The organism is Aureimonas ureilytica, from assembly GCF_001475935.1.
Taxonomy (GTDB): domain Bacteria; phylum Pseudomonadota; class Alphaproteobacteria; order Rhizobiales; family Rhizobiaceae; genus Aureimonas; species Aureimonas ureilytica_A.
Window position 1 is genome coordinate 1 of sequence record NZ_LDQA01000053.1, and the last position, 50,334, is coordinate 50,334.

General features: G+C 68.0%; 48 protein-coding genes. 27 read left to right on the top strand and 21 right to left on the bottom strand.

The features are described 5' to 3' along the window. From NS365_RS18325 to NS365_RS18335, 3 genes are all read right to left on the bottom strand, one after another. The coding region (locus tag NS365_RS18325; protein WP_193753481.1) for a biotin/lipoyl-containing protein at window positions 1-572 on the bottom strand (572 nt) is incomplete at its 3' end. A gap of 1 nt (window position 573) precedes the next feature. Further along, window positions 574-1,587: an alpha-ketoacid dehydrogenase subunit beta gene (locus NS365_RS18330; RefSeq protein ID WP_058601746.1), complete on the bottom strand. Its 1,014-nt coding sequence runs from the start codon at window positions 1,585-1,587 to the stop codon at window positions 574-576. Window position 1,588: 1 nt separating this feature from the next. Continuing rightward, complete coding sequence (locus NS365_RS18335; protein WP_058601747.1) at window positions 1,589-2,848, bottom strand: thiamine pyrophosphate-dependent enzyme; 1,260 nt, start codon at window positions 2,846-2,848, stop codon at window positions 1,589-1,591. A gap of 253 nt (window positions 2,849-3,101) precedes the next feature. Between NS365_RS18335 and NS365_RS18340 the strand changes: the two genes are divergently transcribed. Further along, complete coding sequence (locus NS365_RS18340) at window positions 3,102-3,587, top strand: Lrp/AsnC family transcriptional regulator (RefSeq protein ID WP_058601748.1); 486 nt, start codon at window positions 3,102-3,104, stop codon at window positions 3,585-3,587. 35 nt (window positions 3,588-3,622) lie between these two features. Here the strand turns inward: NS365_RS18340 and NS365_RS18345 are convergent, their stop codons facing one another. Beyond that, window positions 3,623-5,113 carry an aldehyde dehydrogenase family protein gene (locus NS365_RS18345; RefSeq protein ID WP_058601784.1) on the bottom strand — a complete coding sequence of 497 codons (1,491 nt, stop codon included), beginning with the start codon at window positions 5,111-5,113 and terminating at the stop codon, window positions 3,623-3,625. Between the two features lie 163 nt (window positions 5,114-5,276). On the opposite strand from NS365_RS18345, the gene NS365_RS18350 reads away from it, so the two are divergent. The 10 genes from NS365_RS18350 (at window position 5,277) to NS365_RS18395 (ending at window position 16,340) form a co-directional block, all read left to right on the top strand. Then, window positions 5,277-6,170: a LysR family transcriptional regulator gene (locus NS365_RS18350; protein ID WP_058601749.1), complete on the top strand. Its 894-nt coding sequence runs from the start codon at window positions 5,277-5,279 to the stop codon at window positions 6,168-6,170. A 122-nt stretch (window positions 6,171-6,292) separates the two neighbouring features. Next, window positions 6,293-7,039, top strand: coding sequence for a glucose 1-dehydrogenase (locus NS365_RS18355; RefSeq protein ID WP_058601750.1), 747 nt, complete (start codon window positions 6,293-6,295; stop codon window positions 7,037-7,039). A gap of 10 nt (window positions 7,040-7,049) precedes the next feature. Continuing rightward, window positions 7,050-8,153, top strand: a complete 1,104-nt coding sequence (locus tag NS365_RS18360) for an isocitrate/isopropylmalate dehydrogenase family protein (RefSeq protein WP_058601751.1) — start codon at window positions 7,050-7,052, stop codon at window positions 8,151-8,153. A 118-nt stretch (window positions 8,154-8,271) separates the two neighbouring features. Then, the gene (locus NS365_RS18365) at window positions 8,272-9,180 is read left to right on the top strand and encodes a LysR family transcriptional regulator (RefSeq protein ID WP_058601752.1); all 909 of its coding nucleotides are present in this window, start codon (window positions 8,272-8,274) and stop codon (window positions 9,178-9,180) included. A gap of 324 nt (window positions 9,181-9,504) precedes the next feature. Further along, a complete protein-coding gene (locus tag NS365_RS18370; RefSeq protein WP_058601753.1) occupies window positions 9,505-11,022 on the top strand; it encodes an ABC transporter substrate-binding protein in 1,518 nt (505 codons plus the stop codon). A 46-nt stretch (window positions 11,023-11,068) separates the two neighbouring features. Further along, a complete protein-coding gene (locus NS365_RS18375; RefSeq protein ID WP_058601754.1) occupies window positions 11,069-12,022 on the top strand; it encodes an ABC transporter permease in 954 nt (317 codons plus the stop codon). Then, window positions 12,019-12,879, top strand: a complete 861-nt coding sequence (locus NS365_RS18380; RefSeq protein WP_058601755.1) for an ABC transporter permease — start codon at window positions 12,019-12,021, stop codon at window positions 12,877-12,879. The genes NS365_RS18375 and NS365_RS18380 overlap by 4 nt, the downstream gene beginning before the upstream one ends. Beyond that, complete coding sequence (locus NS365_RS18385) at window positions 12,876-13,856, top strand: ABC transporter ATP-binding protein (protein ID WP_058601756.1); 981 nt, start codon at window positions 12,876-12,878, stop codon at window positions 13,854-13,856. Before NS365_RS18380 ends, NS365_RS18385 begins: the two co-directional genes overlap by 4 nt. After that, entirely contained in the window at window positions 13,853-14,908 is a 1,056-nt protein-coding gene (locus NS365_RS18390; RefSeq protein ID WP_244498499.1) for an oligopeptide/dipeptide ABC transporter ATP-binding protein, read from the top strand. The genes NS365_RS18385 and NS365_RS18390 overlap by 4 nt, the downstream gene beginning before the upstream one ends. Window positions 14,909-14,930: 22 nt before the next feature. Then, complete coding sequence (locus NS365_RS18395; RefSeq protein WP_058601757.1) at window positions 14,931-16,340, top strand: amidase; 1,410 nt, start codon at window positions 14,931-14,933, stop codon at window positions 16,338-16,340. A gap of 73 nt (window positions 16,341-16,413) precedes the next feature. On the opposite strand, the gene NS365_RS18400 is transcribed toward NS365_RS18395, so the two are convergent. Beyond that, window positions 16,414-17,808: a helix-turn-helix domain-containing protein gene (locus NS365_RS18400; protein WP_058601758.1), complete on the bottom strand. Its 1,395-nt coding sequence runs from the start codon at window positions 17,806-17,808 to the stop codon at window positions 16,414-16,416. Between the two features lie 118 nt (window positions 17,809-17,926). On the opposite strand from NS365_RS18400, the gene NS365_RS18405 reads away from it, so the two are divergent. The 4 genes from NS365_RS18405 to NS365_RS18420 are packed head-to-tail and all read left to right on the top strand — an operon-like array spanning window position 17,927 to window position 24,069. After that, window positions 17,927-19,453, top strand: coding sequence for an acyl-CoA carboxylase subunit beta (locus tag NS365_RS18405; protein ID WP_058601759.1), 1,527 nt, complete (start codon window positions 17,927-17,929; stop codon window positions 19,451-19,453). A 26-nt stretch (window positions 19,454-19,479) separates the two neighbouring features. Further along, window positions 19,480-19,896 carry a methylmalonyl-CoA epimerase gene (gene mce / locus NS365_RS18410; protein ID WP_058601760.1) on the top strand — a complete coding sequence of 139 codons (417 nt, stop codon included), beginning with the start codon at window positions 19,480-19,482 and terminating at the stop codon, window positions 19,894-19,896. Then, entirely contained in the window at window positions 19,883-22,048 is a 2,166-nt protein-coding gene (gene scpA, locus NS365_RS18415; protein WP_058601761.1) for a methylmalonyl-CoA mutase, read from the top strand. Before mce ends, scpA begins: the two co-directional genes overlap by 14 nt. 11 nt (window positions 22,049-22,059) lie before the next feature. Continuing rightward, window positions 22,060-24,069: an acetyl-CoA carboxylase biotin carboxylase subunit gene (locus tag NS365_RS18420; protein WP_058601762.1), complete on the top strand. Its 2,010-nt coding sequence runs from the start codon at window positions 22,060-22,062 to the stop codon at window positions 24,067-24,069. A 307-nt stretch (window positions 24,070-24,376) separates the two neighbouring features. Here the strand turns inward: NS365_RS18420 and NS365_RS23765 are convergent, their stop codons facing one another. The 7 genes from NS365_RS23765 to NS365_RS18450 form a co-directional block, all read right to left on the bottom strand. Further along, on the bottom strand, window positions 24,377-24,523 hold the full coding sequence (locus tag NS365_RS23765; RefSeq protein WP_082640129.1) for a DUF1127 domain-containing protein: 147 nt from the start codon (window positions 24,521-24,523) through the stop codon (window positions 24,377-24,379). 527 nt (window positions 24,524-25,050) lie between these two features. After that, entirely contained in the window at window positions 25,051-26,067 is a 1,017-nt protein-coding gene (locus NS365_RS18425) for a Gfo/Idh/MocA family protein (protein WP_058601763.1), read from the bottom strand. A gap of 35 nt (window positions 26,068-26,102) precedes the next feature. Continuing rightward, window positions 26,103-26,549 (bottom strand): type II 3-dehydroquinate dehydratase, encoded by a 447-nt coding sequence (aroQ, locus tag NS365_RS18430; protein ID WP_058601764.1) that lies wholly within the window; start codon window positions 26,547-26,549, stop codon window positions 26,103-26,105. A gap of 43 nt (window positions 26,550-26,592) precedes the next feature. Further along, a complete protein-coding gene (locus NS365_RS18435) occupies window positions 26,593-27,465 on the bottom strand; it encodes a shikimate dehydrogenase (protein ID WP_058601765.1) in 873 nt (290 codons plus the stop codon). A gap of 194 nt (window positions 27,466-27,659) precedes the next feature. Next, window positions 27,660-28,490, bottom strand: a complete 831-nt coding sequence (locus tag NS365_RS18440) for a transporter substrate-binding domain-containing protein (RefSeq protein WP_082684712.1) — start codon at window positions 28,488-28,490, stop codon at window positions 27,660-27,662. Between the two features lie 102 nt (window positions 28,491-28,592). Beyond that, window positions 28,593-29,411, bottom strand: coding sequence for a sugar phosphate isomerase/epimerase family protein (locus NS365_RS18445; RefSeq protein WP_058601766.1), 819 nt, complete (start codon window positions 29,409-29,411; stop codon window positions 28,593-28,595). Beyond that, window positions 29,408-30,091, bottom strand: a complete 684-nt coding sequence (locus tag NS365_RS18450; protein ID WP_058601767.1) for a GntR family transcriptional regulator — start codon at window positions 30,089-30,091, stop codon at window positions 29,408-29,410. Before NS365_RS18450 ends, NS365_RS18445 begins: the two co-directional genes overlap by 4 nt. A gap of 337 nt (window positions 30,092-30,428) precedes the next feature. Between NS365_RS18450 and NS365_RS18455 the strand changes: the two genes are divergently transcribed. From NS365_RS18455 to NS365_RS18470, 4 genes are all read left to right on the top strand, one after another. Next, complete coding sequence (locus NS365_RS18455; protein ID WP_058601768.1) at window positions 30,429-31,322, top strand: dioxygenase; 894 nt, start codon at window positions 30,429-30,431, stop codon at window positions 31,320-31,322. Window positions 31,323-31,498: 176 nt separating this feature from the next. Then, entirely contained in the window at window positions 31,499-32,281 is a 783-nt protein-coding gene (gene hpaH, locus NS365_RS18460; protein WP_058601769.1) for a 2-oxo-hept-4-ene-1,7-dioate hydratase, read from the top strand. After that, window positions 32,278-33,051, top strand: a complete 774-nt coding sequence (hpaI, locus tag NS365_RS18465; RefSeq protein WP_153003845.1) for a 4-hydroxy-2-oxoheptanedioate aldolase — start codon at window positions 32,278-32,280, stop codon at window positions 33,049-33,051. The genes hpaH and hpaI overlap by 4 nt, the downstream gene beginning before the upstream one ends. After that, window positions 33,048-33,725, top strand: a complete 678-nt coding sequence (locus NS365_RS18470; RefSeq protein WP_058601770.1) for a transporter substrate-binding domain-containing protein — start codon at window positions 33,048-33,050, stop codon at window positions 33,723-33,725. The genes hpaI and NS365_RS18470 overlap by 4 nt, the downstream gene beginning before the upstream one ends. Before the next feature lie 5 nt (window positions 33,726-33,730). Here NS365_RS18470 and NS365_RS18475 read toward each other — a convergent pair whose 3' ends face one another. After that, the gene (locus NS365_RS18475) at window positions 33,731-34,645 is read right to left on the bottom strand and encodes a LysR family transcriptional regulator (protein WP_082640553.1); all 915 of its coding nucleotides are present in this window, start codon (window positions 34,643-34,645) and stop codon (window positions 33,731-33,733) included. 149 nt (window positions 34,646-34,794) lie between these two features. Between NS365_RS18475 and NS365_RS18480 the strand changes: the two genes are divergently transcribed. From NS365_RS18480 to NS365_RS18495, 4 genes are read left to right on the top strand one after another with little or no spacing between them, the layout of a single operon-like run. Next, complete coding sequence (locus NS365_RS18480; protein WP_058601771.1) at window positions 34,795-35,463, top strand: amino acid ABC transporter permease; 669 nt, start codon at window positions 34,795-34,797, stop codon at window positions 35,461-35,463. A 10-nt stretch (window positions 35,464-35,473) separates the two neighbouring features. Next, a complete protein-coding gene (locus NS365_RS18485; RefSeq protein WP_058601772.1) occupies window positions 35,474-36,130 on the top strand; it encodes an amino acid ABC transporter permease in 657 nt (218 codons plus the stop codon). A gap of 54 nt (window positions 36,131-36,184) precedes the next feature. Then, complete coding sequence (locus tag NS365_RS18490) at window positions 36,185-37,003, top strand: transporter substrate-binding domain-containing protein (RefSeq protein ID WP_058601773.1); 819 nt, start codon at window positions 36,185-36,187, stop codon at window positions 37,001-37,003. Window positions 37,004-37,057: 54 nt separating this feature from the next. Then, window positions 37,058-37,807, top strand: a complete 750-nt coding sequence (locus tag NS365_RS18495) for an amino acid ABC transporter ATP-binding protein (RefSeq protein ID WP_153003846.1) — start codon at window positions 37,058-37,060, stop codon at window positions 37,805-37,807. A 191-nt stretch (window positions 37,808-37,998) separates the two neighbouring features. Here NS365_RS18495 and NS365_RS18500 read toward each other — a convergent pair whose 3' ends face one another. From NS365_RS18500 to pcaD, 8 genes are all read right to left on the bottom strand, one after another. Continuing rightward, entirely contained in the window at window positions 37,999-39,891 is a 1,893-nt protein-coding gene (locus tag NS365_RS18500; RefSeq protein WP_058601774.1) for a bifunctional sugar phosphate isomerase/epimerase/4-hydroxyphenylpyruvate dioxygenase family protein, read from the bottom strand. Window positions 39,892-40,006: 115 nt separating this feature from the next. After that, entirely contained in the window at window positions 40,007-41,059 is a 1,053-nt protein-coding gene (locus tag NS365_RS18505) for a 3-carboxy-cis,cis-muconate cycloisomerase (RefSeq protein WP_058601775.1), read from the bottom strand. After that, window positions 41,059-42,261, bottom strand: a complete 1,203-nt coding sequence (gene pcaF, locus NS365_RS18510) for a 3-oxoadipyl-CoA thiolase (RefSeq protein WP_058601776.1) — start codon at window positions 42,259-42,261, stop codon at window positions 41,059-41,061. Before pcaF ends, NS365_RS18505 begins: the two co-directional genes overlap by 1 nt. A gap of 2 nt (window positions 42,262-42,263) precedes the next feature. After that, window positions 42,264-42,935 carry a 3-oxoacid CoA-transferase subunit B gene (locus tag NS365_RS18515; RefSeq protein WP_058601777.1) on the bottom strand — a complete coding sequence of 224 codons (672 nt, stop codon included), beginning with the start codon at window positions 42,933-42,935 and terminating at the stop codon, window positions 42,264-42,266. Beyond that, a complete protein-coding gene (locus tag NS365_RS18520) occupies window positions 42,932-43,666 on the bottom strand; it encodes a 3-oxoacid CoA-transferase subunit A (protein WP_058601778.1) in 735 nt (244 codons plus the stop codon). Before NS365_RS18520 ends, NS365_RS18515 begins: the two co-directional genes overlap by 4 nt. A gap of 4 nt (window positions 43,667-43,670) precedes the next feature. Beyond that, the gene (gene pcaG / locus NS365_RS18525) at window positions 43,671-44,297 is read right to left on the bottom strand and encodes a protocatechuate 3,4-dioxygenase subunit alpha (RefSeq protein ID WP_058601779.1); all 627 of its coding nucleotides are present in this window, start codon (window positions 44,295-44,297) and stop codon (window positions 43,671-43,673) included. Beyond that, complete coding sequence (gene pcaH / locus NS365_RS18530; RefSeq protein ID WP_193753482.1) at window positions 44,297-45,019, bottom strand: protocatechuate 3,4-dioxygenase subunit beta; 723 nt, start codon at window positions 45,017-45,019, stop codon at window positions 44,297-44,299. The genes pcaG and pcaH overlap by 1 nt, the downstream gene beginning before the upstream one ends. After that, the gene (gene pcaD, locus NS365_RS18535; RefSeq protein ID WP_058601781.1) at window positions 45,016-46,206 is read right to left on the bottom strand and encodes a 3-oxoadipate enol-lactonase; all 1,191 of its coding nucleotides are present in this window, start codon (window positions 46,204-46,206) and stop codon (window positions 45,016-45,018) included. The genes pcaH and pcaD overlap by 4 nt, the downstream gene beginning before the upstream one ends. A 96-nt stretch (window positions 46,207-46,302) precedes the next feature. On the opposite strand from pcaD, the gene pcaQ reads away from it, so the two are divergent. The 4 genes from pcaQ to NS365_RS18555 form a co-directional block, all read left to right on the top strand. Then, complete coding sequence (gene pcaQ / locus NS365_RS18540) at window positions 46,303-47,226, top strand: pca operon transcription factor PcaQ (protein ID WP_058601790.1); 924 nt, start codon at window positions 46,303-46,305, stop codon at window positions 47,224-47,226. A 105-nt stretch (window positions 47,227-47,331) separates the two neighbouring features. Next, window positions 47,332-48,243, top strand: a complete 912-nt coding sequence (locus tag NS365_RS18545; RefSeq protein WP_082684711.1) for a shikimate dehydrogenase — start codon at window positions 47,332-47,334, stop codon at window positions 48,241-48,243. A 147-nt stretch (window positions 48,244-48,390) separates the two neighbouring features. Then, the gene (locus NS365_RS18550) at window positions 48,391-49,668 is read left to right on the top strand and encodes an MFS transporter (protein ID WP_058601782.1); all 1,278 of its coding nucleotides are present in this window, start codon (window positions 48,391-48,393) and stop codon (window positions 49,666-49,668) included. A 309-nt stretch (window positions 49,669-49,977) separates the two neighbouring features. Further along, window positions 49,978-50,334, top strand: a 357-nt coding sequence (locus NS365_RS18555; protein WP_058601783.1) for a VOC family protein, incomplete at its 3' end; no start/stop codon positions are given.

Genomic DNA, 50,334 nt, shown 5'->3' on the forward strand with positions numbered 1-50,334 from the left:
CCTATGACCTTGGTCTCGCGAACGCTATCCGGGGCGGGGGCGTCCTTGGAGGGCGCGGGGGCGGAGGCGAAAGCGTCGAGATCCTCATGGGTGATCCGGCCGCCCGGCCCGGTGCCGGGAACGCGGCGCAGGTCGATGCCGGCCGAGAGCGCCCGCGCGCGCACGGCCGGGGCGGCGAGCGGCTTCTGCTCGCCAGCGGCAGGGGGGCGGACGTCAGGCGAAGATGGGCGCGCCTCGGGCTCGGCCGAGGCAAGAAGGGCGGCTTGGGCCGGCGCGGTTTCCGCTGCCTCCAGCCCTTCGGCCTCGCGGTGCGCCGGGGGCGGCGCGGCTTCCTCGGTCTCGATTCCGATCAGATCGCCGCCGATCGCCAAGGGCTGGCCGATCTCCCCGCCGAGCCAGCGAACCGTGCCCTCCACCGTCGAGGGAATCTCGACCGTCGCCTTGTCGGTCATCACGGAGGCGAGGATCTGGTCCTCGCGCACGGTGTCGCCAACGGCCACATGCCATTCCACCAGTTCGGCTTCGGCGATCCCCTCGCCCACATCGGGGAGCTTCATCGTGACCACGGTCATTTCAACCCTCCAGAACCGAACGGATCGCGGCGCCCACCCGGTCGGGGCCGGGGAAGTAGTCCCACTCGCCGGCATGGGGATAGGGCGTGTCCCATCCGGCCACGCGCTCGATGGGCGCTTCCAGATGGTAGAAGCACTCGCGCTGGACGATGGCGGCCAGTTCCGCGCCGAAGCCGCAGGTCAGCGTCGCCTCGTGAACGATGAGGCAGCGGCCGGTCTTGCGCACGGAGGCGACAATGGTGGGCTTGTCGAGTGGCATCAGCGTGCGCAGGTCGATGACTTCGGCATCGACACCCTGCTCGGCGACGGCGGCCAGCGCGACGTGAACCATCGTGCCATAGGCGAGAATGGTGAGGGCCGAGCCCTCGCGGCGAATAGCGGCCTGCCCGAGCGGCACGGTATAGGCCTCATCAGGCACCTCCCCCATCTCGTGCGTCTTCCAGGGCACCACCGGCCGGTCATGATGGCCGTCGAAGGGGCCGTTATAGAGGCGCTTGGGCTCCAGCATGATCACCGGATCGGGGTCGGCGATGGCCGCCAGCAGCAGGCCCTTGGCATCTGCGGGGTTGGAGGGGATCACGGTCTTGAGCCCGGCGACATGGGTGAACAGCGCCTCGGGGCTCTGGCTGTGGGTCTGCGCGCCGTAGATGCCCCCGCCCGTCGGCATTCGGATCACCAGCGGGCAGGTGAACTCGCCCGCCGAGCGATAGCGCAGGCGCGCGGCCTCCGAGACGATCTGGTCGTAGGCGGGATACATGTAATCGGCGAACTGGATCTCGACGCAGGGGCGCAGGCCATAGACCGCCATGCCGATGGCCGTGCCGACGATGCCGAGCTCACTGATCGGCGCGTCGAAGCAGCGCGTGGGGCCGAACCTCTTCTGAAGGCCCGCCGTGCAGCGGAACACGCCGCCGAAGAAGCCGACATCCTGCCCCATCACCACGACGCGCTCGTCGGCTTCCATCGCGAGTTCGTGGGCGTTCTGGATCGCCTCGATCATGGTCATCCGGGCCATCTCAGTAGCCCGCCTGCCGGCGCTGCTCGATCAGATGCGGGGGCATCTCGGCATAGACATCCTCGAACATCTCCCTCGGCGAGGGATGGCGGCCGTTCTGCAGCGTGCCGATGGCTTCCGCCGCCTTTTGCGCCTCGCCGACCGCCTGCGCGATCTCGGCCTCCGCCTGCACGTGGCGCTCGTCGGACCATTCGCCGATGGCTGTGAGATGGCCCTTCAGCCGCAGGATCGGGTCGCCTAGCGGCCAGTTCTCGCTTTCCTGCTTCGGGCGGTAGCCGGACGGATCGTCCGAGGTGGAATGGCCGCCCGCGCGATAGGTGACGTATTCCACCAGGGTCGGCCCGAGATTGCGCCGGGCGCGCTCGGCGGCCCAGCAACCGGCCGCGTGAACCGCGAGATAGTCGTTGCCGTCCACCCGCAGCGCCGGGATGCCGAACCCGTGGCCCCGCGCGGCGAACGTGCCCGCCCCGCCCCGCGCGATCCCCTGAAAGGTGGAGATCGCCCACTGGTTGTTGACGATGTTGAGAACGACAGGGGCCTTGTAGGTGGAGGCGAAGACAAGCGCGGCGTGGAAATCGCTCTCGGCGGTGGCGCCGTCGCCGATCCAGGCAGCGGCGATCCGGGTGTCGCGCATGATCGCGGAGGCCATGGCCCAGCCGACCGCCTGCACATATTGCGTGGCGAGATTGCCCGAGATCGAGAAGAAGCCGTGCTCCTTGGACGAGTAGAAGACCGGCAGCTGGCGACCGCGCGCCGCATCGCCGTCGTTGGAATAGACCTGACACATCATCTTCAGGAGCGGATAGCCGGCGGCGATCAGGAGGCCCGCCTGCCGATAGGTCGGGAAGTTCATGTCGCCGGGGGCGAGCACCCGCTGGAAGGCGCAGCTGACGGCTTCCTCGCCGAGATTCTGCACGTAGAAAGAGGTCTTGCCCTGGCGCTGCGCCAGGATCATGCGCGCGTCATAGGCGCGAAGGGTCATCATATGACGAAGCCCCTCGCGCAGCTCGTCGGGGGTGAGCGATCCCGCCCACGGTCCCACCGCCGCCCCGTGCCGATCCAGCACCCGGATGATGCCGAAGGCGAGGTCGCGCATGGCCTCCGGCTCTTCGTCGATCTCGGGCCGGCGGATGGCTCCGGCGCGCGGGATCGCGACATGCGAGAAGTCGGGCGACCCGCCCGGCCGCGCGTCGGGTTCGGGGATCGTCAGCGAAAGCGCCTTGCGCTCGCGCGCACTGCTGGTTGGAGTGCCGTCCGTCATCTCTCATCCTCCCGTTTGCGCTGAAACCTGCCCGGTGCGCCCTCTCAGGGGACAAGCGGAAGGGGATTAGGGCGCGCGCGGAGAACGGATGGATCGAACGAAACGAGCTGCATGATGGACCTCCCAGACCAGGCATCAGCCTAGGGGAAATCAGGCCAAATCATCTCTCGCATTTCAGCCCACCTTGCCGGGGCCGCGAAAGGATGATTGGCTCTGGACGTCTCTTGCGAAATTTCCTTTCGGGGCACCGCGCATGGCCAAGCCGATCGACGCCATCGACCGGAAGATCCTGAAAGCGCTTCTCAGCGACGGGCGGCTCACCAACCAGCAATTGTCGGAGGCGGTGAACCTGTCGCCCGCGCCCTGCTGGCAGCGGGTCAAGCGCCTGGAGCGGGACGGCTATATCCAGGGCTATATGGCCCTTCTCGATCAGGAGCTTCTGGGGGCGAGCGAGATCGTGCTTCTGGAGGTGACGCTCGACCGGCACGACGACGACGCGGTGGAGAATTTCGGCCGCGCCATGGCGGCCATGCCGGAGGTGCTGGAGGTCTATCTCACCACGGGCGAATACGACTATTTCCTTAAGGTCGCGGTGAACGGCACGGCGGGCTACGAGGAGTTTCTGCGCAAGCGGCTCTTCAAGGTGCGCGGTATCAGGCACTCGCGCACGAGCTTCACGCTGCGCTGCCTGAAAAAGGCCTATTCGGTGCCGCCCGACGCGGAACGCTCGGGCGGCTGAGGACGCGAAAAGGCCCAAGGGCGAAATAGAAGCGCTTAGTTGGTGTCGATCCAGATGGCCTTGGTGTTGAGATAGCCGTCGATCTGCTCGGCACCGCCCTCGCGGCCATAGCCGCTGGACTTGTATCCGCCGAAGGGCACGGCGGGGTCGAGCAGGTGATAGCCGTTGACGAAGACCGAGCCGGCCTGCAGCGCGGAGGCGATGCGGTGCGCCTTGCCGATGTCGCGCGTGAAGACGCCGGCGGCCAATCCATAGGGCGTGTCGTTGGCGCGCGCGATCACGTCGCCCACCTCCTCGAAGCGCAGCGCCGAGATGACAGGGCCGAAGATTTCCTCGCGCGCGATCACCATGTCGTCCTCGACATCGGTGAAGATCGTGGGCTCGACGAAATGGCCGGCGGCCAAATCGGCGTCCGTGAGTTGCCGCCCGCCCGTCATCAGCTGCGCGCCGCCCTCCCGGCCCTGCTCGATATATCCCATGATCTTGTCGAGCTGCCGGCGCGAGACCACCGGGCCGATCTGCGTGTCGGCCTGCATTCCGTCGCCGATGCGCAATCCCTTGGAGAAGGCGACGAGGCGCTGAACGAACTCGTCATGGATCGGGGCTTCCACGAAGAGGCGCGAGCCGGCGATGCAGATCTGGCCCGAATGGGCGTAGACCGCCATGGCCGCGATGGGCACCGCCTTGTCGAGATCGGCATCGGCGCAGATGATGAGGGGCGACTTGCCGCCGAGTTCCAGCGACACGCGCTTGGGGCCGATCGCGGAGGCGCGCACGATGGCCTGCCCCGTCAGCGTGGAGCCGGTGAAGACGAGCTTGTTGACGTCCGGGTGCTCGGCCAGCGCCGCGCCCGCGCTTGCCCCAGTGCCGGTCACGATGTTGACCACGCCGTCCGGCACGCCGGCTTCCGCCATGATGTCGGCGATCAGAAGCGGGGTCAGCGGCGCGTCTTCGGAGGGCTTGAGAACGATGGTGCAGCCGGTCGCGAGCGCCGGGCCGATCTTCCAGATCGAGGAGGCGGTGGGCGCGTTCCAGGGGATGATCGCGCCGACGACGCCCACCGGCTCGCGCACCGTCATCGAGAACACGTCGCCGGGGATCGAGTTGCGGATCGTGTCGCCCGTGATGGCGGTCGCCATGCCGGCATAATAGCGCAGCATCCCGACGACGCGCAGCCGGTTGGCGCGGGTGCGGCTGATCGGCAGGCCCATGTCCTGCGTATCAGAGGCGCTGATTTCCTCCCAATGCTTCTCGAAAAGGTCCGCGATGCGCAGGAGGAGCGCCTGCCGCTCGAAGGGCTTCATCCGGCTCCAGGGCCCGTGGAAGGCCCGGCGCGCGGCCTTCACGGCGCGGTCCACGTCTTCCTTCGTGCCGGACGGTACGGTGGCGAGCAGTCGGCCGTTGGCGGGGTTGCGCGTTTCCAGACGCTCGCCCGACAGGCTCTCGACCCATTGCCCGTCGATGAACATGGGGCGGTGGCCGCCATCGATCGGCTTGCGCAGCGGAATGGTGGCGTCGGCCAGCATCTGGTTCATGGTCGAATTCCTCGTGTCGAATGGGGGTCGGGAGGCGGACCTGCCCGTTCGAGGCGGGGCGGGCTTGCTCCCTTGTGAGATGGCGGGCGATCCCCTATCGCGGGGGTCGCCCGGTCAGACGGCGCAATCGGCCGGAAGGAGCGAGGGAAGGGCGATGTCGGCGATCAACCTCAAGCTTCTCCAGACCTTTCTGGCCGCCGTCGAAAGCGGCAGCTTCCGGCAGGCCGCCAAGGACAGCAACCGCGCGCCCTCCGCCATCAGCATGCAGATCCGCGATCTCGAAGAGCAGATCGGCATCAGCCTGTTCATCCGCACGCGGCAGCGAACCGAACTGACGCCGGACGGGCGGTTGCTCTACGAGTCCGTTTCGAAATCCATGGGCGACATCCGCGCCAGCATCGATCACGTCGCCGATCTGGTCGCCCGGCGCAAGGGCCGCATCCGCATCGCCTGCGCCCCGACGCTGGCCGCCACGAGGCTCGCCGGCATCCTCGCCACGTTCAAGCTGCGCTATCCCCACAGCCATGTCGAGGTGATCGAGGTGTCGCCGCAGGCGGCGGTCGCGATGATCCAGCGGCAGGAGATCGAGTTCTATATCGGGCCGGAACTGGCCGAACCCGCCGATCTCCAGTTCGAGCCGATCCTGGAAGACCCGCTTCATGCCTGCGTCCCGCGCGAGTTCGACGAGGGGCGCGCCGCGCTCGGCATCGAGGATCTCGCCCGCCATCCGCTGATCCTCCTCAACCGCACCACCGCCGCACGGGCGCTTCTCGACCGTCTGGCGAAGGCGCAGGACATCGAGCTGTCGCCGCAATACGAGGTCGCGGCGAGCCAGACCGCGCTGTCCCTCGCCAAAGCTGGCCTCGGCATCTGCGTCCTGCCGCGCATCTCGATCGTGGATGCGGCGCCCGCCGTCCGGGTCGTGCCGATCGATCCCTCGCAGGGCCATCGCTGGATCGGCCTCCTCACCGCGCCCGGCAATGTCCCGCACAGCTATTCCGAGCGCCTCAAGGACATTTTCCGCGACGCCCTCGCCGCGTCGAACTGAGCCCAAGCGTCTACGCCCCGCCCCGATCGGTGTCAGGACGAAAAAAGGCGACGGCTGTTCAGTTTATCTGACTGCCCGGCCGGGCGGCGATGGGCGATAGGACGGAGCAGGAGGACGCATCCATGAGACTTTCTGGAAAGACCGCTATCGTCACGGGCGGCGGCTCGGGCTTCGGCGAGGGCATCGTTCGCAAATTCGCCGTCGAGGGCGCGAAGGTCATCCTGATGGACCGGGACATGGCCGCCGCCCGCCGCGTGGCGGACGAGATCGGCGAGAGCGTCGTGGCGATCGAGGGCGACGTGTCGCGGCTCCAGAGTTTCGAAGCCGCGCTCGATCTGAGCAAATCGCGCTTCGGCGCGGTCGACATTCTCGTGAACAATGCCGGGGTCGGCCAGTCGCCGACGCCGCTGGAAGACGTCAGCGAAGAGCTGTTCGACCGCTTGGCCGCCGTCAACATGCGCTCGATCTTCAACGGCGCGCGGGCGCTGGTGCCCCATTTCAAGGAGACCGGGCGCGGCAATATCCTGAACGTCGCCTCCACGGGCGGCATCTCGCCCCGGCCGAACCTCACCTGGTACAACGCCTCCAAGGGCTGGGCGATCGCGGCGACGCGCGGCATGGCCGTGGAACTCGCCCCGTTCGGCATCCGCGTCAACGCCATCAACCCCGTGGCCGGCGACACGCCGCTCCTGTCCACCTTCATCGGCGGCGACAGTGACGAGATCCGCGCGCGCATCGTGGGCACGATCCCGCTCGGCCGCCTCTCGACGCCCGCCGACATGGGCAACGCGGCCGCGTTTCTGTGCTCGGACGAGGCCAGCATGATCACCGGCGTCGATCTTCTGGTCGATGGCGGCAAGTGCATCTGAGGGCGGATCGATGAAGCATTACACCATCGCCGTCGTCCACGGAGACGGGATCGGCCCCGAAGTCTGCCGCGCCGCCGTGCGGGTCGTGGAAGCCGCGCTTGGGACCGCTTCGCCGCTCGTCTTTCGCGAATACGATGCGGGCGCGCAGCACTATTTGGAGACGGGCGAAAGCTTCCCGGAGGCGAGCTTCGAGGGATGCCGCGAGGCCGACGCCATTCTGCACGGGGCCGGCGGGCTTCCGGGCGTCGTGCATCCCGACGGGACGGAAGCGGGCCTCGACTTCACGCTGCGGCTGCGCTTCGAACTCGACCTCTTCGCCAATATCCGGCCGATCCGCCTTTATGACGGTGTGCGCAGCCCGCTGCGCGACGTGAAGGCGGGCGACATCGACTATGTGATCCTGCGCGAGAACAGCGAGGGCCTTTACGCCGCGCGCGGCGGCGGGGCACTGCTGCGGGGCGAGGTCGCGATCGATCCGCTGGTGCAGACGCGGCACGGCGTCGAGCGCATCGTGCGCAAGGCCTTCGAACTCGCCCGCCAATCGGAGGGCGCGCCGCGCGACGGCGTGCGCCGCGTGACCTGCTGCGACAAGGCCAATGTGCTCAGGAGCTACGCCTTCTTCCGCTCGATCTTCGACCGCGTGGCGAAAGACTATCCCGACATCGAGACCGAACACGCCCTGATCGACGCGATGGCGATGCATCTCGTCATGAGGCCGAGCCACTACAATGTCATCGTCACGGAAAACATGTTCGGCGACATCCTGTCCGATCTGGCCGCCGCCACGGTCGGGGGCATGGGCATGGCTCCTTCGGCGGAAGTCGGCGCGCATAACGGCTTCTTCCAGGCCGCCCACGGTTCCGCACCCGACATCGCCGGCAAGGGCATCGCCAATCCCTACGGCACCGTTCTCTCGGCCGCCTCCATGCTCGACTGGCTCGGCCACGGCCATAGCGATGAGCGGTTGACGGACGCGGCGCGGCGCATCCGGGCCGCCGTAGAGACTTGCATCCGCGACGGGCTGCTCAGCGCCGACATCGGCGGCTCGGCCGGCACCGAGCGGATCACGGCGGCACTCTGCGAGGCGGTCGCCGGGGTATCCCCCGGGCGCTGACGCGCTCGGTTCACGGCGGTCGCTCCGCCGCTCCTTCCGGCGCTTGGCTGGAGGCGCGCCGGTGGTATAGGCGAGACCGGGACGGCGCGCGTCCTGGCCGATCGCGATGGAGGGGCCCATGCAGATCCGCTCGCTGATCTATTTCTACGAACTCGTTCGCGCCAAATCCATGCGGCAGGCGGCCCAGCGCCTCAACGTCGCGCCCACCGCGATCAGCCGGCAAGTCGCCAATCTCGAGCATCATTTCGGCACGCCGCTGGTGGATCGGGACTCGCGCGGCATCCGCCTGACGGCGGCGGGCGAGCTTCTGGCCGAGCGCCTGTCGCGCACGCTGCGCGATCTCGATCAGGTCGCGGTCTTCATCGACGATCTCAAGGGTCTGCGCCGGGGCGAGGTGAAGATCGTCACCAACGGCGCGCTCACCACGAGCATCCTCACCCCGGCCGTCGCCTCGTTCAGCGCGCTCTATCCCCAAGTCTCCTTCGACATTCGCATTCTGAGCGCCAACGACGCCATCGAGCGGCTGGTTCTGGCGGAAGCCGACATCGCGCTCACCATGTTCACGCCCGCCCATCCCGATGTGGTGGAGCGCCTCAGCGGCGCGGTGGAGAACATGGTGATCGTCGCCCCGCATCATCCGCTGGCGAAGCTCCCGCATGTCTCGCTCGCGGAGCTGGCCCAGTTTCCCCTCGCGATCCCCGACGAGAGCTTCGGCGCGCGCCGGGCGCTGGAGGAGAGCGCCGCGCAGGCGGGCGTCGATCTCAACCGCCTCTTCGTCACCAACTCGATCGAAATTCAGAAGGAGCTCGGCCGCCGGGGCGCGGCGGCGCTGATCCTGCCCGCGCTCGCCGTGGCGCGCGAAATGGCGCTGGGCGAATTGTGCGCCATTCCGATCCGGGGCGGCTGGCAGATCCGCGCGCGGTTGGCCCTCTCGGTGACGCGCGACCGCTCCCTTCCCTTTGCCGCAGCCAAGCTCCTCAGCCATCTGGAGCAGCATCTCCACGACCTTCTGGGCAAGGACGGATAGGCCAGCGCTCGGCGGCATCGTTCAAGGCGTCGTCGAAGAAGCGGCGTGCCATCTCCCCGTAACACATCTCTGATCTGACTTGCCGCGCTCGCCAGGACGCTGGTGCGCGAACGCGCTCGGCATCCCGCGAAGGCGCGCAAAGCGCCCCTTTTTCGTCCGAGACCGCGCCCGGCGGCGGCGCGTGGGTGCCCTCGCTTGATCGTGTATCGATTTCCGCTACACCCCAAGCCAGAAATAGACATAGCCGAAACAGTCGCGACATTGTTCACTTGCGACCGGGTGCCACGCGGCCAGCGGCCGAAACGATCTTGGAGGGATTCGGTCATGCTCATATCCAGGCGTCATCTCGCTCAGCTTCTGGGCGGAGCGGTGCTCCTGTCGGGGATGGCGATGTCCGGGCTTGCCCCCGCGCAGGCCGCCCCGCGCACCGACCTCGTGCTGGGCATGACCACCGAGCCCGCCGGCCTCGATCCGACGATCGCCGCGCCCGTTACGATCGGTCAGGTCACTTGGCAGAACATCTATCAGGGCCTCGTTCGGATCGACCGCGACGGCAAGGTGCAGCCGCAGCTGGCCGAAAGCTGGACCATCTCGCCCGATGGCCTGACCTATACGTTCAAGCTGCGCTCGGGCGTCACCTTCCACGATGGCGAGGCCTTCAACAGCGCGGCCGCCAAGTTCTCGCTGGACCGCGCGCGCGGCGACAGCTCGGTGAACCCGCAGAAGCCGTTCTTCTCGGTGATCGAGACCGTGGATGCCCCCGATGCGGGCACGCTGACCCTTCGCCTGAAGCGCCCATCCAGCAATCTTCTCTATTGGCTCGGCTGGCCGGCGGCGGTCATGGTGCCGCCCAAGGCCGCCGACACGCTCAAGACCAATCCGGTCGGCACCGGCCCCTTCCGCTTCGAAAGCTGGACCAAGGGCGACCGGGTGGTTCTGAAGAAAAACGCCGATTATTGGGACAAGGCGGGCGCCGCCGGCCTGGAACAGGTCACGTTCCGCTTCATCGGCGACCCGCAGGCCCAGCTCGTCGCGATGCAGTCGGGCGATGTGGACGCCATCCCGCTCTTCGCCGCGCCCGAGCTGTTCACCCAGCTCCAGAAGGACGAGCGCTTCACGACGGAAGTCGGCCAGACCGAGATGAAGGTCGTGGCGGGCATGAACAGTGCCAAGAAGCCCTTCTCCGACCCGCGCGTGCGCCAGGCGCTGATGATGGCGGTGGATCGCAACATGCTGATAGAGGGCGCTTATTCGGGCTTCGGCACGGCCATCGGCAGCCACTACACGCCCAACGACCCCGGCTACAAGGACCTGACCTCGGTCTACCCTTACGACCCGGCCAAGGCCAAGGCGCTGCTCGCGGAAGCGGGCTATGACGGAACGCTGGCCTTCACCATCAAGGCCCCGCAGATGGCCTATGCCACGCGCTCGGCCGAGATCATGCAGGCCATGTTCGCCGAAATCGGCGTGACCATGACCATCGAGCCGACGGAGTTTCCCGCGCGCTGGGTAGCCGACGTGTTCACGGCCAAGAATTTCGACATGACGATCATCGCCCATGCCGAGCCGATGGACGTCGCGATCTATTCGCGGCCCAACTATTATTTCGGCTACCACAACCCCGTCCTCGACGCCGCGATCACCAAGGCCGAGCAGGCGACCAGCGAAGACGAACGCCTTGCAGCCTATGGCGAGGTGCAGACGATCCTGGCGACCGACGTGCCGGCTCTCTACCTCTTCGTCATGCCCAAGCTCGCCGTCTGGAAAGCCGGGCTCGAAGGCTTCTGGACCAACGAGCCGATCCCCTCCAACGATCTGACACAGGTTCGCTGGACCCAGTAAGGGCCCGGCGGACCCAAGCCACCCTCTCAAGCTCCGGCAGGCCCTCATGCTCGGTCTCTTGGCACGGCGCATCGTCGGCCTCGTCTCGACGCTTCTCGTCGTCTCGTTCCTGATCTTTCTGGCCATGAATGTCCTGCCGGGCGACCCGGCGGCGGTCATGCTCGGCACCTCGGCGCAGCCCGACACGCTGGCGGCGCTGCGCAGCCAGATGGGGCTGGACGCGCCTATGCTGGTGCGCTTCGGTCGCTGGATCTCAGGCGCGCTGACGGGCGATTTCGGGGTGTCCTATACCTACGGCGTGCCGGTGGCCGGGCTGGTCGGCGAGCGGCTTCTGGTCACCCTGCCGCTGGCCGCGCTCTCGACCTTTCTCGCACTTCTCGTCTCGATCCCGCTCGGCGTCACGGCGGCCGCTCATCAGGGCCGCTGGCGGGACGCGCTGGTCACGGTCCTCACGCAGGGCAGCGTCGCCCTGCCGAATTTCTGGATCGGCCTTCTCCTGATCCTCGTCTTCGCCTCCGGCCTCGGCTGGATGCCGGCGGGCGGCTTTCCCGGTTGGCAGGCAGGCGCCCTCCCCGCGCTTGCGGCCCTTCTTCTGCCCGCCGTCGCGCTGGCCCTGCCGCAGGCGGGCATTCTCACCCGCGTCACCCGCGCGGCGGTTCTGGATGTCCTCAACGAGGATTTCGTGCGCACCGCGCGCGCCAAGGGGCTGGACCGGCGCTGGGCGCTCTGGCGCCATGTCGTGCCGAACGCGCTGCTGCCCGTCGTCACCATGCTCGGGCTCCAGTTCACCTATCTCGTCGCCGGCTCGGTGCTGGTGGAAAACGTGTTCGGCCTGCCGGGGCTCGGGCGTCTGGCCTATCAAGCCTTTTCGCAGCGCGATCTGATCGTGATGCAGAGCGTCGTCCTGTTTCTCGCCGGCCTCGTGATCGTGGTGAACTTCCTCGTGGACATGGCCTATCTCGCGCTCGATCCGCGCCTGCGCTCGGGAGCGGCCCGATGAGCGCCGCCGCCATGTCGAAGACAGCGCCCTTGGCGGCGTCTCGCCGCCTCTCCCCGCGCCTCGTGGCGGGCAGCGCGATCGTCGGTCTCCTGATCGCGATGGCGCTCGTGTCCCTCGTCTGGACGCCGGCCTCCCCCACCCGCATGGCCATCGCCCAGAAGCTGAAGGCCCCGCTGGAGGTCGGCCTCTTCGGCACCGATCAGTTCGGGCGCGATGTCCTGTCGATCCTGATGGTGGGCGCGCAGAATTCGCTGAGCGTCGCCGCGCTCGCCGTCGCGCTCGGCACGGTGGGCGGCACGCTGGTCGGGGTTTCGGCGGCGGCCTGCCGGGGGCGGGTCGAAGACCTCCTCATGCGGGCCTGCGACGTCATCTTCGCCTTTCCGCCCATCGTCTCGGCCATGATGCTGGGCGCGCTGCTCGGGCCGGGGCGGCTGACGGCGATTGCCGCCATTGCCGTCTTCATGGTGCCGGTCTTCGCGCGCGTCACGCGCTCCACCGCGCTGCAGGTCTGGTCGCGGGATTATATCCTGGCCGCGCGCGGCGCGGGCAAGGGCACGCTCGGCATCACCTTCGCCCATGTCCTCCCCAACATCGCCAGCCAGATCATCGTGCAGGTGACGATCCAGCTCGGCCTGGCCATTCTCACCGAGGCCGGCCTCTCGTTTCTCGGGCTCGGCGCGCCGCCGCCGACGCCGAGCTGGGGGCGGATGCTGGCCGATGCGCAGGTCCAGATGGTCGCCGCCCCCTGGCTCGCCATCGTTCCCGGCACCACGATCGCGCTGGCCGTGCTTGGCCTGAACCTCCTCGGCGACGGCTTGCGCGACCTTCTCGACCCCAGACGGACTCTCGGCCGATGAATGCGCCCCTGCTTGCCGTCGAATCCCTCGCCATCGACATGGCCCGCCCCGGCCAGACGCCGCTGCGCATCGTCAACGACCTGTCCTTCGAGCTGGAACGCGGCCAGACGCTCGGCATCGTCGGCGAATCCGGCTCGGGCAAGTCGATGCTCTCCCTCGCCCTGATCGGTCTTCTGCCGGGCAACGCCATCACCACCGGCTCGGTCCGCCTCGACGGGCAGGAGCTTCTGGGCCTCGACGACCGGGCGCTCTGCGCTGTCCGGGGCCGGCGGATCGGCATGATCTTTCAGGAGCCGATGACGGCGCTCAACCCGGGGATGCGGGTGGGTGATCAGATCGCCGAGGGTCTGGTGCGCACGCGCGGCCTGTCGCGCACCGAGGCCCGGCCGCGCGTGCTGGAGCTTCTGGAGCGGGTGCGCATTCCCGACGCGCGCCGGCGCATCGACGCCTATCCGCACGAAATGTCCGGCGGCCAGCGCCAGCGCATCGGCATCGCCATCGCGCTGGCCCTCGAGCCCTCGATCCTTCTGGCCGACGAGCCCACCACCGCGCTCGATGTCACCGTGCAGGCCGAAATTCTCGATATCGTCGCCGAACTCGTGCGCGAAAGCGGCATGGGGCTGATCCTCGTCAGCCACGATCTCGGCGTCATCGCGCGCGCGACCGAGCGGATGCTGGTGCTCTATGCCGGCACGCGCCTCGAAGACGGCGCGACCGCCGAGCTGCTGCGCCGGCCCGCCAACCCCTATACGTCGGGCCTCCTCAAGGCGATGCCCCGGCGCATGGCCCCCGGCGAGCGTCTCTTCACCATTCCGGGCGGCGTTCCGCCGCTCACCGACCTGCCGCCCGGTTGCCGCTTCGCGCCGCGCTGCGAGGCCCGCATCGACGCCTGCGAGGCGGGCGAGCCGCGCTGGCGCAACCTGTCGGAGCGGCATGGCGTGCGCTGCATCCGCGCCGGCGAGGAGGTGGCACGATGAGCGCTTCGCTTGCCCTGACCGTGCCGCTTCTGGCGCTTCGGGACGTCGTGCGCGATTACGGCTCCGGCCTCGCCGGACGCAGCGCGTCGCTTCGGGCCGTCGATGGCGTGTCGCTGACCGTGGAAAAGGGCGAGATCGTCGGCATTGTCGGTGAAAGCGGCTGCGGAAAATCGACGCTCGCGCGCGTCGTCGCCGCGCTCGACCGGCCGACCTCGGGCGAGGTCCTCCTGAACGGCGAAGACCTCGTGACGATGGACAAGCGCGCGCTGCTGCGCCGGCGCGACCGCTTCCAGATGGTGTTCCAGGACCCCTACGGCTCGCTCGATCCGCGCCGGCGCATCGGCTGGTCGGTGGCCGAGCCGCTGGGCGTCCTCACGCCGCGCCTGTCCAAGGCCGAGACCGAACGGCGCGTGGCCGAGATGCTGGAAGCGGTCGGTCTCAAAGCCACCGACGCCACGCGCTTCCCGCACGAGTTCTCCGGCGGCCAGCGCCAGCGCGTCGCCATCGCGCGCGCGCTCGTCACCCGGCCTGATCTCGTGATCGCCGACGAGGCGGTCTCCGCACTCGATCTCTCCGTTCAGGCGCAGGTTCTGAACCTCATTCTCGACCTGCGCGAGCGCACCGGCGCCGCCTTCCTGTTCATCACCCACAATCTCTCGGTGGTGGAAGCCATCTGCGACCGGGTGGCGGTCATGTATCGCGGGCGGATCGTGGAAAGCGGCGCGACGGGCGAGGTGTTCGAAGCCCCCCGCCATCCCTATACGCGCCTGCTGCTCGCCGCCGAGCCCGGCCGCGCCGGCATGGCCCTGGATCGCGAAGAAAAGTCTCCGCCGTTTCCGGCCGAGCCGGGCGACTGGAACGGCTGCGCCTTCCGGCCGCGCTGCGTCGAGGCGACGGAGACCTGCCGGCGCGAGGCCCCGGCCCCGATTGAAATCGTCCCGGCCGACATCGCCCCCGCTCCCCGGCCCGTGGACTGGCGGGCCGCCTGCCATCACGCGCGCGCCACGCCGCCGCCGGCCCCGGCCGGCGACCTTGCGGCCCCTCGATCCTGATTCCGAAAAGAGCCTGCCAGAGATGACCTCCCTTCTCGACCTCACCGCGAGCGAACTCCTGCGCCGGTTCCGCGACCGATCGCTTTCCCCGCTGGACTATTGGCAGGCCGTGGAGCAGCGGATCGAGGCGTTCGAACCTGACGTCGCCGCGCTCTGGGCCTATGATCCCGACACCGCGCGAGAGGAGGCCCGCGCCTCCACCGAGCGCTGGGCGCGCGGCGCGCCGGCCGGGCCGCTCGACGGCATCCCGGTCTCGGTCAAGGAACTGATCGCGACGCGCGGCCTCGGCGTGCCGCTCGGCACCGCCGCGACCGTCTTGGAGCCCGCCGAGGTGGATGCGCCCGCAGCGGCGCGCCTTCGCGAGGACGGGGCGATCATCTTCGCCAAGACGACCTGCCCGGACTACGGCATGTTGTCCTCCGGCCTGTCGTCCTTCCACAAGCTGTCGCGCAATCCGTGGAACCTCGCGCTCAATCCGGGCGGGTCGAGTTCCGGGGCGTCGGCCGCGGCGGCGGCGAGCTACGGCCCGTTTCATGTGGGCACCGATATCGGCGGCTCCATCCGGCTGCCGGCGGGCTGGACGGGCATTTTCGGCCTCAAGCCGAGCCAGGGGCGCATTCCCGTCGATCCCTATTATGTCGGCCGCTGCATCGGCCCGATGACGCGCACCGTGGAGGACGCGGCGCTGATGATGGCCTCCCTGTCCCGCCCCGACTGGCGGGACGGCACGAGCCTGCCGCCCGAGGCGATCAGCTGGACCGATATCGAGAATGTCGACGTGTCTGGCCTGCGCGTCGGGGTCATGATGGATGCCGGCTGCGGCCTTCCCGTCGAGCCCGAAATCGAAGAGGCCGTGCGCGAGGCCGCGCGCTGGTTCGAGGAGGCGGGTGCCCGCGTCTTCGACGTGAAGCCAGTCCTGACGCGCGAGATGCTGGACGGGCTCGACGCGTTCTGGCGCGCGCGCTTCTGGGGCCAGATGCTGAAGCTGGAGGACGCCCGGCGCGCCCTGATTCTGCCCTATATTCTCGAATGGGCCGAGGCGGGCGCGGAGATCAGCGGGGTGGAGGCGGTCCGGGGCTTCGACCAGACCATGGCCATGCGCAAGAGCTGCGGCGCGCTGTTCCAGAGCGTCGATATCGTGCTCTCGCCGACCAACCCGATCGTCTCCTACCCGGCCGAATGGCCCTCGCCCACCAACGACCCGCAGCGGCCCTTCGAGCATATCGCCTTCACGGTTCCCTGGAACATGTCGGACCAGCCAGCGGCCTCGGTGAATTGCGGCTTCGCGGCGAGCGGAATGCCGATCGGTCTCCAGATCGTCGGCCCCCGCTTCGCCGACCTGACGGTGCTCCAGATGTCGCGCTTCGTGGAAACCCGACGCGGCGCGATGCCGAAATGGCCGGAACCCGCCTCGCTCGAAGCGGTCGCCTGAGGCGGCTCACGCCGCCTGGCCGGGCGATGCCGGGAGCGCACTGATCTCGGGTGATCTCCATCAGGTAAGCGCCCTAAAGCACGCGGTAGGGCACGAAGCGGCGCAGATGCGGATCGACGGAGATCGGGCGTTCGGTGGGCGGGAAGGCGCGCTGGTCGCAGTCCGGGCGCGGGCAGAGGCGGCAGGTGCCCCCGATCGGTGTGGCGGTGCCCCGCACGTCCATCCCATCCGCATAGACGAAAGCGCCCGCGTGCTCGGCCTCGCAGCCGAGCGCGACGGCATAGCGCCGGGGCGGGCGGGCATAGGAGCCGGACGGCTTCACCAGACCCTTGGCCATGGAAACGTAGCGCACACCATCCGGCATCTCGGCGAGTTGGACCAGCACCCGGTCGGGGATCGCGACGGCCTCATGGACGATCCAGAGCGGGCAGGCCCCGCCGAAGCGCGCGAACTGAAGGCGCGTCGCCGAATGGCGCTTGGTGATGTTGCCGGCCATGTCCACCCGGCAGAAGAAGAAGGGCACGCCCAGCGCGCCGGGCCGTTGCAGCGTGGATAGCCGGTGGCAGGTCTGCTCGAAGCTCGTCGCGAAGCTCTCGCGCAGCCGGTCGATATCGTGCCGGAACGCGCGCGCCCGCGCGCGGAAGCGCTCATAGGGCATGAGGAGCGCCGAGGCTCCGTAATTGGCAAGGCCCGCCTCCAAGAGATTGCGCTCCTCCGCGCTCGGCAGTTTCGAGGCGCTCGCAATGTCGGCGATGATCGTACCGAAGGAGAGAAGCGCGATCTGGTTGGCGAGGGTGAAACGCCTTGTTTCGGGCGGCAGTGCGCGGCCGAGCGTGAGCCGCCGCGTGCCGGGGTCGAAGCTGCGCAGGATGCCCTCCCCCGCCGCCTCGCCGGCCTCCTGCAAGGTGACGCCGTGCCGCGCTTCGAGATAGGCGAGGAGATCGGCTTCCCGTGGCGGGTCGCCGGAAAGTTCGCTCGCCAGCGCCTCCGCCGCCATGTCGAGCGGGTGAATGTAGTTGCCCGCTTCGTGGAACCAGTCGCGGATGCGCTCCCAGGGCAGGCGGCCGCCCGCCACCGCGCTGTCGGCCAGCGCCTCGTCGTCCATGGAGCGGCGCTCCTGCATGGCGCGCCAGGAGGCGTGAAGCTGCGCGATCCGCTCGGCCAGCGCCGGCTGGCGCTCCAGAAGCTTGAGGGCGCGTTTGGGGTCGTCCAGCCCGTCGAACAGCGGATCACCCAGGAGATGGGCGAGCGAGACGGCACGCCGTCCGGGCGTCAGGCCCCGGTCGGACCAGTCGAGCGGAAAGGCCTCCACGAGGCGCGCGGCGACAGCGGCGGTGAGCGGGCGCAGATCGTTTTCGAGCTGCGAGAGATAGCTGACCGATATGCCGAGCCGCGCCGCCATGTCGGCTTGCCCGAGCCCTTGCGTTGCTCTCAAGGCCCGCAGGTCGGACCCGACATAATCCGCCATCGCACCCCCGCCTCTGTGAAGATTTCACAAGATCATTTCACGACACCACATTTGCATATTGGGCGTGGGGCTGGAACAACAGGGCCGGCTTTGCGAATTTTCACCGGGAGGGATTTCGATGCCGGACAGCCTGACCCAGTTGGAGGAGCGGCGCTCCCAGGCGCGCCTCGGCGGCGGCGAGCGGCGCATCGACGCCCAGCACGCCAAGGGCAAGCTGACGGCGCGCGAGCGGCTGGACGTCCTGCTGGACGAGGGCTCCTTCGAGGAGCTCGACATGTTCGTGGAGCACAATTGCACCGATTTCGGCATGGAAAGCCAGATCATCCCCGGCGACGGCGTGGTGACGGGCTCGGGGACCATCAACGGCCGGCTGGTCTTCGTCTTCTCCCAGGATTTCACCGTGTTCGGCGGCTCCCTGTCGGAGCGCCACGCGCAGAAAATCTGCAAGATCATGGACATGGCCCTGAAGGTCGGCGCGCCGGTCATCGGGCTCAACGATTCCGGCGGCGCGCGCATTCAGGAGGGCGTCGCGAGCCTCGGCGGCTATGCCGAAGTGTTTCAGCGCAACGTGCTGGCGTCCGGCGTCGTGCCGCAACTCAGCCTCGTCATGGGCCCCTGCGCGGGCGGCGCGGTCTATTCGCCGGCCATGACCGACTTCATCTTCATGGTGAAGGATTCCAGCTACATGTTCGTGACCGGCCCGGACGTGGTGAAGACGGTGACGAACGAGGTGGTGAGCCAGGAGGATCTCGGCGGCGCGGTGACGCACACCACCAAATCCTCCGTTGCCGACTGCGCCTTCGAAAACGACATCGAGGCGCTGCTCGCCGCGCGCGATCTCATGGGCTTCCTGCCCGCGTCCAACCGATCCGGCCTGCCGCAGCGCGCCTCGGGCGATCCGTTCGACCGGCTGGAGCCGAGCCTCGACACGCTAATCCCGCCGAGCCCCAACCAGCCCTACGACATGCACGAGCTGATCGGGAAGATGGTGGATGAGGGGGAGTTCTTCGAGATCCAGCCGGCTCACGCCGGCAACATCATCACCGGCTTCGGGCGGATCGAGGGGCGGCCGGTCGGCATCGTCGCCAACCAGCCGATGGTGCTGGCCGGCTGCCTCGACATCAACGCCTCCAAGAAGGCCGCGCGCTTCGTGCGCTTTTGCGATGCGTTCGAAATTCCGATCGTGACCTTCGTGGACGTGCCGGGCTTCCTGCCGGGTGTCGCGCAGGAGCATAGCGGCATCATCAAGCATGGGGCGAAGCTCCTGTTCGCCTATGCCGAGGCAACCGTGCCGAAGATCACCGTGATCACCCGAAAGGCCTATGGCGGGGCCTATGACGTGATGGCCTCCAAGCACCTGCGCGGCGATCTCAACTATGCCTGGCCGACCGCCGAGATCGCGGTGATGGGCGCGAAGGGCGCGGTGGAGATCATCTTTCGCGGCAAGAGCGCGGACGAAATCGCCGAGCGCACGGCGCAATACGAGCGCCGCTTCGCCAACCCGTTCGTGGCGGCCTCCAAGGGTTTCATCGACGAGGTGATCATGCCGCATTCGACGCGCCGCCGCGTGGCGCTGGGCCTGCGCAAGCTCAGGGGCAAGCAGTTGCAGAACCCCTGGAAGAAGCACGACAACATCCCATTGTGACTCGCAAAGGGACGGGAGGCCCCGCGATGTTCGGACGCTTGAACCATGTCGGCGTGGCGACGCCTTCGATCGTAAAATCGCGCGAGCACTATACCCGGCTCTTCGGCGCGGCTTGCGTGGGCGAGGCCTTCGACCTGCCCGAACAGGGCGTGCGCGTCTGCTTCGTGGACACCGGCAACACGCAACTGGAACTGATCGAGCCGCTCAACGACGCCTCGCCGGTCGCGGGCTTTCTCGCGCGCAACCCGGCTGGTGGTCAGCATCACCTCTGCTTCGAGGTGACCGATCTCAATGCGGCGATCACGGACCTCACCGCCACCGGCGCGCGCGTTCTCGGCACCCCGCGCATCGGCGCGCATGGCACGCGCATCGTCTTCCTGCACCCGCGCGACATGGGCGGCGTGCTGGTCGAACTCATGGAGACGCCCGATGGCGGACACTGAAGGACCGACGCGCGAAAGCTGGGAAGCGCTCGCCGCTGCGGAAGTGAAGGGCCGCGACCTCGACTGGCAGACGCCCGAGGGCATCACGGTGAAGCCGCTCTACACGGCGGAGGATGTGGCGGGCTGGGAGCCGGGCCTGCCGGGCTTCGCGCCCTTCACGCGCGGCGTGCGCGCCTCGATGTATGCCGGGCGGCCCTGGACGATCCGGCAATATGCGGGCTTCTCGACGGCCGAAGCGTCGAACGCCTTCTACCGGCGCAATCTGGCGGCAGGCCAGAAGGGCCTCTCGGTCGCCTTCGACCTCGCCACCCATCGCGGCTATGATTCCGACCACCCGCGCGTCACCGGCGATGTCGGCAAGGCGGGCGTCGCGATCGACACGGTGGAGGATATGAAGATCCTCTTCGACGGCATCCCGCTGGATCAGATGTCGGTGTCGATGACCATGAACGGCGCGGTCATTCCGATCCTCGCCTTCTTCATCGTGGCGGGCGAGGAACAGGGCGTGCCGCGCCAGAAGCTCGACGGGACCATCCAGAACGACATCCTGAAGGAGTTCATGGTCCGCAACACCTATATCTACCCGCCCGAACCCTCCATGCGGATCGTCTCCGACATCTTCGCCTATACGAGCCGGGAGATGCCGCGCTTCAATTCCATCTCCATCTCCGGTTACCATATGCAGGAAGCGGGGGCGACGCAGCTTCAGGAACTCGCCTTCACGGTCGCCGACGGCATGGATTACGTCAAATACGGCGTGGCGTCCGGCCTCGACATCGACGCCTTCGCCGGGCGCCTGTCCTTCTTCTTCGCCATCGGCATGAACTTCTTCATGGAAGTCGCGAAGCTCAGGGCCGCGCGCGTCCTCTGGCACCGCGCGATGACGGAGCTTGGCGCGAAGGACGAGCGCTCCAAGATGCTGCGCACCCATTGCCAGACATCCGGCGTCTCGCTGACCGAGCAGGACCCCTATAACAACGTCATGCGCACGACGATCGAGGCCATGGCGGCGATGCTGGGGGGCACGCAGTCGCTCCACACCAATGCGCTGGACGAGGCCATCGCGCTGCCCACCGACTTCTCCGCCCGCATCGCCCGCAACACGCAGCTCGTCCTCCAAGAGGAGACGGGCATGACCAGGGTGGTAGATCCGCTGGGCGGCTCCTACTATGTCGAGAGCCTGACCAAGGCGCTGGTGGATGGCGCGTGGGAGTTGATCCTGCGCATTCAGAGCGAAGGCGGCATGGCCAAGGCCGTGGCGGCGGGCTGGCCGAAGGCGATGATCGAGGAAGCGGCGGCGGCCAAGGCCGCGCGGATCGATCGCGGCGAGGACGTGATCGTCGGCGTCAACAAGTATCGGCTGCCGGAAGAAGCGCCGATCGACATTCTCGACGTGGACAACCACGCGGTGCGCGAGGCGCAGATGCGGCGGATCGAGAGCGTGAAGTCGAGCCGCGACGGCAAGGCTGTGAGCCAAGCGCTCGACGCGTTGCGCGAGGGCGCACGGGCCAAGGGCAATCTCCTCGAACTCGCCGTCGAGGCCGCCCGCGCCCGCGCCACGCTCGGCGAAATTTCCGCCGCGATGGAGGACGTGTTCGGCCGTTTCGACACCAGCCCCAAGCCTGTGAAGGGCGTCTATGGCGGGGCCTATCAAAACGATCCGCGCTGGACGCGGCTGACCGATGCGGTGGCCTCCACCGAGCGCCGTCTCGGCCGCCGCCCGCGCATGTTGGTCGCCAAGATGGGCCAGGACGGGCACGACCGGGGGGCCAATCTCGTCTCCTCCATGTTCGGCGATCTCGGCTTCGAGATCGTGCCGGGCCCCTTGTTCCAGACGCCCTCGGAGGCCGCCGCGCTGGCGGTATCGAGCGATGTCGATGTCGTCGGCGCGTCCTCGCTCGCCGCCGGGCACAAGACGCTGATCCCCGAACTGATCGGCCATCTGGCGGACCAGGGGCGCGCCGACATCAAGATCGTCGCCGGCGGCGTCATCCCGGCGCAGGATTACGACGCGCTGCGCAAGGCCGGCGTTTCCGCGATCTTCGGCCCCGGCACCAATCTCGTGGAGGCGGCGGCCGAGGTGCTGCGCCTTCTCGGCCACAACATGCCCCCGGCGGACGAACCGCCAGCCGACCGCAACGCCGCAGAGTGAGGACCGCCCCCGTGTTCCAGAAGATCCTCATCGCCAATCGCGGCGAGATCGCCTGCCGCGTCATGCGCACCGCCCAGCGCATGGGGCTCCAGACCGTCGCCGTCTATTCCGACGCGGACGCGCGCGCGCCTCACGTGCTCATGGCCGACGAGGCGGTGCGCCTCGGTCCCGCGCCGGCGGCTGAGAGCTACCTGCGCGCCGACCTGATCCTCAATGCTGCCAAAGCCACCGGCGCGGACTGCATCCATCCCGGCTACGGCTTCCTGTCGGAGCGCGAAAGTTTTGCCCGCGCCTGCGAGGAGGCCGGCATCGCCTTTGTCGGCCCGCCGCCTGGAGCCATCGCGGCCATGGGCGACAAGATTCAGTCCAAGAAGCTGGCGGCGGAAGCTGGCGTCAATGTCGTGCCGGGCTTTCTCGGCGAGATCGACGACACCGAACACGCGGTGCGGATCGCCGCCGAAATCGGCTTTCCCGTGATGATGAAGGCGTCCGCCGGCGGCGGGGGCAAGGGGATGCGGCTCGCCTGGACCGAAGGGGACGTGCGCGAGGGTTTCGAGGCCGTGAAGCGCGAAGGTCTGTCGAGTTTCGGCGACGACCGCGTCTTCATCGAAAAGTTCATCGAAGAGCCGCGCCATATCGAAATTCAGGTGCTGGGGGACCAGCACGGCACCGTGCTTTACCTCGGCGAGCGCGAATGCTCGATCCAGCGCCGGCATCAGAAGGTGGTGGAGGAAGCGCCCTCCCCCTTCGTCACGCCGGACATGCGCCGCGCCATGGGAGAGCAGGCGGTGGCCCTCGCCAAGGCCGTCGGCTACCACTCCGCCGGCACGGTGGAATTGATCGTCTCGGGCGCGGACCCGACGGGGGAGAGCTTCTACTTCCTCGAAATGAACACGCGCCTTCAGGTGGAGCATCCCGTCACCGAGATGGTCACCGGGCTCGACCTCGTGGAGGAGATGATCCGCGTGGCGGCGGGCGAGCGGCTGCGGATCGCGCAGGACGATGTCACGCTGAACGGCTGGTCCATCGAGACCCGCGTCTATGCCGAAGACCCCTATCGCGGCTTCCTGCCCTCCACCGGCCGGCTCGTGCGCTACCAGCCGCCCGAGCCTTCATCGGGCGAGCGCGGCACGGTGCGCGTCGATGACGGCGTGGTGGAAGGCTCGGAGATTTCGCGCTTCTACGATCCGATGATCGCCAAGCTCGTCACCCATGGCTCCACGCGCGAGGCGGCGGCCGATCTCCAGGTGGAGGCGCTCGACCGCTTCCGCATCGAGGGCATCGGCCACAATATTGATTTCCTCTCTGCCCTGATGCAGCATCCGCGCTTTCGCGAGGGCGCGCTCACGACCGGCTTCATCGCGGAGGAATACCCCGAGGGATTCACCGGCGCACCGGCCGGCGACGATCTCACCGCGCGGCTCGTCGCCGTCGCGGCCGTGACGGACTTCGCGACCCGCCAGCGCGACGCGAGCCTCACGGGCCAGCTTGGCGGACCGCTGGCGATCCACCCGGAACGCATTGTATCGTTTGCCGGCGAAGACCATGAAACGCGCGTCGATACGGAGGGCGAAGGCCGCTGGCGGGTGATCCTGAACGGGCGCAGCCTCGCCGTTGCGTCGTCCTGGCGTCCCGGCGAGGCGCTGTTCGAAGGCACGGTGGACGGCCAGTCCTTCGCCGGCTTCCTCAAGCGCCGGCCGGACGCGCTCCTGATCACCACGCGCGGCGCGACGCATCCCCTGCGCCTCGGCTCGGCCCGTCTGGCGGCGCTGCGCCGGCACATGCCTGTCAAGCTGCCGCCCGACCTCTCCCGCCTTCTTATCTGCCCGATGCCGGGCCTCCTGACCCAGCTTCACGTCCAGCCCGGCGACAAGGTGGAGGCCGGGCAGATTCTGGGCACGATCGAGGCCATGAAGATGGAAAACAACCTGCGCGCCGCAAAGGGAGCAACGGTTCTGGCCGTCCACGCCAGCGTCGGCGAAAGCCTGCCCGCCGACTTCGTCATCCTCGAATTCGAGTGAACCGAAGCCGGAGGCTGGCAACGCGCCTGGGATGTCCGCTCTTGCCATTTGCCCATCAGGTCCGGCTTGGGCATGAGGTAAGGCCGCCATCGGCGATCCGGCGGATCGGCCCATCCTCGGTTTCGCCATGGGCGGCGATGAACCCGGATGCTCGATGCCCGCATCGGGCTTTCTCTTCCCACAACGAAAAACGCCCTCACCGGGGGAGGACCGGCAAGGGCGTTGGAGAGAAGCCGAAGGGTGGGAGGAACCGTTCGGCCAGTCCGCTTCAGGTGGGGGAGGACCAGCTGATGCGAAAGGGGGAAACTTAGGAGCGGACCGCCTGACGGGCGATGGCCGGGATGTCGGAGCGTGCGATGCCGAGATCAGCGAGTTCGCGTTGCGAGAGACGGTTCAGTTCGGCGGCCGTGTTGCGATACTGGCGCCAGGTGCTGAAGGAGCGAGCGAGGGACATGGGTAGCTTCCTTTCGTGTCCGGCCTCTCATCGGTGGTGGCCGGCATGTGCGTGTTCTTCCGATGGAGGGAACCTACGCCTCCCGCTCATCGGGCAGTAGCGCAAAGCTCGAAGAGGAGCTTTGCAGTTCTTCGCTATCGGCCGCGAGCAAGCCCGATATGCAGACATTGCATAACTCACTCGTCCCCGAAACGGCTCGGGTCCGGCTGGAGCTGGGAGCACGGAATTCGCATTTCCCCGCGCATGAAACGAACCGGGCAAGTGGGCGGATTGGGGTCGATCATAGCCCGCTTTCCCACGTCTTAGAGAAACCAGCGCCCCTCACAGACTGAACCGGGTAGGATACGGCGCGGGAACGAACACGGCTCCAATGCTGGAACCGTTGCTCGGACATCAAGGCCAGCGGCCCGGTCTTTTGGCGCAGACCCGCCCTGACAGGCTGGGGCCATCGGGATTTCGATATGGCATCCGACGCGCCGCTGGATCTCAATCAACGCGGTGTCAGAGCGGGTCGAAGAAGGTCCGGGTCAGCGCGAGGGCAAGGTGACGCGCTCTCCGATCTCGGCGGCTCGCTTGATGGCGATGATGACCTCCAGGGTTCGCAGGCCCTCCCGCCCGCTGACGAGGGGGGCGGCGTCGCCTCGGATCACATCCACGAAATGGCGGATCTGGAGCACCAGGGGGTCTTTCGGGGCGATGCCGATGCGCTCGCGCCGAAGCGGCTCCCACCAGCTGCGCGGGCCCGCGTTGCTCCAGATGTCGAGCTGGGGAAGCGACAGCGATCCGTGTGTGCCCGCGATCAGATAGCAGGCCTCGTCGGCCCGGGGATAGGCCGGGTTTTCGCCCGTCGTCATCTCCCAGCTCCAGGGCGCGACGGCCGTGTCGCAGACCGAGACGGTCGCCAGCGCCCCGGAGGCGAACTGGAGGATGATCGCGGCCGTGTCCTCGACCGGGTAACCCCGGACAGTGTTGGACTCCACCGCCTGCACGGCGGAGACCTCGCCCAGCAGCGCGCGCAGATTGTCCACATCGTGGATGAGATTGAGGAAGACCGGCCCCGCCCCCGGCTCGCGCCGCCAGGGCATGTCGAAATAATCGTCGGGCTTATAGAGCCAGAACAGGGCGTTCACCGCCACGATCCGCCCCAGACGCCCTGATGCCACGATCTCTCCCGCCGCGCGCATGATCGGGTTGTGGCGGCGATGATGGCCGATAAGGAGAGGCACGCCGGCCCGCTCCGCCGCCAAGACCAAGCGCTCGCCCTCCGCCAGATCGTCGGCGATGGGCTTTTCCACTAGAACCGGGATGCCGGCGGCCACCGCCTCCAGCGCGTTCTCGACATGGACCTGATTGGGCGTGGCGATGATGACGCCGTCCGGCCGCTCCGTGGCCAGAAGTTCGCGCAGGCTCGAAACCCAGGGCGCGCCGGTGTCGGCCGCGACGCGGCGTCCGGCATCCGTCGGATCGACCACGGCCGTCAGCTCGGCTTGCGGCTCGGCCGAGACATGCTGGATATGGCGGCGTCCGATGAGGCCGGCCCCCATCACCGCGAGCCGGGCCGGGCGGGGGGCCGATCCGCTCACGACGCGGCGGCCGCGATCAGCGTGGCGACGCGGCGGATGCCGAGGAGATAGCCTTGCGTTCCCAGCCCCGCGATCACGCCGTCGGCGCGCAGCGAGACATAGGAATGGTGGCGGAAGCTCTCGCGCTTGTGGACGTTGGAAATGTGGACCTCGATCACCGGCGGCTCGAACGTATTCAGCGCATCGAGGATCGCGACCGAAGTGTGCGTGAAGGCGGCGGGGTTGATGACGATGCCGGCCGCCACCTCTCGCGCTTCGTGAATCCAGTCGATGATCTCGTATTCGCGATTGGACTGGTGGAAGCGGATCTCGTGACCCAGCTCGGCGGCGAGCGCCCGGCAGTCGCGCTCAACATCGGCGAGCGTCTCCGTGCCGTAGATATGGGGCTGGCGCTTGCCCAGAAGGTTGAGATTGGGTCCGTTGAGAACGAAGATCAGGCTCATGGCGCGGCTTTCGGTGGTCTGGCTTTCGAAGAAATAGCGGGTTTCACCCGGCGCGGCACAGGTCCGCGAAATGGCGGGTCATGCGGGCGGCGTCGGGCGTGTGGCCGCAGAAGAGCGCGAAAGCGGCAGCGGCCTGATGGACGGTCATGCCGCCGCCCGGCAGCGTCCGGCAGCCCCGCTGCTCGGCCAGCGCCAGAAGCTCGGTGACAAGAGGCATATAGACGATGTCGGCCACCCAGTGCTCGGGCCGCAGCCAGTCCGGCTCGATCGGCAGTCCGGGATGAGCGGGCATCCCGGTGGGGGTCGCGTGGATCAGGCCATCGGATGCCGCGAGCGCCACCCCGACATCGCGCACGGCCTGCGCGCGGCCCGCGCCGAAGCGCCCGTTCAAAGCCTCAGCCAGCGCCTCGGCGCGCGCGGAGTCCTGATCGAAGATCGAGAGCTGCCCGATCCCGAGCTTCAGCGCCGCATGGGCGACGGCAACGCCCGCACCGCCCGCGCCGAGCAGCACGGCCGAGCCCAGCGCGACGCCCGGCAGCCCGGCGCGGAAGCTCTCGTAGAAGCCGATCCAGTCGGTGTTGTGGCCCGTGCGGTTTCCCTGATGAAACACGACCGTATTGACCGCGCCCAGCATGGCCGCATCGTCCGACAGGCCGGTCAAATGCGGCAAGACGGCCTGCTTGAAGGGATGGGTGATGTTGACGCCGGCAAAGCCCTGCGCCTCCGCATGGGCCAGAAGCTCGGGCAGGTTGATGGCGTCGAAGGGCGGAAGGCGCGTGTCGAACAGGGTGTAGCGATAGTCCAGCCCCAGCGTGCGCCCTTCGGTCTCATGCAGGCCGGGCGACTTGGAGAGCTGGATGTCGGAGCCGATCAGGCCGACCCGGACGATTGGGGATGTGTCACCCTGATGGGGCATTCTGGCGTCCTCTGGGCACGGAAGGATTTCGGCAGGCACTAAACGGCACCGAGCCGCCGGAATCGGCTGGCCAGGTCGTCTCGCCACTCGGGCAAGTTACGTGTCTCGCCGGGAGATCGTGACGGGCGCTCCATGGCTGGAAGCGCGGAAGCGGCGACGAGGCGGGCAGAAGCCCGCCCCGCCTTCAGGCCGATTTATTGCACCGTGAAGGGAATGTTGGGGATGGACTCGGGGAAGGCCGGAACCGGCACCTTCATCCACTTGGCATAGGCGGCGGCGAGTTCGCCGTCGCCCTTGATCTTGTCGATGAACTTGTTGATCGCCTCGTTCCAGTCCTTCTCGCCCTTGCGCGTGCCCGCGCCGTTATAGACGGTGAGGAAGTCGATCTTGCGCTCGTATTTGCCCGGCGCGGCGGCGTCGAGGCGCTGGAGATAGAACTGGTTGCCGCCGACCGCCTCGACCTGACCCGACAGGAGCGCCTGGATCGAGGCGGCGTCGTCGTCGAAGCGCCGGATGGTGGCGATATTGCCCATCGAGTCGGTGGCGGCCTTGTCCTGCGCGCTGGAGCGCGGCACGCCGATGGCGATGCCCTTGGCGTCTTCCGGCTTGGCCATGGTCTTGTCCTTCGGTCCGTAGAGCGAAATGACGTTTCCGGCATAGGGCTTGGAATACTGGATCGCCTTGGCGCGCTCTTCCGTCATCGCCATGGTGGCGAAGAGCACATCGACCTTGCCCGTGGTCAGGGCCGGGATGCGGTTGGAGACGGCGAGCGGGGTGAACTCGACCTCGAGGCCGAGATCCTTAGCGAAGAGGCGGGCGATGTCGGCGTCGAACCCATCCTGCTGGCCGCCCGAGTTCACGAAGCCCCAGGGCTGGTTGTCGCCCTGAATGCCGACGATGATGCGCCCGCGCGCCTTGGCCTCTTCCAGCGAGGCGGCATCGGCCGAAACCGAGCCGAACAGGGCGGCCAAGGCGACGGTCGCCAGCGCCGCGCGGCGGGCGAAACGGCTTGTGTTGGTGAGCATCGAAATCATGAAATCCTCCCAGGATGGATGATGAGTTGGCCGCGCCTGCGGCCAGATGTTCGACATGCGACCTGCCCTCCCGGCGGGTCACACGGCTTCGGCTCAGGGCAGGTTATGACCGCCCAAAACATGTCTGGCACACCGCGCCAGATGCGCGAGGTGATCGGCTGGCTCGCGGCCTTCTGCGATCGGAACCTCGACGGCGACGGCCGCCTCCCTTGGCACGGCGGCGAGGAGGTCGGCAAGCGGCAGCATCCCTTCGCCGGGCGCAAATCGCCCCGCGCGCGCCTCCGCCACCATTCCTTCCGCGCTCATTGGGGCCTGCCCCCGGACATCGCAAAGCTGCAGCGCGGCGACCCGCCCGGCCGGAGCGCTCGCGACTTCGCTCACCCGCCCGCCATTGCGGAACAGATGGAGCGCATCTACGAGAACGCCGGCATTGGCGCGGCCGGACGCTTCCACGACGCGCAGCGCCGCCTCGAACGTCGCGACCGGCCGCCAGCCCATATTCTCCAAATCGACGCTCATGCCGACCCCCGCGCAGAGATCGCACAGGCCCGCGAACGTGTCGGTGAGGCGCGCCTCGTCCGGATCGTCGCCGCAGACGCTGAGCCGCTTTGCGCCGAGCGCCGCCGTGCCTTCGAGCATTCCCGTCAGGGTTTCGGGCTGGAAATCGGGCGACAGAACCACGAACTCGATATCGAACAGCGAGAGGCCGTGATCCGCCAAGGCCGAACGCACGTCCCGCGCGGCGCTGCTGCCCGCCGGCAGCTCGTAGAAGGGCGCGCCGGGAAAGGCGGGGTGGAGGCGCAAGCCCACCCGCGAGAAGCCGGCCTTTGCGGCGGCGCGCACGAAATCGAGCGGCGGCAGCGCGATGGCCGAGAAATGCGCGACTCCGAGCGGAACGGCCTGAGTCGTCATGCGATGCCCTTCTCGGCCAGATGCCGCACGAGATTGTTGCCGGTGCGCCGGATATGGTCGCCGAGCTTGGTGCAGGCGTAGTCCATGTCGCGGGCGACCGCGCCCTGGCCGATCTCGCTATGCTCCGCCGACACGTTCCGGTCGCCTGCGGTGCGGGTCAGGAAGGTGCGGCGATAGCGGTCGTTGAGATTGAGGAGAATGCCGCAGAAATTCAGAAGCAGCGGGCTTCGGCATCCCGAGATCAACGTGAGGTGGAAGTCGCGATGCGCTTCTTCCCAGAGTTCCAGCGTTTCCGGCCGGGCGGGATCGCGCTCGGCGCGGTTGAGACGGTGCAGCGCGCGCATGACGTGCCCCTCCCATTCCACGTCGCCGACCCGCATGGCCTCGCGCAGCGCGAATGTCTCCATCTCCACGCGCAGGCGGGTGATCTCTTCCAGATTGGCGAGCGACAGCGGGGTGACGCGGTAGCCGCGATTGTCCTCGAACTCCACCAGACCATCGGCGATCAGGCGCGCCAGGGCCTCGCGCAAGGGGCTGAGGCTGACATTGAAGTTCTGGCGGGCGCGATCGAGATTGATCTTGGCCCCCGCCTCCAACTGGCCGGAGACGATGGCCTCGCGCAGGCGGTGGACGAGCTGGCTGGCGATCGTGTTCTTGCCGTCGTCCAGGAGGGGGCGCACGGCGGCGGCATCTGCCGTCCCTGGCGTTCGGCCGTCTTCCCGCTCGCTCAACGAAGCCGCCACAGCCTTGTCCCGTGCTCCCAAGCTCTCATCGAAGATGGCTACGAAAAACGATGATCCCTGTCAATGCGCGGCGCTTCGTTTTGTGAGCGTACCGGTTCGGACATTGCTGCGGTCCATCTGAACGCCTGAAAATGCCTCAAATGCAGGGTTCCCTGATGGAATTCTCGGGATGGAACGGCGCCGCATCGCCTTCGATCAAGACGATCGGATGCAAACCGCTTGACGAATAATCGATGATCGGTCAGCTATTCGACCCGGAGAGGGAGGCTCTGGCATGGTCATTCGCACGCAAGAGGACGTGACGCCGGCGGTGCTGGGCGTGATGGCGCGCACGCAGGACCCGAGGCTTCGGGAGATCCTGATGTCGCTGATCCGCCATCTTCATGATTTCGTGCGCGACGTCCGGCTGACCGAGGCGGAGTTCCGCGAGGCCACCGCGATCCTCAACGAGATCGGCGCGCTGGCCAGCGACTCGCACAACGAGTTCGTGCTCATGTCGGGCTCGCTCGGCGTCTCGACGCTGGTGTGCCTCCTCAACAATGGCGAGGGCGGACAGACGGAAACCTCGCAGTCCCTGCTGGGGCCCTTCTGGCGGCTGAACTCGCCGCGCGTGGAAAATGGCGGATCGATCATCCGCTCGGACACGCCGGGCACGCCGCTCTTCGTGACGGCGCGCGTCGAGGATGCCGAGGGGCGGCCGATCGCGGGGGCGGAGGTCGATGTCTGGCACGCCTCGCCCGTCGGCCTCTACGAGAACCAGGACCCCGAGCAGGCCGAGATGAACCTGCGCGGCAAGTTCACCACCGACGCGGACGGCCGCTTCTCCTTCTGGTCGGTGCGCATGATCGGCTATCCGATCCCGACCGGAGGCGTCGTCGGGCGTCTCCTGAAGGCGCAGGGCCGCCATCCCTATCGCCCCGCCCATCTCCACGCGCTGATCTTCAAGCCGGGCTACAAGACGCTGATTTCCCAGGTCTTCGACCCGTCCTGCCCCTGGATCGACTCGGATGTGCAGTTCGGCGTCACCAAGGCGCTGACGGGCGATTTCGTGGAGCACACCGAGCCCCACCTGGACCGGCCCGACCTCGCGGGCCCGTGGGTGCAGCTCGACTACACCTACGTCATGGAACCCGGCGAGGCCGTGCTGCCGCGCCCGCCCATCAAGTAAGAGGCTGTTTCGGAAGTCCCCGGCGGAGGGGCGGCGAGGGATTTCAGCCGCTCCACGAGGCGCCAAACGCAGTCGATGCCGGTGGCATCGGCGAGGATTGGCAACGAAGTGAGGGGCTGAAAGACTCGGCGAGCCGACCGGGGGACTTCCGAAACAGTCTCTAAGGAGCCGAGACGATGCTGACCGACGACCAACGCCGCGAGGCCGCCGCCTCCATCCTGCGCGCCGAGGAAACCCGCGTGCCAGTGGTGCAGCTCAGCCGCACATACCCCGAGATGGAGATCGAGGACGCCTATCGCATTCAGGATCTCTGGGCCGAGCAGCGCATCGCCCGTGGCGCGCGGCTGGCCGGCCACAAGATCGGCCTGACCTCCCGCGCCATGCAGATGGCCTCCAAGATGACCGAGCCCGATTACGGGCGCATTCTCGACGACGCGCTGTTCAACGATGGCGCGCAGATCCCGGCCACGCGCTTCATCAAGCCGCGCCTCGAAGTCGAACTCGCCTTCGTCATGGGCGAAGACCTGGAAGGCCCGGGCACGCGCATTCACGATGTGATGCGGGCGACGGATTATGTCGTGCCCGCGCTGGAGATCATCGATTATCGCACGGACGTGCCGCGCGCCATCACCGACACGATCGCCGACAACGCCGCCTTCGGGGCCATCGTCGTGGGCGGCCGGGTGTTCCGCCCCTTCGACGTGGACGTGCGCTGGATCGGCGCGACGCTGTCCAAGAACGGCATCATCGAGGAGTCCGGCGTGTCGGCCGCGATCATGGGCCACCCGGCGGCGGGCATTGCCTGGCTCGTCAACAAGCTGGCCGATGTCGGCGCGGGCCTGAAGAAAGGGCAGATCGTGCTCGGCGGCTCCTTCACACGGCCGGTGGACATCGCCCCCGGCGACGTGATCCACGCCGATTACGGCCCCTGCGGCGCGATCGGCGTGTCCTTCACATGACCGCCCTGCCCCTGCCCCGCAATGCTTTCAAGGCCGGGCTCCGCGAAGGTCGGTCGCAGATCGGCCTCTGGTCGGCGATCCCCGACGCCTTCGTCACGGAGGCGCTGGCGGGGTCGGGCTTCGACTGGATTCTGCTCGACACCGAGCATTCGCCGGGCGACGTGCTCACCGTCCTGCCGCAGCTTCAGGCTCTGGCCCCCTACCCCGTGTCGCCCGTCGTGCGCCCGGCAATGAACGATCCCGTGCTCATCAAGCGCTTTCTCGATATCGGCGCGCAGACGCTGCTGATCCCCTATGTCCAGTCGGCGGCGGAAGCCCGCGCCGCCGTGGGGGCCATGCGCTATCCCCCATCCGGCATTCGCGGCGTCTCGGCGCTGACGCGCGCCACGCGCTTCGGGCGGGTGGCCGATTATGCGAAAACGGTCGAAAGCGAGCTGTGCCTTCTCGTGCAGGTCGAGACGGGTGAGGCGCTGGACCGGCTGGAGGAGATCGCGGCGGTGGAGGGCGTCGATGGCGTCTTCATCGGCCCGGCCGATCTCGCCGCCAGCCTCGGCCATGTCGGCCAGCCCGGCCACCCCGAGGTCGTCGCGGCCGTGGAAGGCGCGATCGCGCGCATCCGTGCCTCCGGCAAGCCGGCGGGCATCCTGACGCCCGACAAAAGTTTCGCCAAGCGCTGCATCGCGCTCGGCACGAGCTTCACGGCGGTGGGCGTCGATCTCGGCATCCTTGCCCGCCAGACGGAAGCCCTCGCAGCCGAGTTTCAGACGTGAGCGCGGCCTGGCTCACGGACACCGCGCGGCAAGAGCTCCTGCCGACCGGCACGCTCCGGCTGGCGGTCAATGTCGCCAATGCCGAGATGGCGGCGGAGACGAGCCCCGGCGCTTTCCAGGGCAAGGCGATCGATCTGTCGCGGCGGCTGGCTGCCGACTGGGACATCGCGGTGGAGATCCTGCCCTTCGCCTCGGGCGGGGCGATCCTCGCCGACATGGCCGCCTGGGACGCGGCGGTGCTCGCCGTCGAGCCCTCGCGCCGCGACCGCATCCACTTCCTGCCACCCTTCGCCAGTGTCGATGCGACGCTGGCAACGCTCGGGCGCTCCGACATCTCGACCTGCCGAGGGGCGGATGCTGAGGGCGTTCGGATCGCGGTGGTGCGCGGCGCCGCCTATACGGCGCATCTCCAGGCGAGCACCGCCCAGGCCGAACTCGTCCCCTTCGACAGCCCCAAGGCCGCGCGCGCCGCCCTGCTCAATGGCGAGTGCGACTTCGTGGCCGGCATCCGCTCGACCCTGGCGGGGCTGGCGCGGGAGAACGCGGCGGTGCGGCTGATGGAGGACGACGTGTTGCGTATTCCCCAGGCGCTCGCCATCCCCCTGGGCAAGACGCACGCGCAGGCGGCGCTCGAAGCCTGGTTCGCGGCGAGAGCCGAGCCGGCCGCCTCATGACCGCGCTACGAAGCGCCCGCGCCCGAGCTTTGCACCAGTTCGGCCCGGAAGCGCTCGATCGCGTCCTCGGCGAAGCTCGACAGGACGCGCCCGCGCTTCATCAGCGCATAGGGCACGATCACGCTGGGCTCGGCCAGCGGGCGCTGGACGAGACCCGGCATATAGACCTCCGCCACGGAGAACTCGTCGATCAGCGCGACGCCGAGCCCATGGCGCACCAGCGACACCACCGTCTGGGCGAAGCGGCCGCGCATCGTGTAATGTGGCGTCAGCCCGGCCTCCACGAAGGGCCGCGCCAGCGCCGCTCCGTAGGGATCGCCGGGATCGACGCCGATCACCGCTTCCCGCGCCAGCTCGTGAATGGAGATCGCCTCCCGAGCCGCCAAGGCGTGGCCCTCCGGCACGATCACCACGAGCCGCCCTTGGGCCAGCGGGCGCGAAACCAGCGCGGAATGGGTGCTGGGCGAACTCATGATGACGAACTCGCCGCGCTCCAGCAGCAGGTAATCGGCCGTCTCCTCGATCTTCAGCACGTTGAGATCGATGCCGAGATTGGGAAAGGTCTGGCGCAGCGAGCGGATCACCCGCGCGGCGATGAACTGCGCGATGGACGGGGCCGAGGCGAAGCTCAGGACCGAATTGTCCCCGCGTTGCAGCAGGCTGACGGCCTCGTTGAGATTGCCGATCTCGCGATGCACCTGATCCACCACGGCGAAGATCATCTGCGCCTCGGAGGCGGGCAGGAAGACGCCGCCCTTCCTTTCGAACAGGCGGATGCCGACCGTGTCCTCGGTGTATTTCAGGAGGCGGCTGACGCCCGGCGCCGAAACGCCCATGAGCTTGGCCGCGCCCTGGATCGTACCCGCGACCATCACGGCGCGGATCACCTCGATCTGGCGCAGCGTCAGGTCCTTGGCCACCGCTCTCTCCCGGCTCTTGCAGGAGGGCAGATTAACATGATGTTCCGTGGATTACGAAATCGGTATTTGACGTTCGGTGACGCTCTTGCGATGGCTTGGCATAGGGCTGTCCGGGAGAGACATGGGGACGGCTCGATGGGAGAACAGGCTTGAACGTCGAACTCGACTTCGGCGCCGTCCTGGCGCGTTGGCCGGAGCTCGCCTGGGGCACGCTCGGCACCCTCTGGCTCGCGCTCTGCGGCATGATCCTCGCCATGATCATCGGCGTCGCGGGCGTTGCCGTGCGCCGATCCAACTCGCGCATCGGCGCGGGGTTGGTGATCGCCTTCGTGGAACTGGTGCGCAACACGCCGTTCCTCGTTCAGATCTTCTTCATCTTCTTCGCGCTGCCCCTGGCGGGTGTGCGGCTCGACCCGACGACGACAGCCATCCTGGCGCTCGGCCTCAATGGCGGGGCCTATGCCATCGAGATCATTCGCGGCGGCGTCGAGAGCATTCCGAAGGGCCAGAGCGAGGCGGGCTTCGCGCTCGGCCTGTCGCGCGCCGACATCTTCCGCCTCATCATCCTGAAGCCGGCGCTGCGCGCGATCTTCCCCTCGCTCGCCAGCCAGTTCGTGCTGCTCACGCTGATGACCTCGATCGCGACCTCGATCTCGGCCTTCGAGCTGACCAGCGTCGCCCAGCGCATCGACGGCGACACGTTCCGCTCCTTCGAGGTCTATTTCACGATCACGGGCATCTATCTCGTCTTGTCCTGGCTCCTGATGACGGGTCTTGCCGCCATCGCGCGCCTGTCCTTCAACTATCCGACGAAGTGAGGCGCGGGATATGGGAACGAGCACGATCGGCCTTCCGGAAATCCTCTTTCTCCTGCGCGGCCTCGGCTGGACGCTGATCCTGACTGCGTTCGGCTTCGTCGGCGGCATCCTGTTCGGCCTCGTGGTGGCCCTGGCGCGCGTGTCGAAACACCGCGCCCTGCGCTGGCCCGCCAAGGCCTGGATCGTGGTGTTCCAGGGCACGCCGCTTCTGATGCAGCTGTTCGTCGTATTCTTTGGCCTGCCGCTCTTCGGCTTCAACGTGGACCCGTGGCTGGCGGTCGCGGTGGCCCTCACCGCCCACGCCTCGGCCTTTCTGGGCGAAATCTGGCGCGGGGCCATCGAGGCGGTGCCGCTCGGCCAGAGCGAGGCGGCCCATGCGCTCGGCCTCAAATATCGCAGCCTCATGCGCGACGTCATCCTGCCGCAGGCCTTCCGCCTGTCGCTGCCGGCGACGATCGGCTTCCTGGTGCAGCTTCTCAAGGGCACCTCGCTCGCCGCCATTGTCGGCTTCATCGAGCTTTCGCGCGCCGGGCAGATCGTCTCCAACCAGACCTTCCGGCCGCTTCTCGTGTTCGGGATCGTCGGTGTCCTGTATTTCCTGATGTGCTGGCCCCTGTCGCTCTGGGGCAGCCGGATGGAGCGCCGGCTCGCGCAGGCCGCCCGTTAAGAGGCGGCGCGCGGTCGCCGAACTGCTTAAGAATAAAAGAGGAGGAACATCACGATGAAGACGCTCACCCGCACGCTCGGTCTCGGCCTAGCCGCTGTCGCGATGATCGCCGCCGCCCTGCCCGCCGGTGCCATGACGCTGGATGAGGCCAAGGCCGCCGGCAAGGTGCGTATCGGCATCCAGGCCGACAATTGCCCCTGGGGCTGCCTGTCCACGACGGGCGAAGCGCAGGGCTTCGACGCGGCGGTGGGCCGCGCCTTCGCCAAGAGCCTCGGGCTGGAAGCCGAGTTCGTGCCGCTCGCGGTCGCCAACCGCATTCCCGCGCTCACCGCCAACCGCGTGGACATGCTGATCGCCTCCGTCGGCATCACGGCCGAGCGCGCCAAATCCGTGCAGTTCAGTCACCCCTATGCCGCCAACACGCTCTATGTGACGGCCGCCAAGAGCGCGAAGCTGCCCGATGCCGCTTCGCTCGCCGGCGTCAGCGTCGGCGTGCCGCGCTCCGCGCCCATGGACACGATCCTCACCAAGGAAGCGCCGAAAGCCGATATCCGCCGCTTCGACGACGACGCCGCCAACATTCAGGCGCTTCTGTCGGGCCAGGTGCAGGCGGTCGGCTCCAACCAGTTCTATATCCAGCGCCTCGAGAAGGCCTCGCCCGGCACCTACGAGAACAAGTTCCCAATCGGCCAGCTGTATCAGGGCGTCGCGACGCGTCAGGGCGAGCGCGACTGGAACGCGGCGCTCAACGACTTCCTGAAGAGCTATATCGGCAGCGAGGGCTACAAGGCCTCCTATGCCGAATGGCTCCAGGTGCCGGTGACCGACCTGCCGGCGACGATCGACGGCGTCAGCTTCACCGTCAGCCAGTAAAGACATCCTCGTGCGCGCGCCCGAAACGGCGCACGCCGGGCACGGGAGGAACCGATGACCGCTACCAGCGACGACATTCTGATCCGCATGGACAACGTGGAGAAGTATTACGGCTCCTTCCACGCCCTCAAGAACGTGAACCTGACGGTCAAGCGCGGCGAGAAGATCGTCCTGTGCGGGCCGTCCGGCTCGGGCAAATCGACGCTCATCCGCTGCATCAACCATCTGGAGCCGATCAAGTCGGGCCGGATCGTGGTGGATGGCACGGAGCTCAGCGACGGGCAGAAGTCGATCGACATCGTGCGCCGCGAAGTCGGGATGGTGTTCCAGCAGTTCAACCTCTTCCCGCATATGACGGTTCTGGAAAACTGCATGCTCGCCCCGATGCGCGTGCGCGGCGCCAAGCGCGAGGAGGCCGAGGCCACCGCGCGGCGCTTTCTGGAGCGCGTGCGGATCGGCAATCAGGCCGACAAATATCCCGCCCAGCTTTCGGGCGGCCAGCAGCAGCGCGTGGCGATTGCCCGCGCGCTCTGCATGGAGCCGATCGCCATGCTCTTCGACGAGCCGACCTCGGCGCTCGACCCGGAAATGGTCAAGGAAGTGCTGGACACGATGGTGGGTCTTGCCCGCGACGGCATGACCATGATCTGCGTGACGCACGAGATGGGCTTCGCCCGGCAGGTGGCCGACCGCGTGATCTTCATGGCCGATGGCGAGATCATCGAGGAGAACACGCCGGAGGCCTTCTTCCAGGCCCCGCGGCACGAGCGCGCCCGCGCCTTCCTCGGCGAAATCCTGCACTAAGGTTCTCCAGCGAAAGCCGGATCGGCTCTCGCGCTCGCCTTTTCACAGAAGCACAAACGAGAGCGCCTCCAACGAACCGAAGTTCGGGGGAGGCGCTCTTGGCGTTTGGATGATCCCTGGTTCGTCTCGCCTTCGATCCGCCAAGGCCGCCCCCTCCACCGAAGGGAACGGCGCCTCCTGCCGGGCTGGGCTCAGAGAAGCGGAATGGTCACCGGCGTCTGGCGGGCCTGCGTCGCCAAGCGAATGGGCGCGTTGGCCGCGCCGAGGCCTCGATAGGCGCGGCGCTGGACGATCTCGATGAAGAAGCCGCCGTCGAGCGCCTTCAGGTAGATCTGGAAATAGTCGCCCGCCTCGTCGCGGTCATAGAGGATGCCGGTGCGGCGCATGGCGTCCAGCATGTCGGGCGCGAGATCGAACTTGGCGTCGAGATCGTCGTAGTAATTCTGCGGAATGGGCAGGAAGGACACGCCATTGGCGGCAAGCGCGGCGGCGGTCGCGAAGATGTCGTCGGTGCTCAGCGCCATATGCTGAACACCCGGCCCGACGAATTGCGACACGAAGCGCGAGGAGAGCGTGCGCGTCGATTGCGAGCCGTTGAGCACGATGCGAAGGCTGGCATCGGCGTTCTCGATCACCTGGCTCAGCACCAAGCCGCCGGGATCGGGCACCTCCACCGCCGGCAGGGGCTTCAGGTCGAAGATCGAGCGGTAGAACAGCGTCCAGGACAGGATGTCCTCGAAGCGCACGGTCTGCGCGATGTGATCCACCGCCTTGAGGCCCGCGCCGTCATGCTTGTTCCAGCCGGGCTTCAGGTCGAAATCGGTTTCCCACTGGCGATCCAGCGCCTCGGCTTCCGGCACCAGATACAGAAGACTTCCCCCGACGCCCCGGATCGCGGGAAGCTCCAGCTCGCCCTGCCCAACCGGCTGGCGGAAGGGCGTGGCGAGCAGCCCTTCGGCGCGCGACAAGGCGGCCGACGCGTCCCGCATCCGCAGGCCGAGCGCGGCGACGCTGGTGCCGTGCACCACATAGGCCGAATGCGCGAAGCCCTCGACCTCCGTGTTGATCACGACGCGCAAGTTCCCTTGCGCGTAAAGCTCCACGTCCTTGGAGCGGTGCGTGCCGGCATGAGCGAAGCCGATGGACTGGAGAAGCTTCGACAGCGACTGCGCCGAGAACGTGTCGGCGGCGAACTCCACGAAGGAGACGCCCGCCGTCCGGGCGGGCGGGGGCAGCGGGTTCGGCTCGGACGGGCCTTTCACCGCACGCCCTTCGGCCTTGAGCCGGTCCATCATGTAGATCAAGGAGCGGCGGCCATCCACGGCGGTCTGGCGGGCCGAGCCGGCGCGGAACTGGTCGTTGAAGATTTCCAGCGAGTAATAGCCGTCATAGCCCGTGGCCTCCACGGCGGCCATGAAATCGGCCACCGGCAGATCGCCCTGCCCCGGCATGTTGCGATAGTGCCGGCTCCAGGACAGAAGATCGAGGTCGAGCCTGGGCGCATCCGCCATCTGCACGATGAAGATTTTGTCCTTGGGAATGGAGCGGATCGAGGCGGGGTCGAGCCCGCGCGAGAGCGTGTGGAAACTGTCGAGGATGAGGCCGATATTCGGGTGGTCGGCGCGGCGCACGATCTCCCAGGCATCGCGATGGTCGTTGACGAAGCGGCCCCAGGCCAGCGCCTCGTAGCCGACGCGCACGCCGGCCGCTTTCGCGACATCGCCGAGCTCGCGCAGATCGTCCGCCGCCCGGTCGATGCCGCCCTGCGCCAAGGGCGACACGGAGGAGCAGATGAGAATGAGGTCGGTGCCCAGCTCGTTCATCGTCTCGAACTTGCGCCGCGCGCGTTCGAAGGCTTTGGCGCGCTGGGGCTCGGGCAGGCCCTCGAAATCGCGGAAGGGCTGAAACAGCGAGATGGTGAGGCCGGCGTCGCGCACCATGCGCCCGACCTCGCGCGGGCCGGAATCGAAGGCGAGAAAGTCGTTCTCGAAAATCTCGACCGCGCCGAAGCCTGCCTGCGCGATGGCGGCGAGCTTTTCCGACAGGTCGCCGGACAAGGAGACGGTGGCGATCGAGGTCTTCATGAGACGGCTCCAACAGGTCGGCGTGTCGGCGGGTGGACGAAACGGATAGGCGGGCTCGGCGCGGATGGTGGGCGAAGAGAGGGGCGATCTCAAGCCGGCAAAGCAGCGGACGGGATCACGGCTCCGTTCGCGGCTGAAAGCGCAGGCCGGCGAGCAGCACGGAGGCATGGCTGAGCGCCGCGCCCGACGCCTGCGCCATCTCCGGCAGCACCAGCCATTCCAGCGTCCAGGCCGCGCCCGAGCGCTCGTTCTCATGCACCAGGGATTGGGCGAGCGTGCCCAGATACCCCGCATTGAGGCGCGCCAGCGAAACGAGCACCTCGGCCGCGACCGGGTTCTGCTTGTGCGCCATGGCCGAGGACGCGCCACCGCCGGGCAGCGACACCGCGCCGACCTCGTTCTGCGCCATGAGCGCCAAATCCTGCCCGATCTTGCCGAGTGTGCCGGTGAGAAGGGCGAAGCTCTGCGCGATGTCGAGGATGAGGGTGCGGTCGCTGTGCCAGGGCGCGGCGTCGCGAAGGCCGAGGCGGGCGGCGAGTTCCGCGCGCAGCGCCTCGTAGGGCGCGCCGAAGCTCACGCCATGGCCGATCGGCCCGCCGAGCTGGATCGGCAGGGCGTCCCCGAGCGCGGCGAGGCGCGCTCGATGGGCTGCGAGCGGGCGCGCCCAGGTGGCGAGCTTGTCGGCGGCGGTGAAGGGCAGCGCGGCCTGCATGCGCGTTTGCGCCATGAGTGGCGTCGCGCCTTGCGTATCCGCGAGGGTTTCGAGCGCCGCGAGAATGGTATCCAGCCGACCGCAGAGGAGGCCGAGCAGCACCTTCATGCGCAGCATCAGGCCGGTGTCGACGGCGTCCTGGCTGGTCGCGCCGCGATGGACGAAGGCCCCATAGGGCTCGCCCACGGCCGCGCGCAGCGCCTTCACCAGAACGGGAATGGGCACGCCGTCCCGCACCATGCCTTGGCCGATCGCGGCGAGATCGGGCGCGAAAGACTTGATCGCGTCTTCGATCGTCTCGGCGGCGGCCTCGGACAGGGTGCCGATGTCAGCCTCCGCCCGAGCCAGCGCCGCCTCGAACCGCAGGATAGCAGCGATCTCGGCCTGCGCGCCGAAGAGCGCCGAAATCTCGGCGTCCTCGATCAGCGAGGCGGCCAGCGAGGCGCGGGCGAGCATCACACCCGCTCCAGCGCGATCGCGATGCCCTGGCCGACGCCGATGCACATGGTCGCGAGCGCGCGGCGACCGCCGCTCAGTTGCAGCTCCAGCGCCGCCGTGCCGGCGATGCGCGCGCCCGACATACCGAGCGGATGGCCGAGCGCGATGGCCCCGCCGTTCGGGTTCACGCGCGCGTCGTCGTCGGCAATGCCGAGGTCGCGCAAGGTGGCGAGGCCTTGGCTGGCGAAGGCTTCGTTGAGTTCGATCACGTCGAAATCGGCTGCGGTGAGCCCCAGCCGCGCCATGAGCTTCTTCGACGCCGGCGCGGGGCCGAAGCCCATGATGCGCGGGGCCACGCCCGCCGCCGCGCCGCCGAGAACGCGCGCGATGGGCGTGAGGCCATGGCGCTTGGCGGCCTCTTCCGAGGCGACGATCAGCGCCGCCGCGCCGTCGTTGACGCCGGACGCGTTGCCGGCCGTCACCGTACCGCCCTTGCGGAAGGGCGTCGGGAGCTTGGCGAGGGTCTCAATGGTGGTGGCGCGCGGATGCTCGTCGGTGTCCACCACCTTCGGATCGCCCTTGCGCTGCGGGATGGTGACGGGCACGATTTCCGTCGCGAGCCGTCCGTTCGCCTGCGCTTCCGCCGCCTTGTTCTGCGAGCGCACGGCAAAGGCGTCCTGATCGGCGCGCGAGATGGCGAAATCTTCGGCGACGTTCTCGCCGGTCTCCGGCATGGAATCCACGCCATATTGCGCTTTCATCAGCGGATTGACGAAGCGCCAGCCGATGGTCGTGTCGTGGATTTCCGCGTGGCGCGAGAAGGCGGTTTCGGCCTTGGGCATGACGAAGGGCGCGCGGCTCATCGATTCCACGCCGCCCGCCACGATCAGCTCGGCCTCGCCGGACTTGATCGCGCGCGCGGCCTGGATCACCGCGTCCATGCCCGAGCCGCAGAGCCGGTTGATCGTGGTGCCCGGCACACTGTCGGGCAGGCCCGCGAGCAGGAGGCTCATGCGCGCGACATTGCGATTGTCCTCGCCCGCCTGATTGGCGCAGCCGAAGATCACGTCGTCCACGGCGGCCCAATCGAGCGAGGCGTGCCGCTCCATCAGGGCTTTGAGCGGCACCGCGCCGAGATCGTCGGCCCGCACCGACGAGAGCGCGCCGCCGAAGCGGCCGATGGGCGTGCGCAGATAGGCGCAGAGAAAGGCGTCGCGCATGGTCAAAGCTCCGGCACGATGAGGTCGAAGACGGGGCCGTCCTGATGAAGCTCCGCGCCCGTGAGAGCCTGAAGCTCGTCCAGCGACAGCGAGGGCAGCTTCTCGCGCAAGACGAAATGCCCATTCTCGATGTCGATCACGGCAAGGCTGGTATAAATGCGCGTGACGCAAGCCACGCCCGTCAGCGGCAGCGAGCAGCGCTTGACCAGCTTGGGCTTGCCGTCCTTGGTGACATGCTCGGTGATGACGGCGACGCGCTTGGCTCCGTGCACCAGATCCATCGCCCCGCCCACCGCCGGTACGCCCTTCGGCCCGGTCGACCAATTGGCGAGATCGCCGGTCTCGGCGACTTCATAGGCACCGAGGATCGCGACATCCAGATGCCCGCCGCGCACCATGGCGAAGCTATCCGCATGGTGGAAGAAAGCCGTGCCGGGCTTGAGCGTGACGGCCTTCTTGCCGGCATTGATCAGGTCCCAGTCTTCCTCGCCGGCCGCTGGGGCTTCGCCGAAGCCCAGAATGCCGTTCTCGGTGTGGAAGATCGCCTCGCGGCCCGGCGGCTGGAACTTCGCGACCATTTCGGGAAAGCCGATGCCGAGATTGACATAGGCCCCGTCGGCAATGTCCTGCGCGGCGCGCCAAGCGATCTGGGTGGAGGTGAGTTTGGTGCTCATGCCACCTTCTCCGGGTAGACCGCGTTGGCGCGGTTCAGCTCTTCTTCCTGCGCGGGGTTGGCGACCTCGACCAGCCCTTGCACGAAGATTCCGGGCGTCACCACGCTTTCGGGGTCGATCGCGCCGGGCTCGACGATCTCAGACACCTGAACGATCGTGACGCTCGCGGCCATCGCCATCAGCGGGTTGAAGTTGCGCGCCGCCTTGTTGAAGGTGAGGTTGCCGAGCCGGTCGCCCTTATGCGCCTTGATCAGCGCGACATCCGCCTTCAGCCAGTGCTCCCGCACGTAAGGCCGGCCGTCGAACTCCTCGACGGGTTTGCCCTTGGCCAGATCCGTGCCGTAGCTGGTCGGCGTATAGAAGGCGGGAATGCCCGCGCCGCCCGCCCGGATGCGCTCGGCGAGCGTGCCCTGCGGCACCAGCTCCAGCTCGATCTCGCCGGCGAGATACTTCTCCGTGAACACGCGCGGGTCGGCCGAGCGGGGGAAGGAGCAGATGAGCTTGGCGACCATGCCCTGCTCGATCAGGGCGGCGAGGCCGACATGGCCGTTGCCGGCATTGTTGTTGACCACCGTCAGGTTCTTAGGCGAACCCGTCGCCAGAAAACGGTCGATCAGCGCGTGGATCAGCTCGATCGGCGCGCCCGAGCCGCCGAAGCCGCCGATCATGACGGTCGCGCCGTCCTCGATGCCGGAGACCGCCTCGCTGAGGCTGGAAAGGCTCTTGTCCATGAGGTCACATATCCAGGAAGACGGTTTCGTTCTCGCCCTGAAGGCGGATGTCGAAGCGGAAGACGGGCAGGCCGTCCCTCTCCGTGCGCGGGGCGATCAGGGTCGCGCGCCGGGCCGGTTCGGGAATGCGGTTCAGAAGCGGATCGGCCGCGTTGGCCTCCACCTCGTCCCCGAAATAGAGCCGCGTGTGGAGGCCGAGATTGATGCCGCGCGCGACGATCCAGACTGTGACATGCGGGGCCTGGAGCCGGCCATCGGGATAGGGCACGCGGCCCGGACGGATCGTCTCGAAGCGGAACGTGCCGTCCCCTTCCGACAAGGGCTGGCGCGCCCAGCCGGCAAAGGCGGGGTCGGCCTGGCCGCGCGTCTCCGCTGGCGAATTGTGGAAGCCTTGCGCATCCGCCTGCCAGATCTCCACGAGGGCGTCGCGCACCGGCGAGCCCGCGCCGTCCGTCACCTGGCCCTCCAGAATGACGCGCTCGCCCTTGGTGTCCGGCCCGACGATGACGAGGCCGAGATCGTCCTTCCAGACGCCCGTGATCTCCACCCAGTTCGGGTTGGTGCCGATATGGACATAGGGGCCGGCCGTTTGCGAAGGCGACTCCTTCAGATAGTCGAGGCGCTGGGCCATCAGTTCCCCTCCATCCGGTTCTCGAATAGGGTGGAGCGCCGGCCGCGCAGCACGATGTCGAACTTGTAGGCCAGACTGTCCATCGGGATCGTGGCGTTGCGGTCGAGCGCGGCGACGAGCTGTTCGATCGCGGCCCGGTCGGGGATCGTCTTGACGATCGGGCATTGCCAGATCATCGGGTCGCCCTCGAAATACATCTGCGTGATCAGGCGCTGCGCGAAGGCGTGGCCGAACACCGAGAAATGGATATGGGCCGGCCGCCAGTCGTTGACGCCGTTCGGCCAGGGGTAGGCGCCGGGCTTCACCGTGCGGAAGGAATAGCGCCCCTCGCCATCCGTGATCGCGCGCCCGCAGCCGCCGAAATTCGGATCGATCGCGGCGAGATAGCTTTCCTTCTTGTGGCGATAGCGCCCGCCCGCATTGGCCTGCCAGAACTCCACCAGCGCGCCGGGCACGGGGCGGGCGTTCTCGTCGAGCACGCGGCCATAGACCACGATGCGCTGGCCGATGGCCTCGCCGCCGTCGCGGCTGAAATTGCGGATCAGGTCGTTGTCGAGCGGGCCGATCAGATCGTGCCCGAAGACCGGCCCGGTTTCCTCCGAATGCGTCGTCGGCAGGGAGAGAGGCGCGTTGCGGGGGCTGCGCAGGATCGAGGTCTTGTAGCCCGGCGTCAGGGCGGGCGGATGCCAGTCCCGGTCGCGCTGAAAATAGGAACCGCTCATCGTGCCGCGCCCTCCCGCTCGGTCCATGTCATCTCGGTGAATGTCGTCTTGGCGATCTTGATCGCGTGATTGGCCGCCGGCACGCCGGCATAGACGGCGACATGCAGGAGCGCCTCGGCCACATCCTCCGGGCTCGCGCCCGTGTTGGCGGTGGCGCGCACATGCATGGCGACCTCGTCATCCTGCCCCAGCGCGGCCAGAAGCGCGATGGTGACGATGGAGCGCTCGCGCCGCGTGAAATGGCTGCGCGCCCAGACCGAGCCCCAAGCCCCTTCCGTGATGAAACGCTGGAAGGGCGCGTCGAAGGGCGTGATGGCGGCCGTCGCGCGGTTCACATGCGCCTCGCCCAAGACGGCGCGGCGCACGCTCATGCCCGCCTCGAAGCGGCTCGTCTCCGTGTCCTCGCTCGTCCCGACATGGCCGGCGACGAGGGCCGCAAGGTCCTCGGCGCGCTCCAGACAGGGCAGATGCCCTGTGCCGGGGATCACCTCGAAACGCGCGCCGGGAATGCGCTCGGCCGTGGCGCGCACGAGGTCGGGCGTCGTGGCGCGGTCGCCCTCTCCCGCCAGCGCCAAGGTCGGCGCGCGGATGGTGGCGACGAGATCGGTGTAATCGGCCTCGCGCAGCGCCTCGCAGGCCCCGACATAGCCCTCCGCCGGCGTCGCCTCGAACATGCGCCGCCACGCCGCGAAGCGGGCCGGCTGCGCGGCGGGAAAACCCTCCGACACCCAGCCGCGCAGGACGGTTTCGGAAATGGACTTGAGCCCCTCGCCCCGCACCGCGGCGATGCGCGCGTTCCACGAGTCCACCGAGCCGATGCGCGCTGCCGTATCCAGAAGCACGAGCCGCTCGACGCGCTCGGGATGGTGGATGGCAAGGTGCTGCGCGATCAGACCGCCGATCGACAGGCCGACGAGCGAAACGCGGCTCCAGCCGAGCGCGTTCAGAAGCGCGGTCACGTCACCCGCCAGGAGCGGGATGGTGATGGGCTCGGCCCCGGTCTCGGACAGGCCGTGGCCGCGCTGGTCGAAGGTCAGGATTTGAAACCGTGAGGCAAGCCGCGCGACCGTCTCGCCCCAGATGCGGCGATCCGACCCCAGCGAGTTCAAGAACACCAGGCGCGGCGCGCCCGCGCGCCCTTCGACCTCGGCATGGATCGCGATGCCATTGGCGGTGATGAAGGCCATCTGTGTCCTCCCCAGACATGACGTGAGAGCTAGGCCGCTTGATCCCTTATGTAAAATGATGATTGGTGCCACAGCGATAACTTAGAGGTTATGCCGATGTCCCTCTCCGCCGTTCGCCTGCGACATCTCCGAACCTTCGTCACGGTTGCGCGGCAGGGCGGCGTGATGCGCGCGGCGGCCGAACTTTCGGTGACGCAGCCCGCCGTGTCCAAGACGATCAAGGAGCTGGAGGCGATCCTGGGCGTCGATCTCCTGTCGCGCTCGCGCGGCGGGGCGTTTCTGTCGCCCTATGGCGAACTCTTCCTGCGCCACGCGGAGGCCAGCCTCGCGGCGCTGCGGCGGGGCGTCGAGGAGGTGGAGGGCGCGGCCTCGCCCAGCGCCCTGCCCGTGCGCGTCGGCGCGCTGCCGACCGTTTCTGCCCGCCTCCTGCCCGAGGCGATCCGGCGCTACATGACCCATTCGCTCGGCGCGGTGCCGCGCATCGTCACGGGGCCGAACGACTATCTCGCCGGCCAGCTGCGCGAGGGCGGGCTCGACATCGTGATCGGGCGCATGGGCGAGCCCGAAGCGATGACCGGCTTCGTCTTCGAGCATCTCTATTCCGAGCCGATCGTCTTCGTGGTGCGCGCCGGCCACCCGCTGGCGGACAAGCCGTTCGAACCCGGCGATCTCGCGGCCTATGAATGCCTCCTGCCCCCGCCCGGCTCGGTGATCCACCCGGTGCTCGACCGGCTCTTCACCGCCGCCAACCTGCCCGCGCCGCCGCGCGTAATCGAAACCGTATCGCTCGCCTTCTCGCGCACCTATGTCCAGACGAGCGATGCGATCTGGGCGATTTCGGAAGGCGTCGTTCTGGACGATCTCACCGCCGGCACCCTCAAGCGCCTTGCGCTCGGCACGCGGGAAACGCAGGGGCCGGTCGGCATCACGCTGCGCGCCGGCATCGCCCCCTCGCCCTCCGCCGCGATCCTTCTGGAAGAGCTGCGCGCGGTGGCCGCGACGATCCGGGGCGAAAGCTAAACAGCAATTCCTTCGTCGGCTCTTGACACGAACGTACCAGTTCGTACAAATTTTGCGCCATGCCCGTGGGAGCGTGGCTTTTTTCGAGACATTTGGGAGGCGCGGATGGCTCTGCTGGTGCAGGAGCGGTCACACGCGAACACGCAGGACGCCGGGCCAGAGCGCGGGCGTTCGGTTCTGGCCGGCCTGATCGGCGCGGGCATTCAGCGCTCGCTCACCCCGGCCATGCATGAGCGCGAGGGCGATGCGCAAGGGTTGCGCGTTCTTTATCAGAAGATCGACCTGACGCCGCTCGGCCTCGGCGTCGAGGCGCTGCCCGAGCTTCTGACGGCGGCCGAGCGCATGGGCTTTGCCGGGCTCAACATCACCTATCCCGCCAAGCAGGCGGTAATTCCGCATCTCGACGAATTGTCGGACGACGCGCGCGCGCTCGGCGCGGTGAACACGGTGGTGCTGCGGGAAGGCCGTCGCATCGGCCACAACACCGACTGGTGGGGCTTTGCCGAAGGCTTCCGGCGCGGCCTGCCCGGCGCGCAGATGACGCGCGTGGTGCAGCTCGGCGCGGGCGGCGCGGGCGCGGCGGTGGCCCACGCGCTGCTGACGCTGGGCACGGCCGAGCTGATCCTCTCCGATGTGGAGCCCAGCCGCGCGCAAGACCTCGCCGCTTCGCTCTGCGAGCGCTTCGGCGCGGGACGGGCGCGGGCGGCCGGTGATCTCCAGGCCGATCTCGCCAGCGCCACCGGCCTCACCCATTGCACGCCCACCGGCATGGACAAGCTGCCGGGCCTGCCGCTGCCCGCCGAGTGGCTGCAGTCCGGCCTCTGGGTCGCGGAAATCGTCTATTTCCCGCTCGAAACCGAGCTTCTGCGCAGGGCGCGCGCGCTCGGCTGCCGCACGCTCGACGGCGGCGGCATGGCGGTGTTCCAGGCCGTGGAAGCCTTCCGGCTCTTCACCGGCCTTGACCCCGACGCCGAGCGGATGCGCCGCCACTTCACCGAGATGACCAGCGCCAGCTGACATCACGCCCCGCGCCCCGTCAGGCTGGGAGAGCCACGGGCCGGGTCCGACACACCACCGAGAGGAGGAACAACCATGATATCTGAGGCAAGCTCGGTGCGATCAAGCTCCGCGCGATCGGCCACGGCCGAGGCACATCCGCACGAGATGCAGGCCCCCCGCAAGGCGGCGCTCGCAAGCTGGATCGGCAGCGCCGTCGAATACTACGACTTCTTCATCTACGGCGCGGCCGCGTCCTTGATTTTTCCCAAGCTCTTCTTCTCGTCGGAGAACCCGCAGGCGGCGCTGATGCTGTCCTTTGCGACCTTCGGCGTCGCCTATATCACGCGCCCGATCGGCGCGGTGGTGCTCGGCCATGTCGGCGACAAGTTCGGCCGCAAGAAGGTTCTGACCTTCACGCTTCTCCTCATGGGCTTCTCGACCTTCATCATCGGCTGCCTGCCGACCTACGCGCAGGCCGGCATCTGGGCTCCGGCCATGCTGGTCGTGGCACGCCTGCTTCAAGGCATCTCGGCCGCCGGCGAGCAGGCGGGCGCCAATTCCATGACGCTGGAACACGCGCCGGCGCATCGGCGCGCCTTCTTCTCCAGCTTCACCCTGTCGGGCACGCAGGCCGGGCTGATCCTCGCCAATCTCGTGTTCCTGCCGATCACCGCCCTGCCTGAGGACCAGCTTCTCTCCTGGGGCTGGCGCGTCCCGTTCTTTCTGAGCGCCCTCGTGGTCGCGGTCGGCTTCTGGGTTCGCCGCACCCTGCCCGAAACCCCGGCCTTCGAGAGCGAGGAGAACAAGACGGAGCGCGCGCCCGTCGTCACACTGTTCCGCGAGCAATGGCGCGATGTCCTGCGCGTCGTCTTCGCCGCGCTCGTTTCGGTGGTCAGCACGATCGGCGCGAACTACGTTCTGGCCTATGCCGTGCGCGAGGCGAAGATTCCGCAGGCGACCACGCTGCTCGTCCTGATCTCGGCCAATCTCGTGGCGCTCGCCGCCATTCCACTCTGGGCCATCCTGGCCGACCGGATCGGCCGCCGCCCCGTTTTCATTTTCGGCGCGCTCGGCTCGGCCGCCACCGTCTGGCCGATGTTCTGGGCGGTCTCCTCGGGCGATGTCACCTTGATGTTCGTCTTCGGCATCCTGCTTCTGGGCGTCGTCTATTCGGCGGCCAACGGCGTCTGGCCTTCGCTCTATGGCGAGATGTTCGACACGCGGGTGCGCCTGTCGGGCATGGCGATCGGCACGCAGATCGGCTTCGCGCTCGGCGGCTTCGCCCCGACCATCGCCGCCGCCATCCAGGGCACGGGGCCGACCGGCTGGCATCCCGTGGCCATCTTCGTCACCATCACCTCGGTGATCGCGGCGATCTCGGCCTTCACGGCGCGCGAAACCTATCGCACCCCGCTGCACCTTCTCGGCCCCCGCGCCCGCTGAGACGATCTCATGACAACACGCGTCCGCTGGTAATGGCGGGCGCGCGAGGCTGTGGCGAGCCGGCCGTCACGCGCCCTCGCCTCCCGAAGCTCCGGCCAGCCCTCGCCACTCTCTTCGCCCCATGACGCATTCATCGCCTTTCCATGGCGGGTCCGTGCTGTCTCCCGGCGCAAACCGGGGTCACAGTCGCGCATCGATCCGCCCTCCGCTGAAGGGCGGTGGATCGAGCGCCCGGCCCGATCGTGCCGGAATGGGTTCACAGGGGCACGGCGCGTCTGCGCGGCCGCGTTCCGAATGGGAGAAAAAGCGATGGCCGTGATTTCTGGAAACGACGTCTTTTCGCATGTGATGATCGGCGCAACCGATGTCGCGACCTCGGCCGCGTTCTACGACGCCGCGCTGGGCGCGCTCGGCGTCAACAATCTCGGACCCTTCGGCAACGGCTGGGTGCTCTATGGCCGGGACAAGCCGGCCTTCATCGTCGCCAAGCCCGGCAATGGCAGTGCCCCCACCAGCAACGGCGTGACGATCGGCTTCGCGGCCAAGACCACGGCCGAGGTGGACGCGTTCCACAGCGCCGGGCTGGGCGCGGGCGGCACGGACGAAGGCGCGCCCGGTCCGCGCGGCCATCTTCCGGGCGCCTATGCCGCCTATCTGCGCGATCCC

What these genes read in the sequence shown, in the direction of transcription:
- NS365_RS18485 (WP_058601772.1), top strand. Translation starts at nt 35,474, where the DNA reads ATGGGAACGAGCACGATCGGCCTTCCGGAAATCCTCTTTCTCCTGCGC.
- aroQ (WP_058601764.1), bottom strand. Translation starts at nt 26,549, where the DNA reads ATGAGCCTGATCTTCGTTCTCAACGGACCCAATCTCAACCTTCTGGGC.
- NS365_RS18495 (WP_153003846.1), top strand. Translation starts at nt 37,058, where the DNA reads ATGACCGCTACCAGCGACGACATTCTGATCCGCATGGACAACGTGGAG.
- NS365_RS18370 (WP_058601753.1), top strand. Translation starts at nt 9,505, where the DNA reads ATGCTCATATCCAGGCGTCATCTCGCTCAGCTTCTGGGCGGAGCGGTG.
- NS365_RS18515 (WP_058601777.1), bottom strand. Translation starts at nt 42,935, where the DNA reads ATGAGCACCAAACTCACCTCCACCCAGATCGCTTGGCGCGCCGCGCAG.
- hpaH (WP_058601769.1), top strand. Translation starts at nt 31,499, where the DNA reads ATGCTGACCGACGACCAACGCCGCGAGGCCGCCGCCTCCATCCTGCGC.
- NS365_RS18455 (WP_058601768.1), top strand. Translation starts at nt 30,429, where the DNA reads ATGGTCATTCGCACGCAAGAGGACGTGACGCCGGCGGTGCTGGGCGTG.
- NS365_RS18365 (WP_058601752.1), top strand. Translation starts at nt 8,272, where the DNA reads ATGCAGATCCGCTCGCTGATCTATTTCTACGAACTCGTTCGCGCCAAA.
- pcaH (WP_193753482.1), bottom strand. Translation starts at nt 45,019, where the DNA reads ATGAGCGGTTCCTATTTTCAGCGCGACCGGGACTGGCATCCGCCCGCC.
- mce (WP_058601760.1), top strand. Translation starts at nt 19,480, where the DNA reads ATGTTCGGACGCTTGAACCATGTCGGCGTGGCGACGCCTTCGATCGTA.
- NS365_RS18395 (WP_058601757.1), top strand. Translation starts at nt 14,931, where the DNA reads ATGACCTCCCTTCTCGACCTCACCGCGAGCGAACTCCTGCGCCGGTTC.
- NS365_RS18545 (WP_082684711.1), top strand. Translation starts at nt 47,332, where the DNA reads ATGGCTCTGCTGGTGCAGGAGCGGTCACACGCGAACACGCAGGACGCC.
- NS365_RS18435 (WP_058601765.1), bottom strand. Translation starts at nt 27,465, where the DNA reads ATGCCCCATCAGGGTGACACATCCCCAATCGTCCGGGTCGGCCTGATC.
- scpA (WP_058601761.1), top strand. Translation starts at nt 19,883, where the DNA reads ATGGCGGACACTGAAGGACCGACGCGCGAAAGCTGGGAAGCGCTCGCC.
- NS365_RS18385 (WP_058601756.1), top strand. Translation starts at nt 12,876, where the DNA reads ATGAATGCGCCCCTGCTTGCCGTCGAATCCCTCGCCATCGACATGGCC.
- NS365_RS18520 (WP_058601778.1), bottom strand. Translation starts at nt 43,666, where the DNA reads ATGGACAAGAGCCTTTCCAGCCTCAGCGAGGCGGTCTCCGGCATCGAG.
- NS365_RS18380 (WP_058601755.1), top strand. Translation starts at nt 12,019, where the DNA reads ATGAGCGCCGCCGCCATGTCGAAGACAGCGCCCTTGGCGGCGTCTCGC.
- NS365_RS23765 (WP_082640129.1), bottom strand. Translation starts at nt 24,523, where the DNA reads ATGTCCCTCGCTCGCTCCTTCAGCACCTGGCGCCAGTATCGCAACACG.
- pcaG (WP_058601779.1), bottom strand. Translation starts at nt 44,297, where the DNA reads ATGGCCCAGCGCCTCGACTATCTGAAGGAGTCGCCTTCGCAAACGGCC.
- NS365_RS18355 (WP_058601750.1), top strand. Translation starts at nt 6,293, where the DNA reads ATGAGACTTTCTGGAAAGACCGCTATCGTCACGGGCGGCGGCTCGGGC.
- pcaF (WP_058601776.1), bottom strand. Translation starts at nt 42,261, where the DNA reads ATGCGCGACGCCTTTCTCTGCGCCTATCTGCGCACGCCCATCGGCCGC.
- pcaD (WP_058601781.1), bottom strand. Translation starts at nt 46,206, where the DNA reads ATGGCCTTCATCACCGCCAATGGCATCGCGATCCATGCCGAGGTCGAA.
- NS365_RS18445 (WP_058601766.1), bottom strand. Translation starts at nt 29,411, where the DNA reads ATGACGACTCAGGCCGTTCCGCTCGGAGTCGCGCATTTCTCGGCCATC.
- NS365_RS18405 (WP_058601759.1), top strand. Translation starts at nt 17,927, where the DNA reads ATGCCGGACAGCCTGACCCAGTTGGAGGAGCGGCGCTCCCAGGCGCGC.
- NS365_RS18350 (WP_058601749.1), top strand. Translation starts at nt 5,277, where the DNA reads ATGTCGGCGATCAACCTCAAGCTTCTCCAGACCTTTCTGGCCGCCGTC.
- NS365_RS18490 (WP_058601773.1), top strand. Translation starts at nt 36,185, where the DNA reads ATGAAGACGCTCACCCGCACGCTCGGTCTCGGCCTAGCCGCTGTCGCG.
- NS365_RS18500 (WP_058601774.1), bottom strand. Translation starts at nt 39,891, where the DNA reads ATGAAGACCTCGATCGCCACCGTCTCCTTGTCCGGCGACCTGTCGGAA.
- NS365_RS18440 (WP_082684712.1), bottom strand. Translation starts at nt 28,490, where the DNA reads ATGCTCACCAACACAAGCCGTTTCGCCCGCCGCGCGGCGCTGGCGACC.
- NS365_RS18360 (WP_058601751.1), top strand. Translation starts at nt 7,050, where the DNA reads ATGAAGCATTACACCATCGCCGTCGTCCACGGAGACGGGATCGGCCCC.
- NS365_RS18340 (WP_058601748.1), top strand. Translation starts at nt 3,102, where the DNA reads ATGGCCAAGCCGATCGACGCCATCGACCGGAAGATCCTGAAAGCGCTT.
- NS365_RS18375 (WP_058601754.1), top strand. Translation starts at nt 11,069, where the DNA reads ATGCTCGGTCTCTTGGCACGGCGCATCGTCGGCCTCGTCTCGACGCTT.
- hpaI (WP_153003845.1), top strand. Translation starts at nt 32,278, where the DNA reads ATGACCGCCCTGCCCCTGCCCCGCAATGCTTTCAAGGCCGGGCTCCGC.
- NS365_RS18400 (WP_058601758.1), bottom strand. Translation starts at nt 17,808, where the DNA reads ATGGCGGATTATGTCGGGTCCGACCTGCGGGCCTTGAGAGCAACGCAA.
- NS365_RS18505 (WP_058601775.1), bottom strand. Translation starts at nt 41,059, where the DNA reads ATGCTCGCCCGCGCCTCGCTGGCCGCCTCGCTGATCGAGGACGCCGAG.
- NS365_RS18390 (WP_244498499.1), top strand. Translation starts at nt 13,853, where the DNA reads ATGAGCGCTTCGCTTGCCCTGACCGTGCCGCTTCTGGCGCTTCGGGAC.
- NS365_RS18335 (WP_058601747.1), bottom strand. Translation starts at nt 2,848, where the DNA reads ATGACGGACGGCACTCCAACCAGCAGTGCGCGCGAGCGCAAGGCGCTT.
- NS365_RS18425 (WP_058601763.1), bottom strand. Translation starts at nt 26,067, where the DNA reads ATGGGGGCCGGCCTCATCGGACGCCGCCATATCCAGCATGTCTCGGCC.
- NS365_RS18550 (WP_058601782.1), top strand. Translation starts at nt 48,391, where the DNA reads ATGCAGGCCCCCCGCAAGGCGGCGCTCGCAAGCTGGATCGGCAGCGCC.
- NS365_RS18345 (WP_058601784.1), bottom strand. Translation starts at nt 5,113, where the DNA reads ATGCTGGCCGACGCCACCATTCCGCTGCGCAAGCCGATCGATGGCGGC.
- pcaQ (WP_058601790.1), top strand. Translation starts at nt 46,303, where the DNA reads ATGTCCCTCTCCGCCGTTCGCCTGCGACATCTCCGAACCTTCGTCACG.
- NS365_RS18330 (WP_058601746.1), bottom strand. Translation starts at nt 1,587, where the DNA reads ATGGCCCGGATGACCATGATCGAGGCGATCCAGAACGCCCACGAACTC.